This is a genomic window from Branchiibius cervicis, from assembly GCF_042661605.1.
Lineage (GTDB): Bacteria > Actinomycetota > Actinomycetes > Actinomycetales > Dermatophilaceae > Branchiibius > Branchiibius cervicis.
In genome coordinates this window covers 505,674-563,344 of the sequence record NZ_JBHSWJ010000002.1, presented here as the reverse complement: position 1 = coordinate 563,344, position 57,671 = coordinate 505,674, and the positions used below count along the sequence as shown (strand labels likewise).

The 57,671-nt window shown below is 67.9% G+C and carries 42 protein-coding genes, 3 tRNA genes and 6 pseudogenes (2 of these 51 cut by a window edge); 9 read left to right on the top strand and 42 right to left on the bottom strand.

Translation table 11 applies throughout. The features are described from left to right. From ppsA to mftA, 10 genes and pseudogenes are all read right to left on the bottom strand, one after another. Positions 1-1,619 (bottom strand): annotated as a pseudogene (gene ppsA, locus ACFQBT_RS03175) (phosphoenolpyruvate synthase) (it extends 750 nt beyond the left edge of the window). An 88-nt stretch (positions 1,620-1,707) separates the two neighbouring features. Next, positions 1,708-2,538, bottom strand: a complete 831-nt coding sequence (locus tag ACFQBT_RS03170) for a pyruvate, water dikinase regulatory protein (protein ID WP_377820342.1) — start codon at positions 2,536-2,538, stop codon at positions 1,708-1,710. 2 nt (positions 2,539-2,540) lie between these two features. Continuing rightward, positions 2,541-3,830, bottom strand: coding sequence for an aspartate aminotransferase type Ic (locus ACFQBT_RS03165; protein ID WP_377820341.1), 1,290 nt, complete (start codon positions 3,828-3,830; stop codon positions 2,541-2,543). A 90-nt stretch (positions 3,831-3,920) separates the two neighbouring features. After that, a complete protein-coding gene (gene mftD / locus ACFQBT_RS03160) occupies positions 3,921-5,159 on the bottom strand; it encodes a pre-mycofactocin synthase MftD (RefSeq protein ID WP_377820340.1) in 1,239 nt (412 codons plus the stop codon). Next, positions 5,140-6,153, bottom strand: coding sequence for a mycofactocin biosynthesis glycosyltransferase MftF (gene mftF / locus ACFQBT_RS03155; RefSeq protein WP_377820339.1), 1,014 nt, complete (start codon positions 6,151-6,153; stop codon positions 5,140-5,142). Before mftF ends, mftD begins: the two co-directional genes overlap by 20 nt. Beyond that, positions 6,084-6,614 carry a hypothetical protein gene (locus ACFQBT_RS03150; protein WP_377820338.1) on the bottom strand — a complete coding sequence of 177 codons (531 nt, stop codon included), beginning with the start codon at positions 6,612-6,614 and terminating at the stop codon, positions 6,084-6,086. Before ACFQBT_RS03150 ends, mftF begins: the two co-directional genes overlap by 70 nt. Before the next feature lie 5 nt (positions 6,615-6,619). Then, positions 6,620-7,399 carry a mycofactocin-coupled SDR family oxidoreductase gene (locus ACFQBT_RS03145; protein ID WP_377820337.1) on the bottom strand — a complete coding sequence of 260 codons (780 nt, stop codon included), beginning with the start codon at positions 7,397-7,399 and terminating at the stop codon, positions 6,620-6,622. Further along, positions 7,396-9,354, bottom strand: coding sequence for a mycofactocin radical SAM maturase (gene mftC, locus ACFQBT_RS03140; RefSeq protein ID WP_377820336.1), 1,959 nt, complete (start codon positions 9,352-9,354; stop codon positions 7,396-7,398). The genes ACFQBT_RS03145 and mftC overlap by 4 nt, the downstream gene beginning before the upstream one ends. Beyond that, complete coding sequence (mftB, locus tag ACFQBT_RS03135; protein WP_377820335.1) at positions 9,351-9,635, bottom strand: mycofactocin biosynthesis chaperone MftB; 285 nt, start codon at positions 9,633-9,635, stop codon at positions 9,351-9,353. Before mftB ends, mftC begins: the two co-directional genes overlap by 4 nt. After that, complete coding sequence (gene mftA / locus ACFQBT_RS03130; RefSeq protein WP_377820334.1) at positions 9,620-9,733, bottom strand: mycofactocin precursor MftA; 114 nt, start codon at positions 9,731-9,733, stop codon at positions 9,620-9,622. The genes mftB and mftA overlap by 16 nt, the downstream gene beginning before the upstream one ends. A 306-nt stretch (positions 9,734-10,039) precedes the next feature. On the opposite strand from mftA, the gene mdo reads away from it, so the two are divergent. From mdo to mftM, 4 genes and pseudogenes are all read left to right on the top strand, one after another. Then, complete coding sequence (mdo, locus tag ACFQBT_RS03125) at positions 10,040-11,332, top strand: NDMA-dependent methanol dehydrogenase (RefSeq protein ID WP_377820333.1); 1,293 nt, start codon at positions 10,040-10,042, stop codon at positions 11,330-11,332. An 82-nt stretch (positions 11,333-11,414) separates the two neighbouring features. Continuing rightward, a complete protein-coding gene (locus ACFQBT_RS03120) occupies positions 11,415-12,773 on the top strand; it encodes an AAA family ATPase (protein ID WP_377820332.1) in 1,359 nt (452 codons plus the stop codon). A 443-nt stretch (positions 12,774-13,216) separates the two neighbouring features. Next, positions 13,217-14,029: pseudogene (locus tag ACFQBT_RS03115) on the top strand (VWA domain-containing protein); the annotation flags it as partial. A 118-nt stretch (positions 14,030-14,147) separates the two neighbouring features. Continuing rightward, complete coding sequence (mftM, locus tag ACFQBT_RS03110; protein WP_377820331.1) at positions 14,148-15,074, top strand: mycofactocin oligosaccharide methyltransferase MftM; 927 nt, start codon at positions 14,148-14,150, stop codon at positions 15,072-15,074. 3 nt (positions 15,075-15,077) lie between these two features. On the opposite strand, the gene ACFQBT_RS03105 is transcribed toward mftM, so the two are convergent. The 8 genes and pseudogenes from ACFQBT_RS03105 to rpsL form a co-directional block, all read right to left on the bottom strand. Continuing rightward, positions 15,078-15,752 carry a MadR family response regulator transcription factor gene (locus tag ACFQBT_RS03105; RefSeq protein WP_377820330.1) on the bottom strand — a complete coding sequence of 225 codons (675 nt, stop codon included), beginning with the start codon at positions 15,750-15,752 and terminating at the stop codon, positions 15,078-15,080. Beyond that, positions 15,752-17,170: a sensor histidine kinase gene (locus tag ACFQBT_RS03100; protein WP_377820329.1), complete on the bottom strand. Its 1,419-nt coding sequence runs from the start codon at positions 17,168-17,170 to the stop codon at positions 15,752-15,754. Before ACFQBT_RS03100 ends, ACFQBT_RS03105 begins: the two co-directional genes overlap by 1 nt. Further along, a pseudogene (locus ACFQBT_RS03095) lies at positions 17,167-18,314 on the bottom strand (iron-containing alcohol dehydrogenase). Before ACFQBT_RS03095 ends, ACFQBT_RS03100 begins: the two are co-directional and overlap by 4 nt. A 181-nt stretch (positions 18,315-18,495) precedes the next feature. Further along, on the bottom strand, positions 18,496-20,586 hold the full coding sequence (locus tag ACFQBT_RS03090; protein ID WP_377820328.1) for a S53 family peptidase: 2,091 nt from the start codon (positions 20,584-20,586) through the stop codon (positions 18,496-18,498). A gap of 213 nt (positions 20,587-20,799) precedes the next feature. Continuing rightward, positions 20,800-21,996, bottom strand: a complete 1,197-nt coding sequence (tuf, locus tag ACFQBT_RS03085; protein WP_377820327.1) for an elongation factor Tu — start codon at positions 21,994-21,996, stop codon at positions 20,800-20,802. A gap of 91 nt (positions 21,997-22,087) precedes the next feature. Next, a pseudogene (gene fusA, locus ACFQBT_RS03080) lies at positions 22,088-24,201 on the bottom strand (elongation factor G). Between the two features lie 136 nt (positions 24,202-24,337). After that, on the bottom strand, positions 24,338-24,808 hold the full coding sequence (gene rpsG / locus ACFQBT_RS03075) for a 30S ribosomal protein S7 (protein WP_291520840.1): 471 nt from the start codon (positions 24,806-24,808) through the stop codon (positions 24,338-24,340). Beyond that, a complete protein-coding gene (gene rpsL / locus ACFQBT_RS03070) occupies positions 24,808-25,182 on the bottom strand; it encodes a 30S ribosomal protein S12 (protein ID WP_109683731.1) in 375 nt (124 codons plus the stop codon). Before rpsL ends, rpsG begins: the two co-directional genes overlap by 1 nt. A 435-nt stretch (positions 25,183-25,617) precedes the next feature. On the opposite strand from rpsL, the gene ACFQBT_RS03065 reads away from it, so the two are divergent. After that, positions 25,618-26,085 (top strand): GtrA family protein, encoded by a 468-nt coding sequence (locus ACFQBT_RS03065; RefSeq protein WP_377820326.1) that lies wholly within the window; start codon positions 25,618-25,620, stop codon positions 26,083-26,085. 31 nt (positions 26,086-26,116) lie between these two features. Here ACFQBT_RS03065 and ACFQBT_RS03060 read toward each other — a convergent pair whose 3' ends face one another. Further along, entirely contained in the window at positions 26,117-26,902 is a 786-nt protein-coding gene (locus tag ACFQBT_RS03060) for a glycosyltransferase family 2 protein (RefSeq protein WP_377820325.1), read from the bottom strand. Continuing rightward, on the bottom strand, positions 26,895-27,584 hold the full coding sequence (locus tag ACFQBT_RS03055) for a class I SAM-dependent methyltransferase (protein WP_377820324.1): 690 nt from the start codon (positions 27,582-27,584) through the stop codon (positions 26,895-26,897). Before ACFQBT_RS03055 ends, ACFQBT_RS03060 begins: the two co-directional genes overlap by 8 nt. A 202-nt stretch (positions 27,585-27,786) precedes the next feature. Between ACFQBT_RS03055 and ACFQBT_RS03050 the strand changes: the two genes are divergently transcribed. Beyond that, positions 27,787-30,051 (top strand): hypothetical protein, encoded by a 2,265-nt coding sequence (locus ACFQBT_RS03050; RefSeq protein ID WP_377820323.1) that lies wholly within the window; start codon positions 27,787-27,789, stop codon positions 30,049-30,051. 70 nt (positions 30,052-30,121) lie between these two features. Here the strand turns inward: ACFQBT_RS03050 and ACFQBT_RS03045 are convergent, their stop codons facing one another. The 3 genes from ACFQBT_RS03045 to ACFQBT_RS03035 form a co-directional block, all read right to left on the bottom strand. After that, positions 30,122-31,486: a hypothetical protein gene (locus tag ACFQBT_RS03045; RefSeq protein ID WP_377820322.1), complete on the bottom strand. Its 1,365-nt coding sequence runs from the start codon at positions 31,484-31,486 to the stop codon at positions 30,122-30,124. A gap of 186 nt (positions 31,487-31,672) precedes the next feature. Continuing rightward, positions 31,673-32,146 (bottom strand): hypothetical protein, encoded by a 474-nt coding sequence (locus ACFQBT_RS03040; RefSeq protein ID WP_377820321.1) that lies wholly within the window; start codon positions 32,144-32,146, stop codon positions 31,673-31,675. After that, complete coding sequence (locus ACFQBT_RS03035) at positions 32,077-33,894, bottom strand: hypothetical protein (protein WP_377820320.1); 1,818 nt, start codon at positions 33,892-33,894, stop codon at positions 32,077-32,079. Before ACFQBT_RS03035 ends, ACFQBT_RS03040 begins: the two co-directional genes overlap by 70 nt. A 249-nt stretch (positions 33,895-34,143) precedes the next feature. On the opposite strand from ACFQBT_RS03035, the gene ACFQBT_RS03030 reads away from it, so the two are divergent. Then, positions 34,144-34,815, top strand: coding sequence for a class I SAM-dependent methyltransferase (locus ACFQBT_RS03030; RefSeq protein WP_377820319.1), 672 nt, complete (start codon positions 34,144-34,146; stop codon positions 34,813-34,815). A gap of 102 nt (positions 34,816-34,917) precedes the next feature. Here ACFQBT_RS03030 and ACFQBT_RS03025 read toward each other — a convergent pair whose 3' ends face one another. Together ACFQBT_RS03025 and rpoB are read right to left on the bottom strand one after the other, a co-directional pair. Beyond that, positions 34,918-38,814, bottom strand: a complete 3,897-nt coding sequence (locus ACFQBT_RS03025) for a DNA-directed RNA polymerase subunit beta' (protein ID WP_377820318.1) — start codon at positions 38,812-38,814, stop codon at positions 34,918-34,920. Positions 38,815-38,941: 127 nt separating this feature from the next. After that, a pseudogene (gene rpoB, locus ACFQBT_RS03020) lies at positions 38,942-42,426 on the bottom strand (DNA-directed RNA polymerase subunit beta). A 467-nt stretch (positions 42,427-42,893) separates the two neighbouring features. Between rpoB and ACFQBT_RS03015 the strand changes: the two are divergent. Beyond that, on the top strand, positions 42,894-46,313 hold the full coding sequence (locus ACFQBT_RS03015; RefSeq protein WP_377820317.1) for a phosphodiester glycosidase family protein: 3,420 nt from the start codon (positions 42,894-42,896) through the stop codon (positions 46,311-46,313). A gap of 60 nt (positions 46,314-46,373) precedes the next feature. Here ACFQBT_RS03015 and ACFQBT_RS03010 read toward each other — a convergent pair whose 3' ends face one another. The 10 genes and pseudogenes from ACFQBT_RS03010 to ACFQBT_RS02965 form a co-directional block, all read right to left on the bottom strand. Then, a complete protein-coding gene (locus ACFQBT_RS03010; protein WP_377820316.1) occupies positions 46,374-46,778 on the bottom strand; it encodes an acyl-CoA dehydrogenase family protein in 405 nt (134 codons plus the stop codon). Beyond that, positions 46,757-47,458: an acyl-CoA dehydrogenase family protein gene (locus tag ACFQBT_RS03005; protein ID WP_377820315.1), complete on the bottom strand. Its 702-nt coding sequence runs from the start codon at positions 47,456-47,458 to the stop codon at positions 46,757-46,759. The genes ACFQBT_RS03010 and ACFQBT_RS03005 overlap by 22 nt, the downstream gene beginning before the upstream one ends. Before the next feature lie 23 nt (positions 47,459-47,481). Continuing rightward, complete coding sequence (locus tag ACFQBT_RS03000) at positions 47,482-48,663, bottom strand: acyl-CoA dehydrogenase family protein (protein WP_377820314.1); 1,182 nt, start codon at positions 48,661-48,663, stop codon at positions 47,482-47,484. Positions 48,664-48,808: 145 nt separating this feature from the next. Beyond that, on the bottom strand, positions 48,809-49,201 hold the full coding sequence (gene rplL, locus ACFQBT_RS02995) for a 50S ribosomal protein L7/L12 (protein ID WP_109683721.1): 393 nt from the start codon (positions 49,199-49,201) through the stop codon (positions 48,809-48,811). Between the two features lie 57 nt (positions 49,202-49,258). After that, positions 49,259-49,867, bottom strand: a complete 609-nt coding sequence (gene rplJ, locus ACFQBT_RS02990) for a 50S ribosomal protein L10 (protein ID WP_377820313.1) — start codon at positions 49,865-49,867, stop codon at positions 49,259-49,261. Between the two features lie 637 nt (positions 49,868-50,504). Next, entirely contained in the window at positions 50,505-51,227 is a 723-nt protein-coding gene (gene rplA / locus ACFQBT_RS02985; protein ID WP_377820312.1) for a 50S ribosomal protein L1, read from the bottom strand. Between the two features lie 176 nt (positions 51,228-51,403). Beyond that, positions 51,404-51,831: pseudogene (gene rplK / locus ACFQBT_RS02980) on the bottom strand (50S ribosomal protein L11). A gap of 93 nt (positions 51,832-51,924) precedes the next feature. Further along, positions 51,925-52,905 (bottom strand): transcription termination/antitermination protein NusG, encoded by a 981-nt coding sequence (gene nusG / locus ACFQBT_RS02975; protein WP_377820311.1) that lies wholly within the window; start codon positions 52,903-52,905, stop codon positions 51,925-51,927. Between the two features lie 83 nt (positions 52,906-52,988). Then, entirely contained in the window at positions 52,989-53,255 is a 267-nt protein-coding gene (secE, locus tag ACFQBT_RS02970) for a preprotein translocase subunit SecE (RefSeq protein WP_211310159.1), read from the bottom strand. An 85-nt stretch (positions 53,256-53,340) separates the two neighbouring features. Next, a tRNA-Trp gene (locus tag ACFQBT_RS02965) sits at positions 53,341-53,413 on the bottom strand. A 132-nt stretch (positions 53,414-53,545) separates the two neighbouring features. Between ACFQBT_RS02965 and ACFQBT_RS02960 the strand changes: the two genes are divergently transcribed. Further along, the gene (locus tag ACFQBT_RS02960) at positions 53,546-54,598 is read left to right on the top strand and encodes an adenosine deaminase (RefSeq protein ID WP_377820310.1); all 1,053 of its coding nucleotides are present in this window, start codon (positions 53,546-53,548) and stop codon (positions 54,596-54,598) included. Here ACFQBT_RS02960 and ACFQBT_RS02955 read toward each other — a convergent pair. The 7 genes from ACFQBT_RS02955 to ACFQBT_RS02925 form a co-directional block, all read right to left on the bottom strand. Further along, positions 54,564-55,634, bottom strand: a complete 1,071-nt coding sequence (locus ACFQBT_RS02955) for a UDP-N-acetylmuramate dehydrogenase (RefSeq protein WP_377820309.1) — start codon at positions 55,632-55,634, stop codon at positions 54,564-54,566. The two genes, ACFQBT_RS02960 and ACFQBT_RS02955, sit on opposite strands and share 35 nt — an antisense overlap. After that, complete coding sequence (locus ACFQBT_RS02950; protein WP_377820308.1) at positions 55,631-56,041, bottom strand: MaoC family dehydratase; 411 nt, start codon at positions 56,039-56,041, stop codon at positions 55,631-55,633. Before ACFQBT_RS02950 ends, ACFQBT_RS02955 begins: the two co-directional genes overlap by 4 nt. Next, positions 56,041-56,487 carry an FAS1-like dehydratase domain-containing protein gene (locus tag ACFQBT_RS02945; RefSeq protein ID WP_377820307.1) on the bottom strand — a complete coding sequence of 149 codons (447 nt, stop codon included), beginning with the start codon at positions 56,485-56,487 and terminating at the stop codon, positions 56,041-56,043. The genes ACFQBT_RS02950 and ACFQBT_RS02945 overlap by 1 nt, the downstream gene beginning before the upstream one ends. Before the next feature lie 80 nt (positions 56,488-56,567). Further along, on the bottom strand, positions 56,568-56,738 hold the full coding sequence (rpmG, locus tag ACFQBT_RS02940; RefSeq protein WP_109683710.1) for a 50S ribosomal protein L33: 171 nt from the start codon (positions 56,736-56,738) through the stop codon (positions 56,568-56,570). Positions 56,739-56,828: 90 nt separating this feature from the next. Further along, positions 56,829-56,902, bottom strand: a tRNA-Met gene (locus ACFQBT_RS02935). A gap of 45 nt (positions 56,903-56,947) precedes the next feature. Continuing rightward, positions 56,948-57,020 (bottom strand) — tRNA-Thr (locus tag ACFQBT_RS02930). 194 nt (positions 57,021-57,214) lie between these two features. Next, a protein-coding gene (locus tag ACFQBT_RS02925; protein WP_377820306.1) for a MaoC/PaaZ C-terminal domain-containing protein crosses the window boundary here: on the bottom strand, positions 57,215-57,671 show its 3' portion. It continues 413 nt past the right edge of the window; only the last 457 of its 870 coding nucleotides appear in the window; its start codon lies off the right edge, out of view; it ends in the stop codon at positions 57,215-57,217.

The following is a 57,671-nucleotide window of genomic DNA, read 5'->3' as shown; positions in this document are numbered from 1 at the left end:
GAGACTCTCGATCTCGGCCTTGACCCCCGGCTCCTGGTCGTCCAGCTCCAGCAGGGCCTTGGGGTGGATACCGATCTGCCGGTTGATGATGAACTCCAACCGGGCCAGCCCGATGCCCTTGTTGGGCAACCGGCTGAACTCGAACGCCTGCTCCGGAGTGCCGACGTTCATCATCAGCTTGACCGGGATGTCGGGCATCTCGTCCAGCGCTGTCTCCTGGACCTCGAAGTCCAGGGACCCGTCGTACACGAAGCCGGTGTCGCCTTCGGCGCACGAAACGGTCACTTCGGCGCCGTCCGCGAGCGCGGAGGTCGCATCCCCGGTGCCGACGACGGCCGGGATGCCCAGCTCGCGGGCGATGATCGCCGCGTGACAGGTGCGCCCGCCCCGGTTGGTGACGATCGCGCTGGCGCGCTTCATGATCGGCTCCCAGTCCGGGTCGGTCATGTCGGCGACGAGGATCTCCCCGGTTTGAACTCGTGCATCGTGTCCAGCGAGGTCATCTTGCGTACGGCGCCCGACCCGACTTTCTGCCCGATCGCGCGGCCCTCGGACAGCACCGGTCCGCGTGCCTTGATCACGAAGCGTTGCAGCGTCGAGCCGCTCTGGCGCGACTTCACCGTCTCCGGTCGCGCCTGCAGGATGTAGAGCTTGCCGTCGACCCCGTCCTTGCCCCACTCGATGTCCATCGGGCGGCCGTAGTGCTCCTCGATCTTGAGGGCGTGGGTGGCCAACTCGGTGACCTCGTCATCGGTGAGCGACAGCTTGGCGGCCTCCGCCGGGTCGACCGGCACGAACTCGGTGGTCTTGCCCACCTCCGCGGAGCCGGTGTAGACCATCTTGGTCGCCTTCGCGCCGACACCGCGCTTGAGGATCGCCGGCCGGCCCGCCCGCAAGGCGGGCTTGTAGACGTAGAACTCATCGGGGTTGACCGCACCCTGCACGACACCCTCGCCCAGACCGAAGGCCGAGGTGATGAAGACGGCGTCGTCGAAGCCGGACTCGGTGTCCATGGTGAACATCACGCCCGAGGCGCCGATGTCGGAGCGGACCATGCGCTGGATGCCCGCCGACAGGGCCACGGCGGAGTGATCGAAGTTGCTGTGCACGCGGTAGGCGATGGCCCGGTCGTTGTAGAGCGAGGCGAAGACCAGCTTGATCGCGTGCAGGATGTTGTCGATACCGCTGATGTTCAGGAAGGTCTCCTGCTGCCCGGCGAAGGAGGCGTCCGGCAGGTCCTCGGCCGTCGCGGACGAGCGCACGGCCCACGTGGCGTCGGGTGCGTCAGCCGTGAGTTCGTCGTACGCCGATCGGATGTCGGCCTCCAGGTCGGCCGGGAACGGGCGGTCCTCGACCTCCTGGCGGATCGCGGCACCGACGCGCGCCAGCTCCTGCACGTCGTCGACATCGAGCGCCGCCAGCCGGGAGTTGATCGAGTCGGTCAGCCCCGACTCGTCGAGGAACCGGCGGTAGGCCTCGGCGGTCGTCGCAAAACCGTTCGGCACCGAGACTCCCGCCTTGGACAGGTGCTGCACCATTTCACCCAGGGAGGCGTTCTTGCCGCCGACGGTCTCCACGTCGTCGAGTCCGAGATCCTTGAACCACTCGATGTTGCTCATCGTTAAACCCTTACTGGTTGCGCTTCTCGCCGGTCGGCGAAAACTCCTGATGATGACGGGCCTTGAAGGCGAATGCTAGAGCAGTTCCTCACCCCGGACCGGGGCCCGCCGCCCGCTGTTGTTGGATCACTGCCGCAATCTCCTCCACCGACATGGTCGAGGAGTCGACGTAGGGAATGCGCTGGCCGCGAAAGAGCGCCTCGGCGCTGCGCAACTCCCAGCTGCACTGGGCCAGCGACGCGTACTTGCTGCCCGGCCGGCGCTCGCTGCGCACCTGCGACAACCGGGTGGGTGTCGAGAGCAGACCGAAGAGTTTGTCGCGGTAGGGCGCGATCGGGCGGGGCAGCGATGTGGACTCGAAGTCCTCATCGACCAGGGGGTAGTTGGCCACCAGCAGACCGTGCGTCAGCGCCAGGTACATCGTGGTCGGTGTCTTGCCGCACCGCGAGGGTGCGGTCAGGATGAGGTCGGCCTTGGCCAGGTGCCGCAGACTCTGGCCGTCGTCGTGCTCGATGGCGAATTCGACGGCCTTCATCCGGGCGTCGTACCGGCCGATGTCGCCCAGGCCGTGGGCACTGCCCGCCGCGCGCGCGGCCTGCACGTGCAGCAACCGCTCGACGGTGTCCAGGTGCGAACCGAACATGTCGATCATGGCCGCGCGGGTGGTGCCCAGGGCATTGCGTACGTCGTCCGGTGCCACCGTGGAGAAGGCCAACGCCTGCACCTCCTGCGTGCACGCGGCGTCCATCACCTCGACCACCTTCAGGGCCTGCTCGACGGTCGTGATGAAGGGGTACTTGTGCCGGGTGAAGGCCACTTCGGGGAACTGCTGCAGGATCATGTTGCCCAGCGTCTCCGCGGAGATCCCGGTGCCGCCCGCCAGGAAGAAGACCGGGATCGGGGCGGCGGGGGCCTGCATGCTCAGCCCGCGAGCTTCTCAGCGGCCGCGAGCAACACGCAGGTCGCCACCGCTTCCATCGCGACGCGTACCTCTTCCAGCGACGGGAACGTCGGCGCCAGGCGGATGTTGGTGTCCTGCGGATCGTTGCCGTAGGGGAAGGACGCGCCCGCGGGCGTGAGTGCGACACCCGCTTCTTTGGCCAGTTGCACCACGCGCGAAGCCGTGCCGGGCAGCACATCGAGACTGACGAAGTAGCCGCCGATGGGTTCGGTCCAGGTGGCGATCTGCGGGTAGGCACCCAGGCGCGTGGAGAGCACCTCCTGCACCGCATCGAACTTCGGCTTGATGATGGCCGCGTGCTTGCGCATGTGGGCGCGCACCCCGTCGGCGTCCTTGAAGAACTCCAGGTGCCGCAGGTGGTTCACCTTGTCCGGGCCGATCGAGCCCATCCCGAGATGCTTGAGATACCACTGCACGTTGCGCTCGCTGGCCGCCAGGAAGGAGACTCCGGCGCCCGCGAAGGTGATCTTGGAGGTCGAGGCGAACATGATCGGCCGGTCCGGGTGACCGTTCGCGGCCGCCAGCGAGATGATGTCGGCCGTCTTGGTCTCGACCTCGGTCAGGTGGTGCAGGCCGTAGGCGTTGTCCCACAGGATCTTGAAATCGCTTGCCGCGGTGGGCATTGCGGCCAGACGCGCGGCCTTGTCGGCCTCGGTCACCGAGCCCGAGGGGTTGGCGTAGGTCGGCACCAGCCACATGCCTTTGATGCTCGGGTCGTCCTTGACCAGCGCCTCGACCGCAGCAACGTCCGGACCGTCGGCCTGCATCGGGACCGGCACCATGTCGATCCCGAGCCACTCCAGCAGTGCGTGGTGGCGGTCGTAGCCGGGCACCGGGCAGAGGAACTTGATCGGCCCCTGGTCCTTCCACGGCGTCCCGTCGACCGGACCCTTGAGCATGCAGTCGACCAGCACGTCCTTCATCAGGGTGAGGCTGGCGTTGCCCTGAGCGACGAACTGGCTGACCTGCACCCCGAACAGCTCGGCGAACAACTCCCGCAGCCCGAGCAGACCCTCCAGGCCGCCGTAGTTGCGCACGTCCACGCCGCCGGAGGTGTGCGTGGTCGGCAGGGTCAGCAGCGCCTCGGACAGATCCAGTTGCTCCGGGCCCGGCTTTCCCCGCGTGAGGTCGAACTTCAGGCCCCGGGCCACCAGATCGTCGTACGCCGATCGCTGGGCGGCCAGGAACGCGCCCGGGTCATCCGGCGGCGGTGCGATGTCGGAATGGGAGGGTAGGGCGGGCCCGGCCACGGGAGGCTCCTTCGCGTCGATCAGCTGCGGGCCCATCTTTCCAGGCCCGCCGGCCCTGCCCGCAGGAGCGTTCGCACTGCGGACGGATGCTCACCCGGCCGCGACCGCTTCGGCGATCCGGTGTTCGACCTGCTCAGGCGGCTCCTGTGCCTCTCCCGGTACGCCGAGCGCCCGGGTGAACCCGTCCGGCACCAACACATCGGAGGGTCGCAGGTCCTTCACGTCAGCCTTGCCCAACCCGCGCAGCGCCGAATCCAGGCCGCCGTTCAGCACGTCGAGCACGTTCTCGACCCCCGGCTGGCCGCCGGCCGCCAGACCCCACAGGTACGCCCGGCCGATCAGCACCGCCCTGGCACCGAGAGCGACCGCCTTCGCGACGTCGCTTCCCCGGCGGACGCCGCCGTCGAGCAGTACGTCGATCTGGTCACCGACGGCATCGGCGACCGCGGGCAGGCAACGGATGCTGGCGGGGGTCCCGTCCAGGTTGTTGCCGCCGTGGTTGGACACGGAGATGCCGTCCACCCCCGCATCGACCGCGCGCTGGGCGTCGTCCACCCGGCACACGCCCTTGAGCAGGAACGTGCCGCCCCACTCCTGCTTCATCCAGGCGATGTCCTGCCAGGTGGGCGGCGGGGTCTGCATCCACTCGTAGTAGGCCTCGAAGAATCCGGGCGCGGGCTGCCCCGGTTCGGCCAGGTTCGGCGTCTGCAACTGCGGCGGTCGGCCGGTCCTGGCGAATTCGAGGAACCACTTGGGCCGCAGCAACGCCTCCGGCGAGCGCGTGACGATCGTCTTGAGGTCCATCGACTGCGGGATGATCGGGCTGCCCCAGTCACGGCCGTTGGAGAAGGACCAGTCGGTCGTCGCGATCAACCCGACCGCGCCGGCCTCGCGGGCCCGGGCCATCCGCCGGGCCATCTGCTCGCGACTGCCCATCCAGTACATCTGGAAGAACGTCTGGCCGTTCGCGGCGGCTACCTCCTCGATCGGCTTGCTGGCAAAGGAGCTGAGGCCCATCGGGATTCCCCTCGCCGCGGCCGCGCGGGCGACCGCCACCTCACCCTCGGGGTGCACCGCCTGCACACCCGTCGGGGAGATCATCACCGGCATCGCTGCGGGTTGACCGAGGAAGCTCGTAGCCAGGTTGCGCTCCGGCGTCGAGCCGACGACGTGCGGAGCGAAGCCCAGCTCCGCGAACGCCGCCGTGTTGTCGGCGTAGGTCGTGCCCTTCTCCGATCCGGCGAGCAGGGCCTTGTAGACCGAGGACGGCAACCGGCGCTTGGCGCGTTCCTGCGCGACGGCGACCGTCTCAAACCACTTGTGTGCCATGGGTTTTCTCCTTCTGCGGGGTCTTGGTCGGTGATGCCTGGCCCCGGCGCCACGGCCGGGTCCAGACGGGAAGCAGCGCTCGGATCGACCGGCCGCGCAGCGCGCCGGCCCAGACCCCGAGCCCGTAGGCGAGGTCATCCGCGCGGTGCAGCAGCAGGTACGTCGCGGGGTCCAGGTCCGGGCGTACCCGGCGGTAGTCGGCGATCCCTTCCGCGAGGGCGGCGACGACGATCCCTCGCCGGGCACGCCGGGACACCAGCGCGGCAATGGCGGCCAGCGGCCAGTGGTGCCGGGTGGCTGCCCCGGCGAATTGCCAGCCGGTGGCCACCAGAGTCATCGCCGTGAGGTTCGCTCCCGTCGCCAGTCGCTGCTGCGGCGATGGTGCGCGGGCGGCCATGAGACCCAGGTGCGCTCCGGCAGCGATCACGGCCACCGGTACCGACCATCGGCGTTGCGCGACCAGTGCGCCTACGGCGGTGGCGCACAGCGGATCGAGGCGCAGCGGTGCGACGAGGTCACCGTGGCGGCGGGCCAGCTGGTCGGCGCCGGTGCCGTAGAACGCTTTACGCTCCAGCCAGGCCATGGCCTCGACCCGATGGTCGTGACGGACACTGCACTGCGGCACGTAACGCACGCTCCAGCCGCCCGCGACCACCCGCCAGACCAGATCGACGTCCTCGGCGACGTGCATCGTCTCGTCGAATCCGCCGCCGAGCGCAGCTACGCGGGCCATCAACACCGCACTCGGCAGGTAGGACACCCGCGTCGCCGGAGCGACCCGGCCGGGCCCGCTACCCAGGTCCAGCGAGGATCGCGCGGCTTCGTAGTGCGCCACGCTGCCGGCTGCGGGACTCAGCGGCAGACCGAGGATGCGGGGCCCGGCGACCGCGACAGCAGGGTCGAGAAACTCGCGCCGCAGCCGGGTCAGTGTGCCGTGCTCCACGACGATGTCCGAGTCGATGAAACACACGTACTCGGTTGCGACATGGGCCAATCCGGTGTTCCGTGCCGCCGCCGGCCCCGCGACTGCTCGTGCCTGTGGACCGGCCTGCCGAGCGCCACCAGGGCGCTGGGGTCGCGTGAGCCGTCGTCCACGATGATCACCGGAACCTGCGGCGGCAGCGTCGCGATCAGACGACGGACCTGCTCGGCCCGATCCCGCACCGGAATGACCACGGTGACGTCCGACGGGACCGCTCCCGGTTCATCACCCCACACCGGGTCGGCCAGTCCGTGGTCGAGCAGTGAGCGCGCCAACCGGGCGCCGGCGCGGTCGTCCACGACCAGGTCGCGGCGCTCGGCCAGCAGCTGCATCGCTCTGGGACGCAATCGGACCTGGGTACCTGATGCGGTGTCGAACAGGACCTCGCCGCCGGCGCACCGGATCACCGACTCAGCCAGCTCCACCCGCATTCCGAGCGGCGGCAGTTGCGGGAGCACCCGTCGCGCGGTCATGACGCTCACAGCGTGAAACCCCCGTCCGCATGCAGGACACTCCCGTGCAGGGCAGGCCCGCTGAAGCAGGCCGTCTCCACCAGGGCAGCGACTTCGTCGGCGGCCAGCGCCGCACCGGTTGTCTGACTCTCGGCGAGCGCGGAAACGTCGGTCAGCCCGTAGATCCGTGCGGTCTCCGCCAGCATCTTCGTGTCCATCGAACCCGGCGACACCGCCACCGCGGTCACCCCGGTCCCCTTGAGGTCGGCGGCCAGGCCACGCACCAGACCGAGGACGGCGTGTTTGACGGTGCAGTACGCCGACAGGTGCCACAGACCGCGATGGGCGGCGGCTGAGGCAACGGCCACGAACGCGGCGTCATGACCCTCGCCGGCGGCGGACAGCAGCTGCGGGACCGTCACTGCAGCGGTCTGCCAGACACTGCGAACGTCGTTGTGCCACAGACGTTCCAGTGTCTGCGAGTCGGTTTCCCAGAGTGGCTGGCCACCTTCGATCGTCGCAGCGGCAGCGACCACGGCGACCAGCGGCCCGTGTCGGTCGACGGTCCGCTCGACGACGGCGGCCAGCTGCTCCCGGTCAGCGGCATCGATCACCGCGATGCTCACATCATCGGAGAGCTCCTGCAGCGCAGCCAGATCCGCCGTTGTGGCCCGCGGATAGCCGTCCGGGGCAACCACGCCCTCCAGGGCGTCGACGGCCACGACGTGCAGCCCGCGGTCCGCCAACCGCCGGGACACCGCCGCACCCAGTCCACGGGCGGCACCCGTCACGACCGCCGTGCTCACGGCACACCCACCGGACAGGCGCGCAACTGGCCGTGCTCGTCGACGTCGGGTCGGCGTACCCGGTCCAGGACATCGGCCACGGCCGCGTCGAGCAGCGCCGCACCCTCCGCCGCGTTCGCGCCCACCGGATCACCGAGGACGCCGCTCGGCGTCACCGCCCTCAACCCGCCCGATCGCAGCCGGTCCATCAACTCGGCGACCGGGGTGAGGACTCCCGGAGCCGCGAGGTCCATCCGGACGACGTCGGGTTGCAGCGCCAGCATCATGCTGGTCTCGGCCCGGCCGGCGTGCGCGTCCGCGTGCGGGATGACCACCGGCACCCACGCCACGGCCCGACCCTCGTAACGCAGCCGTTCGACGGCGCGCACGATGGGGACCCCGTTGCCACCGTGCGCGTTGACGAAGATCACCGATCCGGCCCAACGACAGGCGGAGCGGCCCAGTTCGAGCAGGAGCAGGGACAACGCGTCCTGACCGATGGAGACTGTCCCGTCGAAGCCCTCGTGCTCCCCCGAAGCGCCGTACGCCACCGCGGGCGCCACACTCACCCGATGCCCCTGCTCCTGTAGCGCAGCAGCCACCCGAGCGGTCACCGACTGGGCGATGACCCCGTCGGTGCCCAGCGGCAGGTGCGGACCGTGCTGCTCGACCGAGCCCACGGGGACCAGCAGCATCGGGGCACCGCCGGTGGTGACCTCGGGTGACTTCGCGACGCACAACGTCGGCACGATGGAGCGGCGCATCGCCTCAGAAGCCGCCCATTCCGGCCAGGGGTTCTCATCACAGGAGCGGGACGGCGGCCGGCGCTGCAAGGTCAGCGGCACGGGCTCGTTACGCACCGGACCGGCGTGCGAATGATCTTGCGAGGGGGACGGCCGACCGGCCGGGTCGACGCCCTGCAACGGGATCGCGCCGTTGCCCTTGACGCACTCCGGATCCGGGCCGTCCAGGGGCAGCCCCGTGAAGAACTTGGCCGCCATGCAGCCGCCGCGACAGGAGTCGTAGGCCGAGCACATCGAGCAGGCACCGCCGGTCTGCGGCTCGCGCAGCTGCTTGAAGAGCGCTGAATCCTGCCACACCGCAGCAAAACCCGCGTCCCGGATGTTCCCCGCCTTGAACCGGTCGTGAATGGCGAACGGGCACGCGTAGACCTCGCCCACCGGGTCGACCAGGCACACCACCCGCCCGGCTCCGCACAGGTTGAGGCCGGGCAGCGCCTCGCCGTACGCCGACAGGTGGAAGAACGAGTCACCGGTGAGCACGTTGTCACCGTTGGCCACCAGCCAGTCGTAGAGTTCCCGCTGCTGCTCCGGCAACGGGTGCAACTCACCCCAGGTGTCCGCACCGCGACCGGCCGGCCGCAGCCGGGTCAGGCGAAGCTGTGCGCCGTACCGGTCGGCGATGGCTTTGAAGGTGTCCAGCTGGCCGATGTTGTGCCGGGTGCACACCACCGAGATCTTGGTGTCGGTCATGCCCGCGTCGGCCAGGTGCCCGAGCGCCTCGAGCGCCTTGTCGTAGGTACCGCGTCCGCGCACGGCGTCGTTGACTTCTGCGGTCGCGCCGTCCAGGGAGATCTGCACGTCGAGGTAGCCCGTCGAGGCGATCCACTTCGCACGAGCCCGATCGATGCGAAAACCGTTGGTGGAGAACTTGACTCCCACCTGGTGGTTCACGGCGTACTCGACGATCCGCCAGAAGTCCGGTCGCACGGTCGGCTCGCCGCCGCCGATGTTGACGTAGAAGATCTGCATCCGCTGGAACTCATCGATCAGCTCCAGGCACTCCTTCGTGCTCAGCTCCCGCGGGTCCCGGCGGCCGGAGGACGACAGGCAGTGCACACACGCCAGGTTGCACGCGTAGGTCAGTTCCCAGGTCAGGCAGATGGGCGCATCCAGCCCACGCTCGAACTGGTCGACCAGCCGGCCCGGCGACGGAGGGGATTCGAGGATGGTCATACCGCAGCTCCTTGGGAGGTCAACATGCCGCTACCGGCGAGGCGGCGCAGCGCGGTCAGATACAGGTCCCACTGCTCGCGGGGGACCGCCGCACTCTCCAGTGCGGCCTGGACGTCGGCGCTGGCGTCGAGAGCCCGGACGACACTCACAAACTGCGGCGTCTTCAGGAAGCTCAACCGACGGGTCGTGAAGTCGTAGGCCAGCGCCCCGAAGGGCTCGGGCCGCAAGGCCACCGTGGCGCTCAGACGCCAGCGCTCGTGCAGCATCAGTACACGCCGCACATTCCGTCGATGGAGACGTCCTCGATCAACGCCTCTTCGGCGTCTTCCTGGACGTTCTCCGGGGTCTGCACAACTTCGGTCGGATCCAGCTCAGCCATGATGGCGTCCTTTCCTTGGGTGCTCTCACGCTAGGCACCCGGGACCCTCGACGGCACCGGCTGGCAGGTCAGTTCGACCTACCCGTTCGAAGAGGAAAAGCTCTGCGCCGCAGCGCCTCCCGCGACCTTGTCGCAGGGCACCTACCCGGTCGGACAGGTGATGACATCACGCCCGGGTAGGTGGGTCCCGCATGGCCGGACGGTCTTTGCGTCCTGGTCTGGTCCCGCCGGCAGGCAGCTACCTAACGTGCGGAGTTGTTCACATCCACTACGGACGAATGACCCGTCTCGACGAGGAGGCCCACGGTGCAGGTTGAAGAGCTGCTCAAACCGTTCCCCATCAAGGAGTTCCACCCCTTCCCCCGCGCCCTCATGGGTCCGGGTTCACATGAGCTGATCGGCCCGGAGGCCCTCAAGCTCGGCTTCAAGAAGACCCTGGTCATGACCTCAGGGCTGCGCGGCACCGACATCGTCCACAAGATCGTGGAGTCGATGAAGTACCACGGCCTGGAGGTCGTGGTGTACGACAAGGTCGAGTCCAACCCCAAGGACTACAACGTGATGGACGCCGTCTCGCTGTACCAGGAGAACAAGTGCGATTCATTCGTTTCCATCGGCGGCGGATCGTCGCACGACGCGTGCAAGGGTGCCCGGATCTCGGTGGCTCACGACGGACGCAACGTCAACGAGTTCGAGGGCTTCAACATGTCCGAGAACCCCAAGAACCCGCCGCACATCGCCGTCTCGACCACGGCCGGTACGGGTTCGGAGACCTCGTGGGCGTACGTCATCACCGACACGACCACGGACCCGGACAACCCGCACAAGTACGTCGCGTTCGACGACGCGTCGGTGACGTCGCTGGCCATCGACGACCCGGTGCTCTACTACGACTGCCCGATCGACTACACCGCCCAGTGCGGCTTCGACGTCCTCGCGCACGCCAGTGAGCCCTACGTTTCCCGGTTGAACTTCGCGCCGTCCCTGGGCAACGCTCTCTACGCGGTGAAACTGACCAACGACAACCTGCGGGCCGCCGTGTGGAACGGGCAGGACCTGCCCGGCCGCGAGGGCATGATGTACGCGCAGTACATCGCCGCCCAGGCGTTCAACTCCGGCGGTCTGGGGATCATCCACTCCATCTCGCACGCGGTGAGCGCGTTCTACGACACCCACCACGGTTTGAACAACGCGATCGCGCTGCCCCGGGTCTGGGCGTTCAACATGTCCGCCAACTTCAAGCGGTACGCCGAGATGGCACCGGCCATGGGCGTGGACACCCACGGGATGACCGACGTGCAGGCCGCCGACGCTGCGCTGGCCGCCGCGATCCGGCTGCTGCGCGATGTCAACATCACCGAGAAGTTCACCGACGTCAACGAGGACACCTACTCCAAGAACCGCCTGGGCAAGGGCCCGACCGCGTTCTACGAGAACGCCCCCGTGATCAAGGGTGACGCCGCGGACGTGGACCGCATCACCAATCACGTCCTGGGTGATGCATGTACGCCGGGTAACGCCCGCGAGTGCACGTTCGAGACCGTGCGGCCCGTCGTGGATCACTGCATGAACGGTGATCTGGACGACCTGCTCGTGTGAGAACCCGCGGTGGGCCGACGTCGTCGTGCGTCGGCCCACCGCTTCCTGCACCATCCCGCATCAACGCCGATCAGGAGGAGCCGTGAGCATCGCGATGCGCGAACCCGACACCAGCACAGACGATTTCGAGGACGTCCAGGACACCAAGGAGCGTCTGGCGGACGTCGGCTACCTCGCCGATGATCAGCTCGCGACGACGGTCTTCCTGCAGAGTCGCCTGGACAAGCCGTTGCTGGTGGAGGGCCCCGCGGGCGTCGGCAAGACCCAGCTCGCGTCGTCCTTGGCGCAGGCCACGGGACGACGCCTGCTGCGACTACAGTGCTACGAGGGCCAGGACGAGACCAAGGCGCTCTACGAGTGGGACTACGGCAAGCAGTTGCTCTACACCCAGATCCTGCGCGAGAAGATCGGCCAGCTGGTCGCCGACACCGACACCCTCTCCGAGGCCGTCGACCGGATCGCCGCCCAGGACAGCGTCTTCTTCTCCTCCCGCTTCCTGGCTCACCGGCCGTTGCTGGAGGCCCTGGTCTCCGACGAACCGTGCGTGCTGCTGGTCGATGAGATCGATCGCGCCGACGAGGCGCTGGAAGCCGTACTGCTGGAACTGCTCGCCGAGTTCCAGATCTCCATCCCCGAGATCGGGACCGTGCGGGCGACCCACATCCCGCTGGTCATCCTCACCTCCAACAACACCCGTGATCTGTCCGCGGCCCTCAAACGCCGCTGTCTGCACCTGTTCGCGGACTATCCCGCCGCCGACCGGGAGCTGGACATCATCCGCTCCAAGGAGACCGGGTTGTCGGATGCCCTCGCCGCTCAACTGGTGCAGGTCGTCCGGGGCCTGCGCTCACTCGACCTGCGCAAGGCACCCAGCATCTCCGAGACCATCGACTGGGCCCGCACGCTGGCGGTCCTCGGTGCCAGCGAGCTGACCGCGTCGCTGTTGTCCGACACCCTGTCCGTCGTGGTCAAGTACGACCGGGACATCAAGGTCGCCCGAGCCGCGCTACCTCGTCTGATTGACCCCAACGCCGAAGTACCGCAAGAGGTTCCGGGCCATGGTCACGGACACGGACACGGACACGGACATGGCCACGACCACGGGCCGACGCACAGCCCCGCCGACGCGCCGGCCGAGCCGGACGGTGCCGCCGTACGCCGTGCCAAGGACTCCCCGGCCGGCACGACGAGGGCTACTACGGCGGGGCGAAACCGCCCGGCAAAGAACCCCAGAAGGCCACGAGCGACACCGCCCGCGCCGCCCGCAAACGAGCCCTCTGATCCGGCATGGAAGGCGCCGTCCACCGGTTCGTCCGGCTCCTGCGCTTGTTCGGGGTGCGGATCAGTGTGTCCGAGACGCTCGACGCGATCAGCGCCGCCGGTCAGCCGGGTGTGCTCGCCGATCGTGAGCTCACCCGCTGCGCGCTGCGCGGCACCCTGATCAAGGACCGCCGCGATCTGGAGACCTTCGAGCGGGTCTTCGACGCCTTCTTCGCTCTGCGACCGGTGTTCGAGGAGCAGGAGGAGCACGGCCACGCCCACGACGATCTGTCCGACACCGGCGACGTCGAGGCGTTCACGTTGTCCGACTCCCCCGGCGACAACCCGGAGCAGGGCCACTCGCACGGCAAACCGGACGACATCCGGGACTTCTTCAACCCCGAGGACCTGGCCCAGCAGTACAACCTGCATCAGGAGGCCAACAAGGTGGACCTGGCGGCCAGCACCCAGGAAGTGGTGCTGTCCAACCAGCAGGGCACGCTGCAGGAGGAGGCCGCCCGCCTCCAGCTGTCTACCTCACGCCTGCACAACCCGGGGCTGCCCGGAGCTCTCAGCAGCAAGCCCGGACTGGAGCTGGACACGGAGCTGTCAGTGGCGCAGGAGATGGCCCTGCTCGGATGGTTGGGCGAGGCCGATGACGTGGATGAAGCCGCCGACAGCGACGACCCGGCCGACCTCAAGGCGATGCGCGAACAACTGGCCCCGTTGCTGGAGGCGCTGCCCGAGAGTCTGCGTCGTCACCTCCAGCAACTGCTCGACGGTGAAGCCGAGATCGAGTTGCGCGAATACGAGGCGGCCCAGGCCGAGAACATCGACGAATCCGAGCGATTCACCATGGAACTGGCCATCCGGCGGATCCTGCACAGCCTGCACGGATCGCCGCGACCGCGCCGCGCCGTATCCACCCGCGGCACCGTTGACGGCCGGCGCACGATGCGGGCCAGCATGCGGTACGACGGGATCCCCTTCCGGCCGGTCACCGTGGCCAAAGTGCCCGACCGGCCGCGGCTGGTCGTGCTGGTCGACGCGTCGTTGTCGGTGCGCGCGACGGCCCGCTTCACCCTGCACCTGGTCCACTCGCTGCAGAGTCTGGCCACCTCGGTGCGCACCTTCGTCTTCGTGGACCGGGTCGTGGAGGTGACCGACCTGTTCGCCGACCACCGGATCGAAGAGGCGCTGTCCCTGATCATGGCCGGCCTGCCCGCCGGAGGACTGATCGATGTCGACGCCGATTCCGACTACGGCACCTCGTTCGAGGAGTTCCTGGACGAGTACGGCTCGGCCCTGACCCGGCGCAGCACCCTGATGGTCCTCGGTGACGGTCGCGGCAACGGCCACGATCCGGGCATCAACGCCTTCGAGGAGATGGCCCGCCGGGCCCGGCACACGATCTGGCTGACCCCGGAGCCGCGTTACTCCTGGAGCCTGGGTCGCTGCGACCTGCCCCTCTACGCGGAATTCTGTGACCGGGTCCAGGTCGTGCGCGGACTGACCGGCCTGGAAGACCTGTCCCACACCATGGCGGTAGCCCCCGATGAGCCCGGCCGTCGCCGGTGCACAGCGACCCATCGACCCGTTCGCAGAGCTGGTCGACGGCAGCTACCAGGACGAACTGGTCACCGTTGCCCGGCAGGGTGCCAACCCCGTGTCGAAGGGCGCGCCGGTGGCACGGACCCCGCACTTCGACGTCAGCGGCGACGGTCAGCACCTGTGGGTCCGGCACACGCTGCGCGATGACGAGATCGATGAGGACCTGACGGGCCTGCTGCAGAATCAGCTGTTCGAGCCGGGCTGGGTGCGCGGCGGCGATCTCTTCGAACGCCTGTTCGCCGGTGTGGTCCGCACCGCGGACCCGGACCCCGGGCGGGCTTGGGAACTGTACTACCGCAACACTATTCGTCGTATCGAGGATCTGCTGTCCACGCCGTCGGTGTTGGGCCGGGTCCGCGGCGGCATCGCCGACTTCGTGCCCGTCTACCAGCACGCGTTGCAACGCATCGTCGGCCGGGATGTCGTGGAGGTCGGCGCCTGCTTCGGATTCCTGTCGCTCTTGGCGGCACGCCGCGGACGACGGGTCACCGCCGGGGATCTGTCACCGGGGACGGTCCGGCTGCTCTCCGCGATGGCCGGCCGCCTCGACGTCGCGCTGGACACGTTCTGCGGCGACGCCGCGGCCCTGCCCCTGGAGGACGACAGCGCCGACACGGTCCTGTTGGTGCACCTGCTGGAGCATCTCGACGACGAACACGGCGCGCGGGCGATCGCCGAGGCCCTGCGAGTTGCCCGACACCGGGTCGTCATCGCCGTGCTGTTCGAGGAGGAGCCTGACGAGGCGTTCGGTCATCTTCGGTCACTGACCTTGGAGGACCTGCAGCACTGGGGCGAACGTGCCGGGCTGCCTTTCCGGGTGCATGAGTTCCACGGCGGCTGGCTGATCATCGATCACACCGCCACGTGTTGATCCTCAGATGACCCCGAGTTTGCTTGCGGCGTAGACCGCTTCGGCCCGCCGGGACACGCCCAGCTTGCGCAGGATGTTGCCGACGTGGAACTTCGCAGTGGTCTCGGAGATGAACAGCCGGGAGCCGATGTCCTTGTTGGACAGCCCGTGCGCCAGCAGCACCAACACCTCCCGCTCCCGGTCGGTCAGTTCGTGCTGTTGCCCCGGGCTGGGCGCGTTCAGTCCGCGAACCATCGCCGCGGCGCTGTGCGCGTCGAAGGCGCTCTCGCCGCGGTTGACATCCCGGATGGCCCGCACGAGGGCGGAAGTATCGACGTCCTTCACCACATACCCGCGCGCGCCGGCTCGGACCGCTTGCAGGACCAGCGCGTCGTCGAGGAACGTGGTGAGTACCAGCACCCCGACCTCCGGGTGGTCGTCGGACAGTTGCCGGCACAGGTCCAGGCCTTCGGCGTCCGAAGCGGTCGAGAGCTTCAGATCGAGTACGACGACCTGCGGCCTGGCGCGCGCCACCACGACCATGGCTTCCGCCGCCGTCGCTGCCTCGGCGACGATCCTGAAGTCCGGCTCCCGCTCCAGGATCGAGCGCACTCCCTGCCGCACGATCGCGTGGTCGTCCACCAGGACGATGTCCACCGTCGCCACCGTGGTCCCGTTGGCTGGGTCCAATCCGGCCATCACGCAGTCCTTTCCGCGGTCGACGCGATCTGCGCCGGCTTCCGAAGTAGTTGTCCGACCAGACCGGCGTCGCTGTGGCCGCGGATCGGTAGAGGCAGCTTGAGTTCCACCCGCACGCCGCCGATCCGGGCCCGGCGGAAGCCGATCGAGCCACCCAGCCTGGCCATGCGCTCCTGCATGTTGGCCAGTCCCCGGTGGCGTCCGTCCCCTGCGCTGCGCGCCGAAACCCGCAGATGCCGCCGCAACGCAAGCGGATCGCCACGGCCGTTGTCGGCAACCGTCACGATCAGCAACTTCGGCCGGTAGCGGACCCGCACCACGACCCGCGTCGCGGCGGCGTGGACTGCCGCGTTGAACAGCGCCTCACCGACCGCCCGGGTCAACTCGTGATGGACGTCCTCTGCCAGTTCCACCTCATCGCCCTCAACACGCAGCGCGGTCTCGAACGAACCGGTGTGCTGGTCCAACAGCGCGTCCAGCAACTCCGGCAAGGTCCGGACGGTGTCCGAATGCGGTTGGTGCAGAGCGTAGATCGCCTGTCGCAGCTGCTCAACGGCGCTGGCCGCCAGATCCCGGGCCACCGCCAGCTGGTCGTGGATCGGCACCGCCGGCTCGCCGAGGGCATCGGCATCACGGCGCGCGAGCTCGACCGCCATCCCGACCGACAGGACCTGCTGACTGACCGTGTCGTGCAATTCCCGGGCGATCCGGTGCCGCTCCTCGTCCACCAGCTGCCGCTGACCGGCGACGACCAGCTGGCGCTCGGCCACGTGCAGTGCGGCCGTCCGCTCGGCGAGGAACCGCGCCTGGATCGCCGTCTGGTCGTTGAGTTGCTGGGCGCGCCGGTGCAGGGCCAGGCCGGATTGGTACTGCTCCGAGGTGTGCAAGGACACCGCCGCCTGACTGGCCAGGATCCGCAACACAGCAAGGTCCTCCCCCACGTCACCGCCGGTGTGCCGGTGGAGCACGGATAGTCCACCGATCGGCGTACCCTCCAGGGTCATCGGCACCCGGACCCATTGCCCTGTTCCCGTCCGCTCAGGGCCGGTCTCCCGCCCGCCGGCGCACAACCGGGCGACCTCGGCGCGGATGTGCTCCGGCAGCTCATCGACCGTGCTGGCGGTCAGTCCCTCGGCGTCGTGCACGATCAGCCGCGGCCGGCTGCCCGGCAGGGCTCCGTCGGCCAGCGCCAGGACCGCCCATTCCGCCGACCAGTGCTCTCGGGCGGCCCGCACGACCTCCTCGAGCAACCCGCGCGGACCTTCCACCGTGCGCACCAGGGCCCGCGAGATCGAATCCATCGCCGTGACCGCGCGGGCCAGGCGTTCGTCAGAGCGCTGCAGTTCCCGGTAGTAGGACCGTTTGCCCGATCTGACACCGGTGAGCGACTCCAGATCACGCTGTTGCGAGGGGGTCATAACGCCGCCCGGAACAACATCTCCAGGTCGTCCTCGTCAGCGGCCCGTGGATTGGTGGTCAGGCACGCGTCGTCCAGTGCGGTACGCGCCAGCAGGCGGCAGTTGTCCTCGGTCACCCCGAGCACCTTCAGGCCGCTGGGAACCCCCACCTGATCGGCGAGCGCCCGGATCCGGTCGGCAAGCCAGTCCGCCGCCACCGACGCGTCCGTCTCCTGACCCGACAGCCCGAACGCGTGGGCGAGGGGCAGGAACCGCTCGGGCGCCTCGGCGGCATTGAAGCGGACGACGTGCGGCAGCAGGACGCCGTTGATCACTCCGTGCGGTGCGTCCAGGAGGCCCCCACCTGGTGGCTCATCGCATGGGTCGCCCCGAGGATCGCGTTGCTGAACGCCAGCCCGGCGGACAGGCTCGCCTCAGCCATCCCGCGGCGTGCATCCATGTCGTCCGGACGCTCCATGGTGTCGCGCAGGTGCTGGCCGACCAGCCCGACCGCCGACACGGCGTGCAGGTCAGCGAGCGGGTTGTGAGCCAGCGAGACGAAGGATTCGATGCCGTGCGTCAGGGCGTCCAAACCCGTTGCGGCATTGAGCCATTCGGGCATGGTTTGCAACAGGCGCGGATCGGTGATCGACAGGTCCGGCACCAACGCCCGGCCCATGACCGTGATCTTGACCGATCGTTCGGTGTCGGTGACGATGCAGAACTGCGAGACGTCGGCGCCCGTGCCGGACGTGCTCGGGATCATCATCAGCGGCGGGATCGGGTTGGTCATCCGATCGACGCCGCGGTAGTCCAGGATGTCCCCGCCGTTGCCGGCCAGGATCGCTACGCCCTTGGCCGCGTCCATGACCGAGCCGCCGCCGATGGCGACGATCACGTCCGCGCCGCGATCGACGTACGCCGCGTGCGCCGCCCGGATCTCGTGGTCCTTCGGGTTGGGCGTCACCTCGGTCCACAGACTCGCCCGCAGGCCCGCATCCGCCAGGTGCCCCAGGAGCTCGCCGCTCCAGCCGGCCTCGACGATGCCGGGGTCAGTGACGACGAAGGGCGCTCGCGCCCCGAGCCGGGCCGCCGCGAAACCCGCCTCGGCGAGCGAACCGGGGCCGAAAACGATCTCGGGTGCGTGGAATTTGGACAGGGACACGTGCGGGACGACCTCCCGGGATGCACGTCAGCGGGCAGTAATGTGACGTTAGTCACTGAGAGGTTGCAGGAGGGTTGCATCCGCTTCCCGGGCGCAACTGCCCGGATCCGCGTACGCCGAAGGGCCGGCTTGCGTGCGCAAACCGGCCCCAGCGTGGGACCCGGGGGTCCCGTCGGATCAGCTACCGCAGCGGCTTGGCCACGGTCACCGGGCCGGTGTGCTTGGTGCCGCCACCGCCGCCGTGCGCGCCGACGAGCGACTTGCTGCCGGTCACTCCGGCAAAGAAGCTCACCCCGTTCGGGCTGCCCACACCGGTCACGTCGTCGTAGCCCTTGCGGGTGAAGATCGTTCCGGTCTGGTTGATCGTGCGGGCGGTGGTCACAAGACCGTCGCTCGCGTCCACCCCGTTGGCGAAGTCGACCCGCACCACTGCGTCGGTGACGCCCTGATGGTTCACGTCGGTGAACGCCGGTGTGCCGGCGAGCTTGTACAGCTTCGGGTTCAGGAAGCCCAGTGGGCCGCCGTTGGCCTGGTTGGCGACCGCGACCACGCCGGCGAACAACGGGCTCGACAGCGAGGTTCCACCGATGCGGTACTCGGAGTACTTCGTGGTGCCATCCGGGAAGGCCTGCGTCTCGCCGACCAGGAACCCGGTCTGCGGGTCACCGACCATCGCCACGTCCGGGACCGCGCGGTAGGCGCCGTTGCCGAAGTAGTTGCTGATCGACGTCGGCACCACGCCCTGCTGGTACTTCGGCTGCTTGAACAGCTGGCTGGTACCGCCACCACCGCCGTACACGTACGCCGGCGGGAGCGGAGTCCAGGCGCCGTCCTTCAGCGTCGACTTGCCCGTGCCCCAGCCCTGCTCCCAGCCGTAGCCGCCGGACTGGGTGACTGCCAGGGAGGTGCCGCCGACCGCGGTGACGTAGGGGTCGGATGCCTCGTAATCGACGGTGCGCGTCCCGGTGTTGGCGATCTCGTCGCCGTTGTCACCCGCGGAGAACAGCAGGCTGATGCCTTCGCCGGCGGCCTGCATCGCGGTCTGGTGGTCCTCGGCGACGTCACTGATCGACGTCGGCTCACCGGAGAAGCCGTACGAGTTGCTGATCACCTGGGCCAGCTGGTTGTCGACCACCGTGTTGACCGCCGAGTTGAGGTCGTAGTCGCCGCAGCTGGCCGCACCGACGTAGAGGATGTTGGCCTGCGGCGCCGTCGCGTGGACTGCTTCGACGTCGAGGGTCTCCTCGCCGTACCAGCCGTTGCCGCCGCACTCGTCGATCGAGTTGTACGACGCGGGCAGGGACTGGCTGAACTGGTAGCTGCGCAGCGGGTGACTGGGGTCGTTCTTCTTCGCGTAGTTCGTCGCGTCCTTCAGAATCGTCGGCGAGGCGAAGGCGTCGACGATCGCGACCGTGGCACCGCGGCCGTCGTAGCCCGACTGCAACATCGTGTCCTCGCCGTAGGCACTGCGGATCTGCGGCGGCTTGTAGCCGCAGACGACGTACGGCATCGGGTTCTTGACCCCCGGCAGGGTTGGCACCGAGGTGGCGCTCTTCTGGCCGTAGTACGACGAGCAGGGGCCGGAATTGACGAACACGTCGGGCGGCCCGGGCAGGGTGGTGTCGCTGGTCACCTTCGTCATGCCGCGCAGACCGTCGGTACTCACCGAGTTGGTGGATCCGGTACTCGACTGCGGCGTCGCGCGAGCGGTGCTGTCCAGACCGGCGACCCCAGCGACCAATGACCCCAGGCTGGCCGGGATAGTGAGCGCGGTGGCGGGGGCGGTCTCCGTGCGGCCCTTATAGCGGAAATGGCTCATCGACGTCCCGAAGGCGCTGTTCACGGAGGCGGTGGCACCCGACACCATCACGTAGCGGTGGTTGGCCGGGATCTGCCCAACCTTCAGGCCCTGGCTCTTCAGCCAGCTCGTCACCTGTTTCACCTGCGCGTCGGTCGGGGCGAATCGGGACCGCCACTGGGCGGCGGAGACGAATTTGCGGTAGTTCGCACTGCTGGGGTCTGAGACGGACTGCGCGAGCGCCTCGGCACCTGCCTCGTCGCGCAGATTCAGCACCACCTTGAAACTCAGGCCGGTCGTCGACGGGACGGCGCCGACGCGCGCGGCCTGGGCGGCCCAGGCCGGTTTGCCGTTCAGAACGTGTCGGCCGCCGGTTTCGGCGGCGTTGGCTACAGAGGGGACGGCGAATGCGACAGCCAGGACGGCGGTTGAGCCGGCCGCGACCGCGACACGCGCGGGGAGAGTACGACGCATGGGGCGCCTTTCAGGACGTAGATCTACCGGAAATGTTGCGGCCGGGATGGTGGCCGCAAGCATCTTCGATCCTGCGCTGGTCCTGTTACCGGCAACGCTTCCGCCACCTGCCAACATGCTGCCAACTCCCTGGGAAAACCCTGGGTACGCCGAAAGGCCCCGGGAGAACCCGGGGCCTTCGGCGCGATCAACGGCGGGCGGACCCGCCGGTCATCACTTGAGGATCTTGGTGACGCGACCCGCGCCGACGGTACGACCGCCTTCACGGATGGCGAACTTCAGACCTTCGTCCATGGCGATCGGCTGGATCAGCGTGACGGTCATCTCGGTGTTGTCACCGGGCATCACCATCTCGGTGCCCTCCGGCAGCTTCACGACACCGGTCACGTCCGTGGTCCGGAAGTAGAACTGCGGACGGTAGTTGTCGTAGAACGGCGTGTGGCGCCCACCCTCGTCCTTGGACAGGATGTAGACCGATGCCTCGAACTCGGTGTGCGGGGTGGTGGTCGTCGGCTTGGCGATGACCTGACCGCGCTCCACGTCCTCGCGCTTGATGCCGCGCAGCAGCAGCGCGGCGTTGTCGCCGGCCTGGCCGCTGTCCAGCATCTTGTTGAACATCTCGATCGAGGTGACCGTGGTCTTGGCGGCCGGGCCCTCGCGCAGGCCGACGATCTCGACCTCCTCGTTGACGTTCAGGACACCGCGCTCGATACGGCCGGTGACGACGGTGCCACGACCGGTGATCGTGAAGACGTCCTCAACGGGCATCAGGAACGGCTTGTCGGTGTCGCGCTCCGGGTCCGGGATGTACTCGTCCACGGCGTCCATGAGGTCCTCGACGGACTTGGCCCAGATCGGGTCGCCCTCGAGCGCCTTCAGCGCCGAGACCTTCACGACCGGGACGTCGTCGCCCGGGAACTCGTAGGTGGACAGCAGCTCGCGGACCTCCATCTCGACGAGCTCGATGATCTCCTCGTCGTCCACCATGTCCGCCTTGTTCAGGGCGACCACGATGTAGGGAACGCCGACCTGACGGGCCAGCAGCACGTGCTCCTTGGTCTGCGGCATCGGACCGTCGGTCGCGGCCACCACCAGGATCGCGCCGTCCATCTGGGCGGCACCGGTGATCATGTTCTTGACGTAGTCAGCGTGACCCGGGCAGTCAACGTGCGCGTAGTGACGCTTCTCCGTCTGGTACTCGATGTGCGCGATGGAGATGGTGATACCGCGCTGCTTCTCTTCCGGAGCCTTGTCGATCTCGTCGAACGCGAACTGGGGGTTCAGGTCCGGGAACTTGTCGTGCAACACCTTCGAGATCGCAGCCGTCAGCGTCGTCTTGCCGTGGTCGATGTGACCGATGGTCCCGATGTTGACGTGCGGCTTGGTCCGCTCGAACTTGGCCTTACCCACTTGGGGTCCTCCTTCAAGGACTGGTTTCTAGCGCCGGGGCGGCGCCGGTTGGTTTTCTTTCGTTACCGGTTGGCTGACAGGCGTACGCCTGTCACTCGCCCCGGACTTTCTTGATGATCTCGTCCGCGACATTCTTCGGAACTTCCGCGTACGAATCAAATTGCATGGTGTAGTTCGCCCGGCCCTGGGTCTTGGACCGAAGGTCCCCGACGTAGCCGAACATTTCCGACAACGGCACGACCGCGCGAACGATCTTGGCGCCGCTGATGTCCTCCATGGCCTGGATCTGGCCGCGGCGGCTGTTCAGGTCGCCGATGACGTCACCCATGTAGTCCTCAGGGGTGCGCACCTCGACGGCCATCATCGGCTCCAGCAGGACCGGGTCGGCCTTGCGAGCAGCCTCCTTCAGCACCATCGAACCGGCGATCTTGAACGCCATTTCGGAGGAGTCGACGTCGTGGTAGGCGCCGTCGACCAGGGTCGCCTTGATGCCCACCAGCGGGTAGCCGGCGAGGACACCGAGCTGCATGGCGTCTTGGATGCCGTGGTCGACCGAGGGGATGTACTCCCGCGGGATACGACCACCGGTCACCGCGTTGACGAACTCGTAGAGCTCGCCCTCGTGGGTGTCCAGCGGCTCCAGGGTGACCTGCACCTTGGCGAACTGACCCGATCCACCGGTCTGCTTCTTGTGCGTGTAGTCGTACTTCTCCACCGCACGGCGGATCGTCTCGCGGTAGGCCACCTGCGGCTTACCGATGTTCGCCTCGACCTTGAACTCGCGGCGCATGCGGTCAACCAGGATGTCCAGGTGGAGTTCGCCCATACCCTTGATGATCGTCTGGCCGGTTTCCTCGTCGAGCTCGACCTGGAAGGTCGGGTCCTCCTGGGCCAGCTTCTGGATCGCGACGCCCAGCTTCTCCTGGTCGCCCTTGGTCTTGGGCTCGATGGCCACGGAGATAACCGGCTCCGGGAAGGTCATCGACTCCAGGACGATCGGGTTGGCGATGTCGCACAGGGTGTCACCCGTCGTGGTGTCCTTCAGGCCGATCGCCGCGTAGATGTGCCCGGCGACAGCTTCCTCGACCGGGTTCTCCTTGTTGGCGTGCATCTGGAACAGCTTGCCCACGCGCTCCTTACGACCCTTGGTCGAGTTGAGCACCTGGGTGCCGGCCGCGATACGACCCGAGTAGACGCGGATGAAGGTCAGCGACCCGAAGAACGGGTGCGCGGCGATCTTGAACGCCAGCGCCGAGAACGGCTCGTCGACGCTCGGGGCGCGGGTCAACTCGACCTCTTCGTCGCCCGGCTTGTGACCCACCATCGGGGGCACGTCCAGCGGCGAGGGCAGGTAGTCCACGACCGCGTCCAGCATCGGCTGGACACCGCGGTTCTTGAACGCCGAGCCGCACAGGATCGGGTAGAGCTGCGAGGTCACGGTCAGCTTGCGGATGGCGCCCTTGATCTCCTCGACGGTGAGGTCTTCACCTTCGAGGTACTTCTCCATCAGGGCGTCATCGGCCTCGGCCACGCGCTCGACGAGGGCCTGGCGGTACTCCTGGGCCTTGTCCTGCAGGTCGGCCGGGATCTCCTGGATCTCGTACTTGGCGCCCAGGGTGACGTCACCCTTGGCGTCACCGGGCCACACCAGCGCACGCATCTCGACCAGGTCGACGACGCCGACGAAGTCGTTCTCCGCGCCAATCGGCAACTGCAGCACCAGCGGCTCAGCGCCCAGTCGGTCCTTGACCGTCTGCACGGTGAAGTAGAAGTCGGCGCCCATCTTGTCCATCTTGTTGACGAACGCGATGCGGGGCACGTCGTACTTGTCGGCCTGACGCCACACGGTCTCCGACTGGGGCTCGACGCCCTCCTTGCCGTCGAAGACGGCAACGGCGCCGTCCAGGACGCGCAGCGAGCGCTCCACCTCGACGGTGAAGTCCACGTGACCCGGGGTGTCGATGATGTTGATCTGGTAACCGTTCCAGAAGCTGGTGACGGCCGCGGAGGTGATGGTGATCCCCGCTCCTTCTCCTGGTCCATCCAGTCGGTCGTGGAGGCGCCGTCGTGCGTCTCACCGATCTTGTGATTCACGCCCGTGTAAAAAAGGATGCGCTCGGTCGTCGTCGTCTTGCCGGCATCGATGTGCGCCATGATGCCGATGTTGCGGACCTTCTTCAGGTCGGTCAGCACGTCCTGTGCCACGTTGTCTCTTCTCGTCTCGCTCGGTGTGTGAGTGATGTGAAGTCAGGGGAGGTACGGCGAGTGGTCGCCTGGGCGGCCACGCGGCGTACCGTTCGGTCCGGCCGGCGGGCGGTGACCCACCAGCCGGACCGTCGGGTCACCAGCGGTAGTGCGCGAAGGCCCGGTTGGACTCAGCCATCTTGTGCGTGTCCTCACGGCGCTTCACCGCGGCACCCAGGCCGTTGGAGGCGTCGAGGATCTCGTTCATCAGGCGCTCGGTCATCGTCTTCTCGCGACGCTGGCGCGAGTAGCCGACCAGCCAACGCAGCGACAGGGTCGTCGCGCGGTTCGGCTTGACCTCGATCGGCACCTGGTAGGTGGCGCCGCCGACGCGGCGGGACTTGACCTCCAGCGACGGGCGGACGTTGTCCAGCGCGCGCTTGAGGGTGACCACCGGATCGGTGCCGGTCTTCTCACGGCAGCCCTCGAGAGCGCCGTACACGATGCGTTCGGCCACCGACTTCTTGCCGTCCAGCAGCACCTTGTTGACCAGCTGGGTCACCAGGGTGGAGGAGTAGACGGGGTCGTTCAGCAGCGGACGCTTGGGAGCAGGACCCTTGCGAGGCATTACTTCTTCTCCATCTTCGCGCCGTAACGGGACCGGGACTGCTTGCGGTTCTTGACACCCTGGGTGTCCAGCGAACCGCGAATGATCTTGTAGCGCACACCCGGCAGGTCGCGCACACGACCGCCGCGGATGAGCACCATCGAGTGCTCCTGCAGGTTGTGGCCCTCGCCGGGGATGTACGCGGTGACCTCGATACCCGAGGTCAACTTCACGCGGGCGACCTTACGAAGCGCCGAGTTCGGCTTCTTCGGGGTCGTGGTGTAAACGCGGGTGCACACACCGCGTCGCTGGGGGCTGCCCTTCAGGGCCGGCTTCGTGGACTTCGTGACCTTGTCCTGCCGACCCTTGCGGACGAGCTGGTTGATAGTAGGCAACCTGTTGTCTCCGTAATCGTCGAATCTTGTCTGTTCGCTTGTCGCGGTGCGTGCTCGGACGCTCCGCGACCGGAACTCCTTGAACTCACCTCTCCGACCCCCGCGCTCGGGCGTGTCGGTTCGGCGTCCTCCCCCGCACTTCCGGTTGAATCCAGGGAGCGTGACGCGCCAGACCTCAGCGCATCTGCCAAGCTTGCCCCCCGCCCGACTGCCCGGCGAGAACGTGTGGTGGTCTGATGCCCCGGACCGATCCGCCAACCGGCCGATCAATGGCAGGGCAGGGCAGAGCCCACGCACGATTATTAAGTCTACTGCCGCCTGCAGAAGCGGCCAAATCACCGCCACGGACGCCTGCATCGGCGCCCCGATCACGCCGTACCGTCGGCCGGCTCGGCGTCCCCGCTCACAGCCGGCACATTGTTACCATCGTTGTTCGTGACAGTTGACGCTTCAGTAAGCCCCGAAACGGGTCGGCGGCCCGATTTCTCCCGTCTGGTCCGGTTCGCTGTCATCGGGTTGCTGGGTCTGATCACCGATGTCGGCGGCTTCAACGTCCTGCGCTATCTCGGGCCGGACGGGCACGGCGTCATGTATCACTACGTGTTGGGCGCCAAGTTCATCTCCAGCACCCTGGGCGTCGTCGTCGCCTGGCTGGGCAACCGCTACTGGGTGTTCCCCGACACCCGGCGCGACAAGCTGCACCACGAGTTCGTCGCGTTCACGGTGGTCTGCATGATCGGCGTCGCGATCAGTCTGGTGTGCCTGTGGATCTCGCACTACCTCATGGGGCTGACCAGCCAACTGGACGACAACGTCTCGGCCAACGTCATCGGCCTGGTCCTGGCCACCGCGTTCCGGTACTGGGGCTACAAGCGCTTCGTCTTCACCGGCACCAGACCGTAGCCCGACCGGCGTCCCGTGCGCCGGTGCTCGGTCAGTCGGCGGCGACCGTGTCGCGGTGGCGGCGCACGACCTCGCTGATCTCGTCGGCGGGGATGCGGCCGTCGCGGATCCGCTTGCTCTGCAAGCGCATCCGGGCAGCCATACCCATCATCCCGAACCCCAGCGAGAGTGTCTTGCCCAAGTCACCGGTCACCGCTGACACGCCGACCCGCTCGTGATAGTTGACCGGGACCTGCACCACGTGAGCGCCGTCGACCAGGGCCAGCAGCATCATCTCCAGCCCGTACGCCGATCCGGTCGTCGTCGAGCGCGCCAGGATCTTCTCGACCTGCTCGCGGGTCATCACCCGGAAGGTGCAGCCGACGTCCGACAGCGACGGGGTGTTGTAACCCACCTCGATCATCTTCGCGACCGCCCAGTTGCCCCACCGCAGGAACCAGCCCATGTTGGCCCGCTCCCAGATGAAGCCGGAAACGGTTCGCGACCCGATGACGACATCGCACTCGGGGAGGAACGCCACGAGTTTGCGCAGGTCCTTGGGGTCGAACGTGCCGTCCGGCTCGCAGACGACGATGAGGTCGCCGGTCGATTCCAGCAGCCCGCGCTGGATCGCCGCGCCGTACCCCTGGGTGGACTCGAAAACCTCGCGGCCACCGGCGGCCGCGATCTCCTCGGAGGTTCCCGGCGCCGCGTTGTTGTTGACGGCGATGACCTCGTCCACCTCCGGCATCTCCAGGAAGCCCCGGATGCAGGCGCCGATGCTGTCCTTCTCGTTGTAGGTCGGCAGCACCACCGACAGCGTGCGACCGTCAATCATCGCGGCGACCCGTCGCGGCGATGGCGAGCATCTGCCCGGCCATCGGCTTGATCGGCGACCGCAAGTACCACGGCACCAGGAACGACAGGTTGGCCCCCGACGACTTCATCGTGAACGGCATGAAGCGGGCGAACACCTCCTCGACCTCGAATCCGCGCGAGGTGAGGTAGTCGCGCAACGAGACGTCGGTGAACACGGCGACGTGGGTGAAGTCGTCGAAATAGCGTTTGTAGCTCAGCCGGAAGTTGGGCTGCAGCAGCATCAGCCGGCCCCCGGGACGCAGTACCCGGGCCGCAGCGTCCAGCAGCCGGTCGGCCTGCTCCCGGTTGAGGTGCTCCAGGAGATTTGAAGCGAAAACGACGTCGAAACTGCCCGCTTCGAACTGCGACAGGTCGGTGCAGTCACCGACCACCGGCTCGACGTGCGCTGCCGCGGCCTGCCGCACGGTCGGGCTCAGATCCATGGCGACGACCCGACGGGCAGTGACCTGGTTGGCGAAGTCGCACCAGCCGGCGCCGAGTTCGAGCACAGCCCCGTCGGCGGGAATCCATCGCGAGAGATACTCGGTGAGGTGTCGCCACACCTTCGCCCGGTTGGGGTCCTGCGCCAGCCGGGTCTCGAAGTACCCGGGAATGTAGCCCTCCGGCGACTCCTCAGGGTTGTCCGGTTCAAGCGCCGTCACGTCTAGGTCCGAGGACAATCGCGTTCTCTCAGTGTCGGTCCGATGGTGAGCGTGAGGACTCTAACATGCGGGTGAGTCTGCACTGTGGATTTGAAATGCCCGCGTACGCTCGGGTCGAAAACCCACCGCGCGCCGCTTCCTGTGGCACCGCGAAACCCGTTGAGGGGTACTCCGATGACCCCACGAGCGACCCAAGGGTGCGATGAGTAGCACGACAGTGGCGATGTCCGCCGACAGCACCGAGGCACATCCCCGCTTCGCCCGGGCCGGCGAGGTGATCAGCAACCTGTGGATCCTGGTCGCCCTGCTCGGCTTCCAGGCGTACGTCGTGGCCGCCGGACTGCCGGTCGGCCACGCCCTGCTGGCTCTGATCGGCGTCCTGGTGACGCAGGTTTTCCCCGGTGCCCTCATCTGGCGCACGATCCGCCCGCGCAACGGCTGGCTCCTGGAGGACCTGTTCCTGGGGTTCGCGATGGGTATCTGCGTGGCGGTGCCGGCCCAGATCATCGCCGGCCTGATGCACAGCCGGATCCCGGCCATCGTCATTCCGCTGCTGGTGGCCGCCGCACTGCTGGCCATACCGGCGACCCGCAACCGGATTCGTGACGCCCAGTGGTCACCGCTGCCCTGGTGGTCGGGCTTTCTGATCTCGCTGACCAGCCTGTTCTTCGTGTCCAGCCTGGTGGACTACTCCCGGGTCAACCGGCTCAGCTGGGGATCGGGTGCAGGTACGCCGCACGTGGACACCTACCTGCACCTCGCCCTGGCCTCCGAACTCCTGCAGCGCGGCCCCGTGGAATGGCCGACGGTCAAGGGCGCGACGCTGGGTTACCAATGGTTCACGCACGCGTGGATCGCTCACGTCACCGCGGTCTCCGGGGTCCCCTTGGACGAAGTGCTGATGCGGTTCATGCCCGCGCTGCTGCCCGTCGTTGCCGTGGTCAGCACCGCGATGCTGGGCCTGCGGCTGTCCAACAGCCCGACCGTCGGTGTCGTATCCGCAGCGGGTGCGGCGGCGCTGAGCCGCGGCACGGTCTTCGGCACCGCCGGCACCGCCCTCCCGCTGACTCCGCTGTCGCCGACGGTGGGGTTGGCGATCGCCCCGCTGATGGCGTTCATGGCCGTCCTCGCGATGCGCTGGCGAGGCCACGCCCGCACTGGTGCCTGGGTCGCTCTGCCCGTTCTCACCTGCATCTCCACCGGATTGAAGGGATCGGCGGGACCGATCGTGATCGCCGGAATGGCTCTGGCGATCCTGGCGATGCTGATCTGGCGCCGCCGAATGGTGCTTCCGCTGGTCGTCGATCTGGTGAGCGTCTCGATCACCCTCGGGCTGACCATGATCGTGGTCTACCGCGGATCCGCGGCGGGGCTCACGTTCGACCCCGCCGCAGCCGCCGCGCAGACCCCGCTGAGCGGGCTGCTGGGTGGGGTTCCGACGTGGAAGATGCAGGTCGTCGCCGCGGCCACCGCCTTCGGCACCGGCATGACGCGCGCGCTCTACTGCTTCGCCCTACCCTTCCGCAGGCAGGACCGCCGTGATCCGGTGACCTGGGTACTCATCGGCGCGGTCATCGCCGGCGCCGCTCCGGTAGCCCTCTTCTACCACCCCGGTGCCAGTCAGTACTACTTCCTGATGACGGCCATCCCGCTGGCGGCGGTGGGTTCGGCCTTGGGCGCGTGGCGTCTTTACCACGCCCTCGGCGTGCGCGAACGATGGGTCGTGCTGATCGTCGGCATCGTCGGCGGCGGTCTCTTCTTCTACCTGCCGAGCGTGCTCACCGGTGGAACCGTCGGTCATCATCAACTGCACCGGGCCGTCGCCCAACTGGGCGTCGGCGCGGTCATCGTGGTGGCCTGCGCCGTCCTCGCAGCGCTGGCTGCCCGCCATCGCCGGGTGGTCGTGGCGATCGCAGCCGCGGCGGCGGTCGTCACGCTCTCCGGTGTTTTCGCGGTGGAGAAGTACTACCGGACGGCCCACGTGTTTGTACCAGTGGCCAAGCCGATCCCGATCACCGGCTACAACGCGGTCAGTGACAACGAGATCGCGGTGGCTCGCTATATCCGAGACCACTCCGACGTCGACGACCTGGTGATGACCAACCGGCACTGCACCACTCCGATCAAGCCGGACCACTGTGACAACCGCCGCTGGCTGGTGACGGCGTTCACCGAGCGGCAGTCGTTCATCGAGGGGTGGACCGCAACGCCGGAATCCACCAACCTCGAGCCGCACGGCCGGGACTCGATCACGATGAACTACTGGCACCCCGACCTGCTGGCGCTGAACGACGACTTCTACGTCGCTCCCACCGCCGAGGCACAGCGCAAGCTGTGGGATGAGGGCGTGCGGTGGATCTACATGGAGAACACGTTGCCGCACGCGAAAACCCTCGAGCCCTACGCCACGTTGCGTTTCGAGACTCCGGACGCGTCGGCGTGGCAACTGAACGAACCCGCCGGCTGAGGCATGTGTCGAAAAGGGGAGGGTGCGCCAGTGGCGCACCCTCCCCTTTTCGAGCGTTCGACCGGAGGGGTCAGCGCCTGCCGATGACCCGGTGTGCGGACGTCGTCGCGACCCGCATCGCCGGCAGCTGGCGCTTCTGCGCGGCCACAGCGGAGCTGATCGTCCCGGTCCAGTCGAAGCGACCGGTCACATCGACGATGGCCTTGATGGTGCCGGCGCTGTTGAACACCGTCAGCCCCAGCGAATCGTCTGAGTTCTCCCGGACGAGGAACCCGTTGGCTCGGATACCCCCGTTCACCGAGTTGAGGTTGCTGGTCTTGGGCATCGCACCGAGGCCGTCCCAGATCGTCTGGTAGCCGCCCGAGGTGGGCCGGTATCCGGTCAGTACCCCCTCGATTCCTCCGGTCACCTTCGCGTCGCCGACCGCTGCCGGCAGGGTGACGGAGGCGGTCTTGTTGCTGCCGATGGAAGCGAAACTCATGACCCGCTTGGGGGCCACGACGACGTGCTTGAACGTCGGCATCACGGCACCGGTGTAGTAGAACCCGAGGACGTCGACCAAGTAGTTGACCGCCTGGCCGCCGGTGTTGGCGACGCCGAAGCTGTAGGAGCCGTCACTCTCCTTGCGCACAGGGACGATCGCGGTGTTCGGTGAGGTCTCGCCCTTGGCGAAGTTGACCGAGGAAGTGGTCGGCCACGCGTTCTCATCACCGTTCCACAGGCTCAGGCTGCCGGAACCCTTCGCCCCCAGCGCGGTGAGGTTCACCATGACGGCGGTCGGCGTCGTACCGGCCCAGTCACCGGTCGCGTCCCAACTCATCCCGATCGTGTCCCAGCTCTGCGCGGGCAACGGGCCGCCGTCGGTCCGGGTGTCCACCCAGCGCTCGGGGTCGCCGATCTGCAATCCGGAGCCGGTCGACGGGGTGTAGGTGCTGTTGCTGTACCACCCCTCGAGATCGACGATCACCTGGGTGCTCAGGCCGGTCCCCCCGACTTTGATCGACAGCCCCGAGTTGGAAGCCAGGGCGACGGTCGAGCTGACGGCGCCGGTCCAGCCCTTGCTGAAGTTGATGTTCGACGTCGCCGGGACGGTACTGCCGCTGAAGATGGTGCCCCAGCCGGTACCGGTGGTTCCGGTCACGGTCAGGTTGACCACGACGGACTGGACACCGGTGGTCGGCAGCCCAGCGGCGGTCAGCACGCTCCTGGGAATGGTGACCGTCTTGCCCGCGGCAACCGCACCGCCCGTCCGCCTCGTGTCCAGGAGACGGTGCGGCGAGCTGACGTGGTAGAGGCCGTCCTGCGGCACTGCCGCAGCGGCCTCGGCCGGCTGGGTCGGGGCGAAGGCGATGACCCCTGCTCCGGTGGCGAGAATCGACACCGCGACGCAGCAGCGACGCGCGAAGGAATGGTTGGACACATGCTGGTTGGACACATCGGCTCCCCGAGGACAGATTCCACAACGCCGCACGAGTGTGCGTCGGACTTGCGGAGCGTAACCGGCGAACGCCGCTGTCACGGCCAATGCCGCGATAAAGATTCGGTGACCGCGATCATTCCGTCCCGCGCAGGCGCATGATGCGTATCAGTCCGTTGTCGAAGACGGTGTCGGTCTGACTGATCAACTGCGGTGAGATCGCGGTCGCCCCCGCACGGCCACCAGGTAGCTCACGGCATAGCCACGCACCCACGACAGGTCCTCAGCATCGGCGCGCGTGAACACCAACTGGTTGCGCTTGAGCAGATCCTGATCGAAGAAGGCGTTCCGGAAGGCCATCTGCGCCGCCGACTTCGGCTCGTAGGCCCAGCCCTCGACCAGGACGCGCCGGCCGCCCAGCCCGGAGACCCACCACTGGTTGGCGGTGCAGACCTGGGCCTCGGCACCCCGGCAGTGGCTGTTCGTCGCCAGCACCCCTTTCTCGGGCACGTGCTGGCTGATCCACAGCGCTGCTTCGGCCTGCGCACGGGTGGCGGGAGTGCTCGGGGCGTGCCCGGCCTGCCCGGACGGCCCGACGGAAGCCGCCGTCATCGGTGCGGCCAGCACGGGACCGGCCAGCAACCCGGCCAGGGCCGCGGCCGTGACCGCGAGGGGCACCCCGGAGGTGTCCGGTTGGGTGCGTCTGCTGGCCCAGGATGCGACCGCGGCGACCGCCGCGACCGCGGCGATCCCCCGACCGTGATCAGCAGCGCCTGACGGATGACCTCATGCATCCCCTCGACGGTGTCGGGCGGGGGCACGCCGTTGAGGTTCACCATCCGCACGGCCACGACTGCCCCGATCAGCAGCATGATCACCCACACCAGCGGCGCGACGAACCGGGCGGCCCGGCCATCGCCCTTGGGAGCGGGCAGATGCGCCGCCAGCAGCCAGGCGACCATCACCCCGCCCAGCGGCGCGAGACCTCTGATGAAGTACAGCTCGCTCAGGCCGGGTTGACGCACCAGCAGGAAACCCATGATCGCCGCTGCTGCGCACCCGGCGATCAGCCAGGCTTCGGGTTTGCGGCGCAGCACCCGGCAGAAGACGAACCCGGTGGCCAGCAGCCCGGCCAGGCGCCAGAACTCGAAGACGATCACACCGGTGAGGACCCACGGGTTGAACAGCCCGGGGATGACCAGGGTCTTGTCGCTGTAGCCCTCGGGATAGCCGATCAGTACGTCGTAGAGCTGCGAGCGGGACAGCGCAGCGAGGAACTGCACCCCGCTGGCGCTGTCCCCGCCGCTGACGAACTTCACCGCGATGATCGTCACGATCCCCATGACGACGGCGATGACTGCAGCGACCCGGGCCAGCGGCCAGCGGCGCATCACGATGGCCGCTGCCAGGGCGGTCAGTGCGCCGCCCAGCAGGGTCGGCGGCGCGGAGGCTTTCGCACCGCAGATCGCGAACGCCGAAAGGGCGAAGATCAGCCAGTACCCCGCGGACGCCCGGCTCCACGGCTGAGTGCGCCGCAGCAGCAGGGTGATCGTGACGATGGTGAAGAAGGTCAGCGGCAACGCAAAGAGCTGCGTCGGCGAAGCGGCGATGTAGGCCGAGAGGCTCTGGTAGACGTTCGGCCAGAGGGTGGGGGTGGTCGTGGCGCAGGCGAGCACCCCTGCGAGTCCCCCGGCCCAGGCCCGGCCCGACAGCACGTGCGCCAATACGGCACTCATCCCCACGATCAGCAGGGCCAGCGGCAACAGGTACAGCTGAGCGAGGATCAGTTGCACGGACGTGCCCGTGGTCAGGGACTCGATCGCGACATGCGCGTCGACGAACCAGTGGTAACGCAGGTCGCCGGCGGTGATGGCTTGCGGAATCATCAGCGGGAAGGACCGGGTGGCTTCGGCGGCCAGACCCATGTGCCACTGCATGTCCGGATACATCGAGCGACCCTCGTACGGCGTGCCGTAGAAGTTCAGGAAGCGCAGGAACTCCACCCGCACCAGCACCAGCGCGGCAGCCGCGAGCGCGATCAGCCAGGGCAGCGGCATCCGTCCGGTCGGCTTCTGCCGCAACCGTGTGCGCCACGGCGCGCGTACCAGCACCAGCAGCGTCAACAGGGGCCAGTACCGCACGAGCTGTTGTTGACCGGCCAGCGAGAACAGCATCCAGAACAGCAGTTCCAGGCCCAGCCCGGTGCATGCACCCAGGCAGGCTTCGGCGAGCCACGAGACCGACGGTCCGACCGCCGTACGGAACACCAGCCAGCCGGGTAGGACCAGGGCGAGCGTCCAGTACGCCGTGGAACGCACGATCGTCCAGGTGTCGACGCCCGCGGCGGACAACGCCCGCGCACACCCCAGGTAAACGATCAGGCCGATAGCCGCTGCCACCCAGCGGCCGGCCTCCGGTCGGCGCACCCGGGGGCGACGACCGCCTCGTCCACCACAGTCATGTTGAGCTTCTTCCTCGTTCGGCGCCTGTGCCGCCGATCCGGTGGCCACGGGTGTCGGCCGGTTCGGCCTTCCACCGGCGCCAAATGTAGACGAGTCGGCCGAGAGCCGATGGAGGCCGGTCGGTGGACACGCCGCGTAGCGAACCGCTGGAAGCCACTTCTCGGGCCCGTTCTCCGCGTATCGTGGGCGCCCGTGGAGGGACATGAAGTACGTATGCTCGCCGAGGTCGAGGACGCGCATTGGTGGTACGCCGAGCGACGACACATCCTCGATTCGATGGTTCAAGACCTGCCGGTCGGCGTCGCCTGCGACATCGGCGCGGCCGGCGGTGGCAACACCCGGGTCCTGCTGAAGCGCGGCTGGCGGGCGGCGGCGCTGGAGTACGGGCAGGAAGGTGCCGAGGTCGGCGCCTCGCGAGGGTTGTCGGTACTGCGGGCCGACGCGACCGCCCTGCCGCTTGCCGACGCGTCGCTGGACCTGATCGTCGCCCTCGACGTCCTGGAACACATCCCGGACGACGATGCGGCCGCGGCGGAGATCGCACGTGCGTTGCGACCCGGCGGCACCGCGATCATCGCTGTGCCCGCCGACCCGAAGCTGTGGTCCGCCCACGACGAAGCGGTCGATCACGTCCGGCGCTACACCCAGACCACGTTGACCTCGGTGCTGGAGCGCAACGGGCTGGTCGTCGACACCTGCTGGTCCTGGATGGTGCTGCTGCGGCCGGTGGTCTGGCTCCGGCGCAAATCATCCGCCGGTAGCGACCTGGACCGCCCGCACCCGCTGGTCAACGCCGTCCTGGGCACCGTCGTACGCGCCGAGCGCCATCTTCCCGTCAGGTCGCTGCCCGGGGTGTCCATCTGGTTGCGAGCCCACCGGCCCTGAGTCCGCGGCGGCAGTCGCCGTACAGAACGCGACAACGGACGCGGGTGGCTCGGATCGAAAGATCCGAAGCCACCCGCGTCCGTTGTTGTGGGGCGCGCGAACTCAGCTGTCGAAGCCGAGGGACACGTCGTCCAGACGGACTGCCTCGCCCGACCCCGGGCCGAAGACCGGGTAGTCGTAGGGCTGGTAGTCCGGCAGGGCGTACAGCTGCGCCTTGGCTTCTTCGGTCGGCTCCACGCTCACGTTGCGGTAGCGCGGCAGACCGGTTCCGGCCGGGATCAGCTTGCCCAGGATGACGTTCTCCTTCAGGCCCAGCAGCGGGTCGCTCTTGGCGTGCATGGCCGCCTCGGTGAGCACGCGGGTGGTCTCCTGGAAGGAGGCCGCCGACAGCCACGAGTCGGTCGCGAGCGACGCCTTGGTGATCCCCATCAGCTCGGGACGACCGGAGGCGGGCTTGCCGCCCTCGGCGACGGCACGACGTGAGGCGTCCTCGAACCGGCCGCGCTCGGCCAGTTCGCCCGGCAGCAGGTCGGTGTCGCCGGCCTCGATGATCGTCACGCGACGAAGCATCTGACGCACGATGACCTCGATGTGCTTGTCGTGGATCGCCACACCCTGCAAGCGGTACACGGCCTGGACCTCGTCCACCAGGTGCTTCTGCACCTCGCGGGCGCCCAGGATGCGCAGCACCTGCTTGGGGTCGATCGCACCCTGCACCAGCTGGGCGCCGACCTCGACGTGCTCGCCGTCGGCGACCAGCAGACGGGCCCGCTTGCTGACCGGGTAGGCCTGCTCCTCGGAACCGTCGTCCGGCGTGATCAGCACCCGACGTGCCTTGTCGGTCTCTTCGATGACGACCCGGCCGGCCGCCTCGGCGATCGGGGCGACACCCTTGGGCGTGCGGGCCTCGAAGAGCTCGACCACACGCGGCAGACCGCGGGTGATGTCGTCACCGGCGGCCGCACCACCGGTGTGGAAGGTACGCATCGTCAGCTGGGTGCCGGGCTCACCGATCGACTGGGCCGCAATGATGCCGACGGCCTCGCCGATGTCGACCAGCTTGCCGGTCGCCAGGGAGCGGCCGTAGCACATGGCACAAGTGCCGACGCGGGACTCACAGGTGAGCACCGAGCGGACCTTGACCTCGCGGACGCCGGCGGCGATCAGCTTGTCCAGGTTGACGTCGCCCAGGTCGGAGCCGGCGGCAGCCAGCACCTCACCGTCGACGGTGACGTCCTCGGCGAGGTTGCGGGCGTAGACCGAGGTCTCCACCGACTCGTGCTCGACGTGGCTACCGTCCGCGCTCTCCTGGGAGATCGGCATGACCAGGCCGCGGTCGGTGCCGCAGTCGTCCTCGCGGATGATGACGTCCTGGGAGACGTCGACCAGCCGGCGGGTCAGGTAACCCGAGTCCGCGGTCCGCAGTGCGGTGTCCGCCAGACCCTTACGAGCGCCGTGCGTGGAGATGAAGAACTCCAGCACCGACAAGCCCTCACGGAAGTTGGACTTGATCGGACGCGGGATGATCTCGCCCTTCGGGTTGGCCATCAGACCACGCGCACCGGCGATCTGGCGGACCTGGTACCAGTTACCGCTCGCGCCCGAGGCCACCATGCGGTAGATCGGGTTGGTGCGGTCGAAGGAACGCTCCATCTCGGCAGCGACCTCGTTGGTGCCCTGGGTCCAGATCTCGATGAGCTCCTGGCGGCGCTCGTCGTCGGTCAGCAGACCGCGGTCGAACTGGCTCTGGACCTTGGCCGCCTTCGCGTCGTACCCGGAAAGGATCTGCTCCTTGTTGTCCGGAGTGCGCACATCGGAGATGGCCACGGTGCAACCCGAACGGGTCGCCCAGTAGAAGCCGGCTTCCTTCAGCGCGTCCAGGGACGCGGCGACCTGGGTCTTCGGGTACCGCTCGGCGAGGTCGTTGACCACACCGGACAGCGTCTTCTTGTCGATCGTCACGTTGAGGAACGGGTAGTCCTCCGGCAGGGTCTCGTTGAAGAGCACCCGGCCCAGCGTGGTCTCGATCGTCACGAACGCGGCGCGGCCGAGCTCGTCGACGACCACGTCGTCGTCCAGCTCGTAACCCGCCGGCGGCACCTGGTCGGCGACGCGGACGGAAATGACCGAACCGAGGTTGATCTCGCCGCGGTCGAACGCCATCCGGGCCTCGGCCGAGCTGGAGAACGAGCGCAGTACGCCGTCCGCCACTTCGGCGCGACCGTCCTCGGAGGTGAGGAAGTAGATGCCCGTGATCATGTCCTGGGAGGGCATGGTCACCGGCCGGCCGTCGGCCGGCTTGAGCACGTTGTTGCTCGAGAGCATCAGGATGCGGGCCTCGGCCTGCGCCTCGGCGGACAGCGGCACGTGAACGGCCATCTGGTCACCGTCGAAGTCGGCGTTGAACGCGGTGCAGACCAGCGGGTGGATCTGCACGGCCTTACCCTCGACCAGCTGCGGCTCGAACGCCTGGATACCCAGACGGTGCAGCGTGGGCGCACGGTTCAGCAGCACCGGGTGCTCGCGGATGACCTCTTCGAGGACGTCCCACACGACCGGGTTGGCGCGCTCGACCTTGCGCTTGGCCGACTTGATGTTCTGCGCGTAGTCCAGGTCGACCAGACGCTTCATCACGAACGGCTTGAACAGCTCCAGGGCCATCTGCTTGGGCAGGCCGCACTGGTGCAGCTTCAGCTGCGGGCCGACGACGATGACCGAACGGCCGGAGTAGTCGACGCGCTTGCCGAGCAGGTTCTGGCGGAAGCGGCCCTGCTTGCCCTTGAGCATGTCGGACAGCGACTTCAGCGGACGGTTGCCCGGTCCGGTGACCGGACGGCCGCGGCGGCCGTTGTCGAAGAGACTGTCGACAGCCTCCTGCAGCATCCGCTTCTCGTTGTTGACGATGATCTCCGGCGCGCCGAGGTCCAGCAGTCGCTTCAACCGGTTGTTGCGGTTGATGACCCGGCGGTAGAGGTCGTTCAGGTCGGAGGTTGCGAAGCGGCCACCGTCCAGCTGCACCATCGGGCGCAGGTCCGGCGGGATGACCGGAACCGCGTCCAGAACCATCCCGGTGGGGTGGTTCTTGGTCTGCTGGAAGGCGGTGACGACCCGCAGCCGCTTCAGGGCACGCGTCTTGCGCTGGCCCTTGCCGGTGGCGATGGTCTCGCGCAGCGAGGCGGCCTCGGCGTCCAGGTCGAAGGTCTCCAGGCGCTTCTGCAGAGCAGCCGCGCCCATACCGCCCTCGAAGTACAGACCGAAACGGTCGCGCATCTCGCGGTAGAGGGTCTCATCGCCCTCCAGGTCCTGGACCTTCAGGTTCTTGAAGCGGTCCCACACCTGCTCGAGCTTCTCGACCTGCTGGTCGTAGCGGCGGCGGATCTGGGTCATCTCGCGCTCGGCGGAGTCACGCACCTTGCGGCGCGCGTCAGCCTTGGCACCCTCGGCCTCGAGGGCGGCCAGGTCGGTCTCCAGCTTGCTGGCGCGGGTGTTGATCTCGTCGTCGCGACGGTTGATCAGCTCCTTCTTCTCGACCTCGATCTGCGCCTCCAGCGAGGGCAGGTCGGCGTGCCGCTGCTCCTCGTCGACGGAGGTGATCATGTACGCCGCGAAGTAGATGACCTTCTCCAGGTCCTTCGGGGCGAGGTCGAGCAGGTAACCCAAGCGCGACGGAACGCCCTTGAAGTACCAGATGTGGGTGACCGGCGCGGCGAGCTCGATGTGGCCCATCCGCTCACGGCGCACCGCGGAGCGGGTGACCTCGACGCCACACCGCTCACAGATAATGCCCTTGAAGCGGACGCGCTTGTACTTGCCGCAGTAGCACTCCCAGTCCCGGGTGGGGCCGAAGATCTTCTCGCAGAAGAGGCCGTCCTTCTCGGGCTTGAGGGTGCGGTAGTTGATGGTTTCGGGCTTCTTCACCTCACCATGGCTCCACTGACGGATGTCGTCAGCGGTGGCGAGGCCGATGCGCAGCTCGTCGAAGAAGTTGACGTCCAGCACGTTGTGCCTTCCTTCTCGTTACCTACGAAGTCTGAAAGTTCTGAGTCTGAAATTCGGTTGGTTGATCAGGCGGTGGGTGAGGTACGCCGATCGGCCAGCCTCTCGGCGTACCTCACCGTTGGAAGTCTCAGACTTCGTCCACCGAGCTCGGCTCGCGCCGGCTCAGGTCGATCCCGAGTTCCTCCGCGGCGCGGAAGACCTCCTGGTCGCTCTCGCGCAGATCGATGGCCTGGCCGTCGCTGGACAGGACCTCCACGTTGAGGCAGAGCGACTGCATTTCCTTGATGAGCACCTTGAACGACTCGGGGATTCCCGGCTCGGGGATGTTCTCACCCTTGACGATGGCCTCGTAGACCTTCACGCGGCCGTTGATGTCATCGGACTTGATGGTGAGCAACTCCTGCAGTGCATAGGCGGCGCCGTACGCCTCCAGGGCCCACACCTCCATCTCACCGAAGCGCTGACCACCGAACTGTGCCTTACCGCCCAGCGGCTGCTGGGTGATCATCGAGTACGGACCGGTGGAGCGGGCGTGGATCTTGTCGTCGACCAGGTGGTGCAACTTCAGGATGTACATGTAGCCCACCGACACCGGCTCCGGGAACGGCTCGCCGGAGCGGCCGTCGAAGAGCCGGGTCTTGCCGTCGTGCTCGATCAGGCGCTGACCGTCGCGGGTCGGAGTCGTCGAGTCCAGCAGACCCGAGATGACTTCCTCGCTCGCTCCGTCGAACACCGGGGAGGCGACGCGCGAACCCGCGGGCGCCTCATGGGCGTCGGCCGGGATCTGCTTGGCCCACTCGGGGTTGCCCTCGATCTGCCAACCACGGCTGGCGGCCCAGCCCAGGTGCAGCTCCAGGATCTGGCCGAGGTTCATCCGGCGCGGCACACCGTGCGGGTTCAGCACGACGTCGACCGGGGTGCCGTCCTCCAGGAACGGCATGTCCTCGACGGGCAGGATCTTGGAGATGACGCCCTTGTTGCCGTGCCGTCCGGCGAGCTTGTCACCGTCGGTGATCTTGCGCTTGTTGGCGACGTAGACGCGGACCATCTGGTTCACGCCGGGCGCCAACTCATCGCCCTCTTCGCGGTCGAAGACCTTGACGCCGATGACCGTGCCGGTCTCGCCGTGCGGGACCTTCATCGAGGTGTCGCGGACCTCACGGGCCTTCTCACCGAAGATGGCGCGCAGCAGGCGCTCCTCCGGGGTCAGCTCGGTCTCACCCTTGGGCGTCACCTTGCCGACCAGCAGGTCGCCGTCGCGGACCTCGGCACCGATGCGGATGATGCCGCGCTCGTCCAGGTCGGCCAGGACCTCTTCGGAGACGTTCGGGATGTCCCGGGTGATCTCCTCCGGGCCCAGCTTGGTGTCGCGGGCGTCGATCTCGTGCTCTTCGATGTGGATCGAGGAGAGGACGTCGTCCTGCACCAGACGCTGGGACAAGATGATGGCGTCCTCGAAGTTGTAACCCTCCCACGGCATGAACGCCACGAGCAGGTTCTTCCCGAGGGCCATCTCGCCGCCGTCCGTTGCCGGACCGTCGGCGATGACCGAGCCCACCTCGAGGCGGTCACCGGTGGTGACCACGACGCGCTGGTTGTAGCAGGTGCCCGCGTTGGAGCGGGTGAACTTGGCCACGCGGTAGGTGATGTAGGTGCCGTCGTCATTGGCGACCGTCACCAGGTCCGCGGAGACCTCCTGCACGACACCGGCCTTCTCGGCCCGGATGACGTCACCGGAGTCCAGCGCCGCGCGGTACTCCATCCCGGTGCCGACCAGCGGCGCCTCGGAACGGACCAGCGGCACGGCCTGACGCTGCATCGCAGCACCCATCAGGGCGCGCGAGGTGTCGTCGTGCTCCAGGAACGGGATCAGCGCGGTGGAGGCCGAGACCATCTGCCGGGCGGACACGTCCATGTAGTCGACCTCGTCGGCCGGAACGTCGGTGGCCTCGCCGTCCTTGACGCGCACCAGTACCCGCTCCTCGGCGAACGAACCGTCCGCGTTCAGGGGGCGTTGGCCTGCGCCTTGACGAACTCGTCCTCCTCGTCAGCCGTGAGGTAGTGCACCTCGTCGGTGACGACGCCGTTCTCGACCTTGCGGTACGGGGTCTCGATGAACCCGAACGCGTTGATCCGGCCGTAGGAGGCCAGCGATCCGATCAGGCCGATGTTCGGGCCTTCCGGGGTCTCGATCGGGCACATCCGGCCGTAGTGGCTGGGGTGCACGTCACGCACTTCCATGCCGGCGCGGTCACGGGACAGACCACCCGGGCCGAGCGCGTTCAGACGCCGCTTGTGCGTCAGACCCGCCAGCGGGTTGTTCTGGTCCATGAACTGCGACAGCTGGCTGGTGCCGAAGAACTCCTTGATGGAGGCGACGACCGGCCGGATGTTGATCAGGGTCTGCGGCGTGATGGCCTCGACGTCCTGGGTGGTCATGCGCTCGCGGACGACGCGCTCCATCCGGGACAGACCGGTGCGGACCTGGTTCTGAATCAACTCACCGACGTTGCGGATCCGGCGGTTGCCGAAGTGGTCGATGTCGTCGACCTCGACCCGCAGGTCGGTCTCGGCGCCATTGCGGAAACCGCGGATGACCGGCTCGCCGGCGTGCAGCGCGCACAGGTACTTGATCGTGGCGACGATGTCGTCGACCGACAGCGTGGACTTGTTCAGCGAGACCTGCAGACCCAGCTTCTTGTCCACCTTGTAGCGACCGACCTTGGCCAGGTCGTAACGCTTGGTGTTGAAGTACAGGTTGTCCAGCAGGTTACGGGCGGCCTCGGTGGTCGGCGGCTCGCCCGGACGCAGCTTGCGGTAGATGTCCAGCAGCGCCTCGTCCTGGGTGACCGTGTGGTCCTTCTCCAGGGTCGTGCGGATGCTGTCGTACTGGCCGAACTGCTCCAGGATGTCGGCCTCGGAAAGACCGAGGGCCTTCAGCAGCACGGTGACCGACTGCTTGCGCTTGCGGTCCACCCGCACGCCGACGGTGTCGCGCTTGTCGATCTCGAACTCCAGCCAGGCACCGCGGCTCGGGATGATCTTGGCGGTGTAGACGTCCTTGTCGGAGGTCTTGTCGATGCTGCGCTCGAAGTAGACACCCGGGCTACGCACCAGCTGGGAGACGACGACACGCTCGGTGCCGTTGATGATGAAGGTGCCGCGCTCGGTCATGAGCGGGAAGTCGCCCATGAACACCGTCTGGCTCTTGATCTCACCGGTGTTGTTGTTGATGAACTCCGCGGTGACGAACAGCGGCGCCGCGTAGGTGATGTCCTTTTCTTTGCACTCCTCCGTCGTGTACTTGACCTCCTCGAAGCGGTGGTCACGGAACGAGAGGCTCATCGAGCCGGAGAAGTCCTCGATCGGCGAGATCTCCTCGAAGATCTCCTCCAGACCGGAACGGTCGTTGATGTCCTCACGTCCGGCTGCCTTCGCGGCAGCTACGCGCTCCTGCCAGCGCTCGTTGCCGAGCAGCCAGTCGAAGCTCTCCGTCTGGGGAGCCAGCAGGTCCGGCATCTCCAGAGGTTCGCGGATCTTGGCGAAGGAGAGACGGCCCGAAGCCGTCTTCGCCGACGAGAGGGTATTGGTCGCAGTACGCGAGGCAGCCAAGGATGGGTCCTTCCACAGGCCTTACGGGCGGTTCGGTCGGCTACCTGCGTCGATGACCTACCCTGCTCATCAGCGCCTGATCGCGGGCACGACGATCACGGACCGTCAAATCGTCAGCGGGTGCGAGTGGCACTCGAGCGGACGACGCGGTCTGCGTGATATCCGGGCTGGATCAAGCTCATCTGAGCAAACGGCTGGGCGGACACGGGCAGCGCAAAGCAATACCATACCCGATAAGGCAAGTGAAGTAAACCCGACGGAATTCCGGGGCCACGAGAGGCCACCGAGCCGTAAGGCCGATCCGTCGCTGCCCCCGCAGCGCGTCCCACGACTGTGCACCCGGCCACAGCCCTTCGTCAAGCACCCGCGCGGCCACCGGTGTTTGCACATTGTTTCCATCGCATCTCCCTGAATGGAAACAAATTTTCCTAGGCTCGATGCATCCGTCACCGGCCCCGGGAGAACCCATGACCGTCCGTCGCCCGTTCGTCAGCATGTTCAGTGCCGCCCTACTGGCACTGTTCACCCCCGGCCTGACCGGGCCACCCGCAGTCGCGCATGCCGAACCCGCCCGGTCCGCCGCCACCGGAGCCACCTCGCACGCCGAGCCCGGAAGCACCACGCACGCCGCGCCTGACAGCGTCCACCTCGCCGGGAGCGGCTCGGTCTACACCCAGCAGCGCCGTACGGCGATCGCTCCGGGCCTGGACCTGACCTCCTTCCAGCGGCTGGAGTCCGGCGGCTGGGTGACCGGCCACGTCATGACGGCCGATCTGCGAACCCCGAGCCTGTCGATGGACCTGGCAGACGGCGGCACGGTCTCGGCCGCCAACGACACCGTCTCCTCGTTCGCGACCGACGCGCACGCCGTGGCGGCGGTCAACGGCGACTACTTCGACATGAACGCCTCGGACGCCCCCGTCGGCACCGACATCTCGCCCACCGCAGGCGTGCGCACCCTAGGCGGTGCCGCCGCGCCCGCTCTCACGCTGGCCGGCGGCCGGGCGGCGATCACCAACCTCACCTCCGCCGCCGACGTCACGATCGACGGCAAGCGGATCCAGGTCGACGCAGTCAACTCCCCGACCTGGCACACGGGTCAGATCGGAGTATTCACGCCACTATGGGGCAGTTTCCCGGTCGGCCGGTTCCTTGCGGCTGCGGAACGGGTACGGGTGGTGCACGTGCGTGATGGCCGCATCACCGCGGTCGAGGACGACGCAGACGCCCTCAGCGCGCCTGCCGCGGCCGGCGAGACCCTGATCGTGGGCCGCGGTGCAGCGGCCAATCGGCTCAGCGCCGCAGCGACCGGGCACGGGGTCCACGTGACGCTCCGTGCCAATGCCGCGGTCAGCCTGGCCGTCGGCGGCAGCCAGGTACTGATCAAGGACGGCAGGGCGACCGGCGCGCAGCAGGTTGCCGCGGCGCGGACCGCCGTAGGCGTGAGCAAGGACGGCACCCGGCTGTGGATCGTGTCGGTAGACGGCAGGGTGGCCGACTCCCCCGGTCAGACGCTGGAACAGCTGACCGCGCTGCTGCTCGACCAGGGCGCCTGGCAGGCTCTGAATCTCGACGGCGGCGGCTCGACCACGCTGGTCGCCCGGCCGGCCGGCACCAGCGCGTTGCAACTGATCGACCGCCCGTCCGACGGCACCGAACGCAAAGTGACCAACGCCCTGGTGTTCCGCTCCAGTGCCCGCGGCCCCAGCAGCGGTGTCGCCGTGCGCACCGCACTCGACCCCGCCGCGGGGCTCGCGGTGAGCGGCTCCCACGACCTCCTGCCGGGGCTCAGTCGCACCATTGTGGCCACGGGGCTCGCCGCCGACTACTCGGCAACCGCACCCCGGGGCCGCTTCCTGCCGACAGGTTCCGTAGTGCGCACCGTTGGCGGCGACCGGCGCGGCCAGCTCGTCGTAGAGGCGGCGCGCCCTGGGTCGGCCACCGTCCGTTACCTGACGCAGGCCGGTCATCGCAGCGGGCAGTCCCAGGTCGATCTGCGGGTGCACGGACCGTTGATGCGGCTGGAGCCGTCGAGTGAGCTGGTAACCCTGGACGCGGACAGTGCCAGTGCACCGCTGTCGGTCTCGGCCCTGGACGCCGACGGTTTCCGCGTACCCGTGGAGACCCGCGACATCCGGGTCAGTGCCGGCCCCGGGTTGCGGGTACAACCCAGCAGTACCGCCGGACTGACGGTGACGGCCACCGCCCCCGGCACCCAGCAGGCTTCGTCGGTCACGCTCACCGTCCTGGGTCGCAGCCTCACCGTGCCCGTGGCCATCGGCGCCCAGGAGAAGGTGCTCTCGGGTTTCGAGGACGCCGCCTCATGGACCGGCACGACCGCCCGGGCGACCGGCAATGTCACCCCGACCAGCGGCCACGACGGCTCTGCCGGTCTGCGTCTTGACTTCGACTTCACCCAGAGCACCGCGACCCGGGGGATGTTCGCCAATCCCCCGGCGCCGATCGCCGTACCCGGCCAGCCGAAGGCCCTCACGCTGTGGATCAACGGCACCGGGAAAGGTGAGTGGCCCCGGCTGCAGGTGACCCGTGGTGACGGCACGGTCACCAACCTGGACGGAGATCACGTCGACTGGACCGGGTGGCGCAAGGTGACCTTCCCGGTCCCGGCCGGCACGTCGTACCCGCTGACCCTGACTGCTTTGCGGTTCATGGAGATCCGCTCCGACGCGTCGTACACCGACCAGCTCGCGGTCAGTGATTTGCGCGCCGTCCTGCCACCCGACGTCGCCCAACCACCGTCGTCCTGGCGCGCCGACCCGGCCCTGATCAGCCAGGGCGATGTCGATTCCCGGCCACTGCGCGTCGCCGTCCTCAGCGACACCCAGTTCGTCGCCCGGGACGGCGCGGACGGCCCGGTCGTGCAGGCCGGTCGACGGGCACTGCGCGAGATCGTCGCCGCCAGACCGGATCAGCTGTTCATCGTGGGGGACTTCGTCGACGAGGCGTCGCCGGCCGACTTCGCACTGGCGAAGGCGGTGCTGGACCAGGAGGTCACCGGCAAGGTGCCGTGGACTTACGTGCCGGGCAACCACGAGGTCATGGGCGGGCCGTTGTCGAATTTCACGTCCGTCTTCGGCCCGACGACGACCCACCGGGTCATCGATCACACCGCGTTCATCACCCTGGACAGTTCGTCCGGCACCCTGCACCCCGGGGGTACCGACCAGCTGCAGATGCTCGAGCAGCAACTGAGCGCAGCAGCCGCCGACCGCTCGGTCACCGGTGTCGTGGTCCTGCACCACCACCCCATCGTCGACCCGCAACCGGACAAGGCCTCACAATTGACCGACCGCGTGGAGGCCGCGGCTTTGCAGCGCACGCTCGCGCAGTTCCGCAGCCGCACCGGCAAGTCGGTCGCCGACGTGAACGGCCACGTCGGGATCTTCTTCACCGACTCCGACGCCGGGGTGACACGTGTGATCAACGGCAACTCCGGGAAGTCACCGTCCGGAACCCCGGCGCAGGGCGGGTTCACCGGGTGGTCGATGCTCGGCATCGATCCCGCGGCCGGGCGGGTCGGCGGCACGCCGGCGCCGGGCACCGCCCGCACCCGGTGGTTGCAGGTGCAGACTCACGCCCGCGTCGACAGCCTGAGCCTGCAGGCGCCGGTGGCAGTGCGGGTCGGCGGCAGTGGCACCGTCAGCGCGACCATCACCCAGGACGGCGACCGGAAGGTTCCCGTTACCTGGCCGGTGACGGCGACCTGGGGCGGCGACGGGGTCCGCGTGGGCAGCGACCGCGACCGACACGCGGTACTGCGCCTGGACCCCGCCACCGGCGCGATCACCGGCCTCCGGCCGGGGACGGCAACACTGACGGTCACGGTCAACGGCGCGCACGCCGCCGCCCGGGTGACGGTGCGCTGAGGACACATCGGCCCGCGACCCGGTGACGGGTCGCGGGCCGACGTGCGTGCCCGGGATGGATCAGCGCAGGACCGACACCTCGGCGTACTCACGCACCCGACCGGCCAACCGCGCGAGGTGGTAGGTGGTGTCACCCCAGGAGTGCTCGACCTCGGTGATGGCGCTGGTGTAGTGCCCCACCGCGTACTCCGCGGTCATGCCGATGCCGCCGTGCAACTGGATCGCTTCCTGTCCGACCAACCGGGCGTTGCGGCCGGCAACCACCTTCAGCCGGGACGCGGCCAGGTCATCGAGCGGGTCCGCGGCGAGCGCCATTGCGGTGTACAGCACACTGCTGCGGACCAGTTCGAGCGCGACGTACATGTCGGCGGCCCGGAAGGTGAGGGCCTGGAACGTGGCGAGCGGGACCCCGAACTGTTTGCGGGTCTTGAGGTAGTCCACGGTCAGGTCGAGCGCGGCCTGCATTGCGCCGAACGCCTCGCTCTCGACGGCCAGGATGGCCAGGTTGGCGGCGGCGCGCAGCGCCTCATCGGTCGCCGCACCCGGCTGCCCGAGGGTGCACCCGGCGTACTCTCCAGCGCCACCCGCTCCTGCCCACCGGTCTCGACGATGAACAGCCCGGTCTGCTCCCCCACCTTCGCCGCGACGATCGCGTGGCTCGCGTCGGGCGCGTACCGCACCGGCTCCTTGACCCCGTCCAGCAGCCAGGTGTCACCGTCCTGGCGGGCGGTCACGTCGTACGGCGTGAGGGACCACGCGCAGCCGGGCTCGGCGATCGCCGTGACCACCAGGGTGTCCCCGCCGAGCAGCGGCGCGAGCAACTGCTCGTGCTGCTGCGCCGAGCCCAGACGGGCCAGCAACGTGGCCGCGGCGAGCGCATCGGCGTACGGCGATTGGATCCGACCGCGACCCAGCTCGACGGCCGCGACGCTCACCTCGACCGCCGATGCATCGGCGCCGCCGAAGTCCTCGGCGAAAGGCAGCGCGATCAGGCCGGTTTCGGCGATAGCGGTCCACGTGGCCTTGTCCAGCGGCTGCGGCCCGGTGGCCACCTCGCCGCCGGTGGATTCGGGCTGGTGACGCTTGGCCAGTTCGGCGACCGCGTCACGAAGGGCGAGCTGTTCTTCTTCGAACGTGAAGTCCATGGTGAGTGCCTTTCTTCGCGGCGTTAGGCGCGCAGCCCGAGGATGCCGCCGGCGATGATCTGTCGTTGCACCTCGTTGGAGCCGCCGTAGATCGATGCCTTGCGGAAGTTGAGATAGGTGGGGGTGGCGTGTGCGGTCCACGCCTCGAGTGAGGTGTCCTCCGGCTGCTGCCACAGCAGCGATGCCGGGCCGGCGATGTCGGCGAGCAGTTCCAGGGCGTCCTGCTGCAACTGGGTGCCCCGCAGTTTCACGATCGACGACGCCGGGTCGGGTCGGCCCTCCTTGGAACCGGCAGCGACCCGGATCACGGTCAGTTCCAGGGCGGCGACGCCGGCTTCGAGTTCCGCGATGCGGGCCGCGACCAGCGGTTCGTCGAGGAGGGTGCCGGTGTGCGTACGAGTCTGCGCCGCACGGGCTTTGGCGCCCGCGAGCACCTTCTTGATACTCGCGACCGGAGCCACACCGACCCGCTCGTTACCGAGCAGGAATTTGGCGTAGGTCCATCCGGCGTTGACCTCGCCGACGAGCTGGTCGGCGGGTACGCGGACGTTCTCGAAGAAGACCTCGTTGACCTCGTGACCGCCGTCGATCAGCTTGATCGGTCGCACCGTGATGCCGGGGGTCTTCATGTCGATCAGCAGGAAGGAGATGCCCTGCTGCTTCTTGGGCGCCTGCGGGTCGGTGCGCACCAGCGCAAAGATCCAATCGGCGTACTGGCCCAGGGTGGTCCAAGTCTTCTGCCCGTTGACCACCCATTCGTCGCCGTCGAGAACAGCGGTCGTTCGCAGGCTGGCCAGGTCCGACCCCGCGTCCGGCTCGGAGAAGCCCTGGCACCACCAGATGTCGAGGTTGGCCGTCGCCGGCAGGAAGCGCTCCTTCTGCTCCTGCGAGCCGAAGGCGGCGATCACCGGGCCCACCATGTTGGCGTTGAACGCCAACGGCGGCGGCACACTGGCGGCCTGCATCTCCTGCAGGTAGATGTGCCGCTGCAGATCGGTCCAGCCGCGGCCACCCCATTCGGCCGGCCAGTGCGGCACGGCCAGCCCGGCGGCGTTGAGGGTCTGCTGCGCCTCGATGAAGTCCTTCGGGTCGACCTCACCTCCGGCGGCCCATCGATCACGCAGATCCTGCGAGACCTTCGTGGTGAAGAAGTCGCGCATCTCGGTTTGGAATGCGCGGTCCTCGTCGGTCAGTTCGAGTCGCATGGGCCCTCCAGAGTTCGGCTACTACCCACTGTAATGAGCCTGTGAGGGGGTCACCACGCAGGGGTAAGCGCTTGCTCAGTTCCCGGCGACACGAAAGGGCCCTCCCGGACGCATCCGGGAGGGCCCTTCGCAGGGAGGGGTTAGCTCACTTGAGCTCGACGCTGGCGCCGGCGCCCTCGAGCTGCTCCTTGGCCTTCTCGGCCGCGGCCTTGTCGACCTTCTCCAGAACGGGCTTGGGGGCGCCGTCCACGAGGTCCTTGGCTTCCTTCAGACCCAGAGAGGTCAGCGCGCGGACCTCCTTGATGACCTGGATCTTCTTGTCACCGGCGGCGGTCAGGATGACGTCGAACTCATCCTGCTCGGCGGCGGCAGCGGCGTCGCCGCCACCCGCAGCCGGGGCGCCCGCAGCGGCAACCGCAACCGGAGCGGCCGCGGTGACGTTGAAGGTGTCCTCGAATTCCTTCACGAACTCAGAGAGCTCGATCAGGGTCATCTCCTTGAAAGCGTCAAGGAGCTCTTCGGTGCTGAGCTTCGCCATGATTGGCGTCCTTTCGTTATGCCGTGAGTGGCTGGTTTAACTGGATTGAGCTGAGATTCAGCTCTCGTCGCCACCCTCGGCGACGTCTTCGGTGGCCTCGGCTGCCGCCGGGGCTTCTTCGGTAGCCGGTGCCGCATCGGCAACCGGACCCTCCTGCTCGACCTTCGCCCGCAGAGCATCGACCGTGCGAGCGGCCTGGTTCAGCGGAGCGGCGAACAGGTAGACAGCCTGGCTGAGCGAGGCGTTCATCGCCCCGGCCAGCTTGGCCAGCAGGGTCTCGCGAGACTCGAGGTTCGCAAGCTTGGTGATGTCACCGGCCTCGAGCGGCTTGCCGTCAAGCACACCGCCCTTGATGACCAGCAACGGGTTGGCCTTGGCGAAGTCGCGCAGGCCCTTGGCCGCCTCGACCGGGTCACCGGTGACGAAGGCGATCGCGGATGGACCCTGCAGCATGCCGTCGAACGCGGTGACTCCCGCGTCCTTGGCGGCGCGCTCGGTGAGCGTGTTCTTCACCACGGCGTAGGTCGCGTGCTCGCGCAGCGAGTTACGCAGCTCGGTCAGCTGCGCCACGGTCAGGCCGCGGTACTCGGTCAACACGGCCGCGCCCGACTCCCGGAACTTGTCCGTGAGTTCGGCAATGGCAGCGGACTTGTCAGCCTTCGCCATGCGGACCTCCTTCGTGGGTGTGCCGGTGGATCTGGCTGCACGAAAAGCCCCAGCGCAGATGCGCCAGGGCTCACGGGGTCTCCGCACGTCGTACGGGAAACGTGGTGCTCTTGCTCACCTGCGCAGGTCGCCGCTTCGTGCGGGCCTTCGGTCTTCGGGCGAACCCGGGAGACAACCGGCGGTCATTGGTGTTACCAGGGTACGGCGTGCGGCTGCTCCCCGCCAAATCGCTGCGGCTGGTCACATCGACGCGCGGAGGCGCGTGAGCAGACGCATGAGCAGATCAGCGGCAATCGACAGTCGGGCGGAAGAATTCCGGAGCGTACGACCGCTGGATTGCAGATCGCCGCTGTACTGATTGCGACTCGGGCTTGGATCAGGCGCACAACAGGGACTCTCGACCCGTCCGCGCGGCCACCACCCGAGGTACGCCCGCACAACAGGGACTCTCGACCCGTCCGCGCGGCCACCACCCGAGGTACGCCCGCACAACAGGGACTCTCGACCCGTCCGCGCGGCCACCACCCGAGGTACGCCCGCACTACAGGGACTCTCGACCCGGGCACGAAGCGGTACATACGCAGACGGGCCGCGAAGACCGGAGTCTTCGCGGCCCGTGCGCGATACCGAGGGACGATCAGGCGTTCGCCGGGGCGTCTTCCTCGAGCAGGTTGCGGGTCTTGTTGTAGTCCAACGGGATACCCGGGCCCATCGTGGTCGACATGGTCGCCTTGCTGATGTAGCGACCCTTCGAAGCGGTCGGCTTCAGACGCAGGATCTCATCGAGCGCCGCGGCGTAGTTCTCCACCAGTGCCTTCTCATCGAACGAAGCCTTGCCGATGATGAAGTGCAGGTTGGAGTGCTTGTCGACGCGGAACTCGATCTTGCCGCCCTTGATGTCGGACACGGCCTTGGCCACGTCCATGGTCACGGTGCCGGTCTTCGGGTTCGGCATCAGGCCACGCGGACCGAGGACCTTACCCAGACGACCCACCTTGCCCATCAGGTCCGGGGTCGCGACGACGGCGTCGAAGTCGGTCCAGCCACCGGCGACCTTGGCGATCAGGTCATCGGAGCCCACGAAGTCGGCGCCGGCGGCCTCGGCTGCGGCGGCCTTGTCACCGTTGGCGAAGACCAGCACACGGGCGGTCTTGCCGGTGCCGTGCGGCAGGTTGACGGTGCCGCGGACCATCTGGTCGGCCTTGCGCGGGTCGACACCCAGACGGAACGCGACCTCGACGGTCGAGTCGTACTTGGTGGTCGCCGACTCCTTGGCCAGACGGACCGCTTCCAACGGGCTGTAGAGCTCGTTGTGGTCGATCTTGCTCTCCGCGGCGCGGTAGGACTTGCTGCGCTTCATGATTTCTCCTTGAGATTTCGAAAGGGAGTTGTGGTTGTGCGGGCCAGCGCTCGGCCCAACCACGGACTACGGGTGAGCTCAGAGCTCAGAGTTCGTGGGAGCGACTTCTCGCACTCGGCTTCCGGCCGGCGGCTCGGCTAACGCCTCACCGACAACCTCCGCCTCGCGCTTCGTCGTCACTCCGTGTCGATACCCATCGAACGAGCCGTACCGGCGATGATCCGCTCGGCCATCTCGATGTCGTGGGCGTTCAGGTCGGCCATCTTCTGCTCGGCGATCGCACGGACCTGGTCCTTGCTCAGCTTCGCGACCTTGGTCTTGTGCGGCTCACCTGAACCCTTGGCGACGCCGGCGGCCTTCTTGATCAGCTCGGCGGCCGGCGGGGTCTTGGTGATGAAGGTGAAGGAGCGGTCTTCGTAGACCGTGATCTCCACCGGGATGACGTTGCCGCGCTGGGCTTCCGTCGCGGCGTTGTAGGCCTTGACGAACTCCATGATGTTGACGCCGTGCTGACCCAGCGCCGGACCGACGGGCGGGGCGGGGTGGCGGCGCCAGCCTGGATCTGCAGCTTGATGAAGCCGGAGACCTTCTTCTTGGGGGGCATGCTTGAGTTTCCTTACGTGGTGATGGGCCTACGCCATGGGCGATGACCCGGTTGCATTGCTCCGACCGGCTGGCCGAAGCGGGTGTCGGAGAATCAGATCTTGGCGACCTGGTTGAACGACAGTTCGACCGGCGTTTCGCGGCCGAAGATCGAGACCAACACCTTCAGTTTCGCAGTGTCGGTGTTGATCTCGGAAATCGTGGCGGGCAGCGTCTCGAACGGACCCTCCATGACGGTGACGGATTCGCCGACCTCGAAGTCGACCTCGACCGGAGCGGCCCCGCCGCTGCGGCTCGGGGTCGTCTTGGTGGGAGCCGGCGTCTCGCCCTCGGGAGTCTGGTCCTCGAAGACCGGGTTGAGCATCGTGACGACCTCGTCGATCGACAGCGGGCTCGGCTCGTGGGCGTTACCGACGAAGCCGGTCACGCCCGGGGTGTGGCGAACCGCGCCCCAGGAGTCGTTGGTCAGCTCCATCCGCACCAGCACGTACCCGGGCATCCGCACGCGGGTACCGGTCTTCGGCTGGCCGTTCTTGATCTCGCGGTACTCCTCCATCGGGACCTCGACCTGGAAGATGTAGTCCTCCATGTTGAGCGAGACGATGCGGGTCTCGAGGTTGGCCTTCACGCGCTTCTCGTAGCCGGCGTAGGAGTGGATGACGTACCAGTCGCCCCACTGTGACTTCAGGTCCGCGATGAACGCCTCACGCTGCTCCTCGGCGGTCAGCGCAACGGCCTCCTCCTCGGCCAGCGCAACGGCCTCCTCCTCGGTGGCCTCGGCCAGCTCGGGGTCGGCAGCCTCGTCGGCAAGAACCTCGGCCTCATCGGCAATCGCGTCGCGCTCAGCGTCGACCGCGAGTTCGGCCTCATCCTCGGCCACGGCCTCGTCGATGGTCTCGTCGTCGACCGGCTCGGCAGCCAGCTCTTCACCGGTGTCCGCGTCGTGGATGGCGGTCTCCTCGGCGTACAGCTCGGTGGTGTCGGTCGCCTCGGCCTGCTCGGAGTCGATATCGCCGTCCGCGACATCGAGATCGTTGTCGATCTCGTCGAGGTTCGGCGTCCACTGATCCGTCATGACCTTGCTTCCCTTGGTTGATTCGATTGGTTCGTGTCGCGGCGCGCACTCGCGCTGTCAGCGGCCCCTGAGCGGGGGCTGCGTCAGGAGGACGTGCCCGACGACCCGAAGATCCAGCTGACCAGGTGACTGAACAACTGGTCGAGCCCGACGACGTACGCCATGATCACGCAGATGAAAACCACCGCGATGACGGTGTAGTTCACCAACTCCTGACGCGTCGGGTAGACCACCTTGCGCATCTCGGCGATGACCTGGCGGATGAACAGCCAGATGCGCGAGAACAGCCCACGCTTCGCCGGCGTGGCGCCCTGCGCCTCACCGCGATCCGTCGTGCTGGCCTGCGTCACGTCGTCTGCTTCCGTCGATCGGTCCGGCGCCTCCGCGTGGAAACGCCGTCTGCCAGCCACCGCACGCTGCCGTGCGACGGCCTCGCAGGGCACGAGGGACTCGAACCCCCAACCCCCGGTTTTGGAGACCGGTGCTCTACCAATTGAGCTAGTGCCCTTCGAGGAAAACGGGCATGCCGAAACAGCCTGATGTTTTCATCGGTGTGTCAAGCATACGGGCCGCCCGGCCAAGTACCTAACCAGCGCTCATCCAAGCCTGGCCTGCCGCGCTCGGCAGTAGCGTCGTGGCCATGACCGGGCGCCGCGACCTGACGACCTTGCCCAAAGCGCATCTGCATCTGCACTTCACGGGTTCGATGAGCCTGCCCACGCTGCACGAGTTGGCTGCCGAGCGCGGCGTACGCCTGCCCGAGGCGCTCAAGAGCGGCTGGCCCCCGAAACTGTCCGGGGCCGACGAGCGCGGCTGGTTCCGGTTCCAGCGCTTGTACGACGCGGCCCGGGCGTGCGTGCGCGGCGAGGACGATCTGCGCCGCCTGGTCCGCGAAGCCGCGCAGGCCGACGCCGCCGAGGGCTCACGCTGGCTGGAGTTGCAGGTCGACCCCACGTCGTACGCCGGGCCGCTGGGCGGCATCTCCCCCGCCTTGGAGGTGATCCTCGACGAGGCCCGGGCCGCCGGCGCCGGGACGGGCACCGGGGTCGGCATCATCGTGGCCGCCTCCCGCATCCGCCATCCCCTGGATGCCCGGATCCTGGCCCGGTTGGCTGCGCGGTACGCCGGCCAGGGACCCGGTGAGGTCCTCGCGTTCGGGTTGAGCAACGACGAGCGGCGCGGCGACACCGATGACTTCGCTCCCGCCTTCGCCATTGCGCGGCGCGCCGGACTGGCCCGGGTGCCGCACGCCGGCGAATTGCTCGGCCCCGAATCGGTCACGCAGACCCTTGATGCACTGGCGCCGGACCGGCTGGGACACGGCGTGCGCAGTGTCGAGGACGCCGACGTGCTGGCCCGGATTGTCGATGAGGGCGTCGCCCTGGAGGTGTGTCCCCGCTCGAACATCGCGCTCGGTGTGTACGCCGATGCGGCGGAGGTGCCGCTGCACCAGTTGGTCGACGCGGGAGCCATGATCGCGCTCGGCGCGGACGACCCGTTGCTCTTCGGCAGCCGGTTGGTCGACCAGTATGAACTGGCCCGCGACCAGGGGTTCTCCGACGAGGGACTGGCCGACCTCGCCCGATCCTCGGTGCACGCCTCACTCGCGCCGCCGGCGACGAAGGCCGCGATCCTTGAGGAGATCGACGACTGGCTGACTACAACTCCAGACCCACCAGCACCGGTTCGTTGACCAGCGTCACCCCGAAGGTGTCCCGCACCCCGTCGCGCACCTGCCGAGCCAACGCCACGATCTGCTCGCCGGTCGCGCCGCCACGGTTGGTGATCGCCAACGGGTGCTTGGTTGACAGGGCCGCTGGGCCGGGCAGACCGTAACCCTTGCCGAAGCCGGCCCGTTCGATCAGCCACGCGGCCGGCAGCTTCACGAGGCCGTCCGGGGCAGCAAAGCGTGGTGGCGCCTGCCCCGCACGCTGCGCAACCTCGTCGGCGACGGCTGGCCGGACGATCGGGTTGGTGAAGAACGATCCGCAGGACCAGGTGTCCGGATCGTCGGCCTCCAGCACCATCCCGCGCCGCCTGCGCTGGACGAGGACCGCCTCGCGGACGTCGCCCAGGGGCGCCCGCTGGCCCTGTTCGATACTCAACTGGGCGGCCAGATCGGCGTACCGGACGGGGGTCGAGAGCGGCTGGGGGTGCAGTTGAAAGGCCACTTCGAGCACGACGTACCGGCTACCGAAGGGGTCCTTACGGGTGCGTTTGAAGATCGAGTCACGGTAGGCGAACTGTGCGTCGGCAGCCGCGAAGGTGCGGATCATCCCGGTGACTCGGTCGAGGGTGCGGACCTGCGCGATGGTCTGGGCTACCTCCTGGCCGTAGGCGCCGACGTTCTGCACCGGGGTGGCGCCGGCCAGGCCCGGGATCCCGGAAAGAGCTTCCAGGCCCGACCACTCCTGCTCGCAGGCGTAGGCGACGAAGTCGTCCCACGGCTCGCCCGCGGACACCCACACGTAGGCACCGCTGCATTCGTCCAAGGACTCGGTGCGCACGCCGGTGTTGGCAACCTGCACGACGGTGCCCGGGAAACCTGCTTCCCCGATGACGACGTTCGAGCCACCGGACAGCACCAACAGCGGTTCGTCAGCGTCGTCGACCTCGCGCACGGCATCGACGAGTTCATCGGTGGTCTCGGCGACGACGTACCGGCCGGCGGGGCCACCGACCCGCATCGTGGTGTGCTCGGTCAGCGGCTCCTGCGAGGTCTCCTTCACAGACGAACCGTCACGCTGGTCTTCGCCAGGACCTTCGCACCACCGGCCGTCGCGGTCAGGTCCACGGTCGCGATGCCGTCATCGATGCTCTTGACGAAACCGGTCACCTCGATCTGCGCTCCGCCCTCGTAGGGCACCGGCACGGGAGCGCTGAAGCGGGTGCTGTAGCCGGTGATCCGACTCGCGTCGCCGATCCAGCGGCCGACGATTTCACCGGCCGCGCCCATGGTCCACATCCCGTGCGCGATGACGTCCGGGAGGCCGACGCTCTTGGCGAACCGCTCGTCCCAGTGAATGACGTTGAAGTCGCCGCTGGCTCCGGCGTACCGGATCAATCGGGCTCGATCGACATCGACCGTGAGGGTCGGCAGTTGGTCACCCACGCTGATCCGGGTCAGGTCAATCATCACGCGTCACCTCGGATCACCAGGACGCTGCGCGCTTCGCAGACGGGTTCGCCGGCCGTGGTCTGGATGGCGGTGGACAAGGTGACCATCGAATGGCCGCCGGCAGAACGCACTGACTCCACCGTCGTCGCGGCACTGACCTCGTCACCGGCCACCAGCGGACGGTGGTGGGTGAAGGCCTGCTCACCGTGCACCAGTCGCGCGAAGTCGATCTCGGCCTCCGGGTCGAGGATGACGGCGCCCTCGGCACGTTGGGCGATCACGATCGCGAAGGTCGGCGGCGCGATCACGTCGGCGAAGCCGCGCTCTCGCGCCACCTGCGGGTCCGTGTGCGCGGGATCGGAGGCGCCCACGGCGGCAGTGAACTCACCGATCTTGGCCCGCGACACGACGTACGGGGAAATGGCTGGATAGGTGCGCCCTTGCACCGCTGGATTGACCGGCATGACCACAAATCTAACGAGTAGGCGGGCATGCGAAAGCGCCACCCCGGTGCCCGGGGTGGCGCTTTACGAAACCGGTGAGATCAGCGGGTTTCGCGGTGCGCGGTGTGCTTGCCGCAGCGCGGGCAGAACTTGGCCAGCTCAACCCGGTCGGGGTTGTTGCGGCGGTTCTTCTTGGTGATGTAGTTGCGCTCCTTGCACTCCGTGCACGCCAAAGTGATCTTCGGGCGAACGTCTGCGCTCTTGCTAGCCACGGGGCAACCTGCTCTCGGTGTTCTTGGTACGTACGGGTCCGGATGATCCGGACATTGCTGACGGGGTGGTCAGCAGTTGACTTGCGCCAGTAGCGGGGGCGGGGCTCGATCCCGCGACCTCACGATTATGAGTCGTGCGCTCTAACCAGCTGAGCTACCCCGCCTCGATCAACACCCGGGATGCTTCGCGCATTCCAGACGTTCATCAGAGCCCCCAAACGGAATCGAACCGTTGACCTTCTCCTTACCATGGAGACGCTCTGCCGACTGAGCTATAGGGGCCGGCTCCGCAGGCGCACAAATGTCCTTCTTCCGAAGGGATTTTGCGCGCTAGCAGCGCGTCGAAGAGGCTACCTCAGGTGGGCGGTGAACCTGAAATCGAGGCGGCGAGGAAGCCGTGAGCGGCCGCCTGAGGGGTTTGGAAGTGGTCGCCCCACGGCATGGTGTCCGCAGGGCAACCACTTCCAGAGCGCCGGTCATGTCAGCTGCCGCACGCTGCCGCGGACCAACTCGGTGCCCTTCTTCAGGTTGCGCAGCGACATCTCCCACGATCCGTCCTGCCCGCCAGGGTGCGCGACGAACTTCACCGTGCCGGGGATGGTGACCGGCTTGCGGAACTCCATCTGGGTCACGTACGCCGCGGGCAGGCGGGAGTCCAACGCCGCCAGCATCGCGGCCTGGCTCCACATCCCGTGGGCGATGGCCGTCGGGAAGCCCATGGCCTTCGCCGACAGGGCCGACATGTGGATGGGATTGACATCGCCGCTGACCCGGGAGAACTGCCGGCCGAGGTCGCCGGGCAGCCGCCAGATCGCGCCCGGGCCGTCGACACCATCACCGGAGTCGACCTTCTCCGGCACGTCCCCGGCGATCTTCTGGCCGCGGTAGAGGTACACCGCCAGGCCCTCCCAGACCAGCTCCTGGCCGACGTAT

Bases quoted from the DNA above. Each gene is read 5' to 3' on its own strand.
- ACFQBT_RS02960 (WP_377820310.1), top strand. From the start codon at position 53,546: ATGACCGGGCGCCGCGACCTGACGACCTTGCCCAAAGCGCATCTGCAT.
- ACFQBT_RS03005 (WP_377820315.1), bottom strand. From the start codon at position 47,458: ATGGACTTCACGTTCGAAGAAGAACAGCTCGCCCTTCGTGACGCGGTC.
- mftD (WP_377820340.1), bottom strand. From the start codon at position 5,159: ATGGCACACAAGTGGTTTGAGACGGTCGCCGTCGCGCAGGAACGCGCC.
- ACFQBT_RS03170 (WP_377820342.1), bottom strand. From the start codon at position 2,538: ATGCAGGCCCCCGCCGCCCCGATCCCGGTCTTCTTCCTGGCGGGCGGC.
- rpsG (WP_291520840.1), bottom strand. From the start codon at position 24,808: ATGCCTCGCAAGGGTCCTGCTCCCAAGCGTCCGCTGCTGAACGACCCC.
- ACFQBT_RS03010 (WP_377820316.1), bottom strand. From the start codon at position 46,778: ATGCAGGCCGCGCTCGACCTGACCGTGGACTACCTCAAGACCCGCAAA.
- mftC (WP_377820336.1), bottom strand. From the start codon at position 9,354: ATGACCATCCTCGAATCCCCTCCGTCGCCGGGCCGGCTGGTCGACCAG.
- rplA (WP_377820312.1), bottom strand. From the start codon at position 51,227: ATGAAGCGCAGCAAGTCCTACCGCGCCGCGGAGAGCAAGATCGACCAC.
- ACFQBT_RS02950 (WP_377820308.1), bottom strand. From the start codon at position 56,041: ATGATTGACCTGACCCGGATCAGCGTGGGTGACCAACTGCCGACCCTC.
- mftA (WP_377820334.1), bottom strand. From the start codon at position 9,733: ATGGCTGAGCTGGATCCGACCGAAGTTGTGCAGACCCCGGAGAACGTC.
- mftM (WP_377820331.1), top strand. From the start codon at position 14,148: ATGAGCCCGGCCGTCGCCGGTGCACAGCGACCCATCGACCCGTTCGCA.
- ACFQBT_RS02945 (WP_377820307.1), bottom strand. From the start codon at position 56,487: ATGCCGGTCAATCCAGCGGTGCAAGGGCGCACCTATCCAGCCATTTCC.
- ACFQBT_RS03090 (WP_377820328.1), bottom strand. From the start codon at position 20,586: ATGCGTCGTACTCTCCCCGCGCGTGTCGCGGTCGCGGCCGGCTCAACC.
- ACFQBT_RS03100 (WP_377820329.1), bottom strand. From the start codon at position 17,170: ATGACCCCCTCGCAACAGCGTGATCTGGAGTCGCTCACCGGTGTCAGA.
- ACFQBT_RS03030 (WP_377820319.1), top strand. From the start codon at position 34,144: ATGCTCGCCGAGGTCGAGGACGCGCATTGGTGGTACGCCGAGCGACGA.
- rplJ (WP_377820313.1), bottom strand. From the start codon at position 49,867: ATGGCGAAGGCTGACAAGTCCGCTGCCATTGCCGAACTCACGGACAAG.
- ACFQBT_RS03015 (WP_377820317.1), top strand. From the start codon at position 42,894: ATGACCGTCCGTCGCCCGTTCGTCAGCATGTTCAGTGCCGCCCTACTG.
- ACFQBT_RS03060 (WP_377820325.1), bottom strand. From the start codon at position 26,902: ATGATTGACGGTCGCACGCTGTCGGTGGTGCTGCCGACCTACAACGAG.
- nusG (WP_377820311.1), bottom strand. From the start codon at position 52,905: ATGACGGATCAGTGGACGCCGAACCTCGACGAGATCGACAACGATCTC.
- ACFQBT_RS03050 (WP_377820323.1), top strand. From the start codon at position 27,787: ATGAGTAGCACGACAGTGGCGATGTCCGCCGACAGCACCGAGGCACAT.
- rplL (WP_109683721.1), bottom strand. From the start codon at position 49,201: ATGGCGAAGCTCAGCACCGAAGAGCTCCTTGACGCTTTCAAGGAGATG.
- ACFQBT_RS03150 (WP_377820338.1), bottom strand. From the start codon at position 6,614: ATGACCGCGCGACGGGTGCTCCCGCAACTGCCGCCGCTCGGAATGCGG.
- ACFQBT_RS03105 (WP_377820330.1), bottom strand. From the start codon at position 15,752: ATGGCCGGATTGGACCCAGCCAACGGGACCACGGTGGCGACGGTGGAC.
- ACFQBT_RS03000 (WP_377820314.1), bottom strand. From the start codon at position 48,663: ATGCGACTCGAACTGACCGACGAGGACCGCGCATTCCAAACCGAGATG.